The following is a 45223-nucleotide window of genomic DNA, read 5'->3' on the forward strand; positions in this document are numbered from 1 at the left end:
CCGCGTCAAGGCGGGAAAGCGTGCCTTGACCCGGCGCCACCGGCCGTGTTGGGGCTTCGGATCGGGGTTGCGGGGGGGGTCTGGGTGGGTGCGGGTCTGGCTGTCCTCGTCCCGTTTCTCGTAAACGACTCTTCCATGACACCAACCTGGGCAGCGCTGTCCGTCGTGAACAGCAAGAAGCCGGGTCGAGCGTCGCTCGACCCGGCTTCTCGAAACCAGCTCAGTTCGGGATCGGGTCCCCCGGCTTCAGCCGCGGCTTCGGCATCCGCAGCCGCCGGATCTGGGACGCCCGGACGAACGCGTACCAGCCGATCGACCGGCCGTTCACCGCTTCCTTCGGGAACTTCTCCCGCACCAGCTTCGCGATCTTCCGGCCGTTCACGAAGCCCTCGATCGCCATCACCAGCAACATCGCCGTGCACAGCAACGTGATGTACGACTGCACCTGGGGCAGCGGCACCAGCAGCGCCAGGAACACCACGATGGCCAGCGGCATGAACAGGCCGAGCAGGTTGCGCCGGCTGTCGACCAGGTCGCGGACGTACCGCTTGACCGGCCCCTTGTCGCGCGGCAGCAGCGCGCTGTCGTCGCCGCGCATCATCGCGTCGCGGCGGGCCTTGGCGGCCGCCCGGCGGTCTTCCTTGGTCTGGGGGTTCGCCTTGCGCAGCTCCTTGTTGCGCTTCATCGCCTCACGCATCGTCGTGGGCGGCGGCGCCACCGGGCCACGGCGCTTCGCCTCCGCCTCGCGGCGCTTCGGCGTAGCCTTGCCCTTACCGGGCGTGTACGCCTTACCGGCGACGTCGACGGCTTCGGCCGTCTCCGGCTCTTCGGCGGCGGTGTCTGTGGTGCTTCGGCGCAGGAACCTCACCTCACCAGGGTATTGCAGGCGTCACGCCGCCGTTCACCAGGTCGATCCATGTGCGACCATGGTGGGGGAACAGATCGGACGTCCCCGGTGTTGAGCACGTCAGCACGAGGAGTATCCGCAGCGAGTTCGACTTTGATGAGGGAGTGCCATGACGACCGCTGAGCACGCCGGCGCGACGCAGGCCGAGACCGCCGAGGAGACCCACGGCGTCACGTTGACCGACGCCGCGGCTTCCAAGGCGAAGGCCCTGCTCGAGCAGGAGGGCCGCGACGACATGCACCTGCGCATCGCCGTCCAGCCCGGTGGCTGCGCCGGCCTGCGCTACCAGCTGTTCTTCGACGAGCGCACGCTCGACGGCGACCTGTTCCGCGACTTCGACGGCCTCAAGGTCGCCGTGGACCGGATGAGTGCGCCGTACGTGTCGGAAGCCGTCATCGACTTCGTGGACACGATCGAGAAGCAGGGCTTCACGATCGACAACCCGAACGCCACCGGCTCCTGCGCCTGCGGCGACTCGTTCCACTGAGCCGTCGGTCCGAAGAGCCGCAGCACGCGAGAAGGCCCCGTCTCCCGGAAGGGAGGCGGGGCCTTCTGGCGTTGCTGCGCAGATCAGGGGATCAGACGTAGGCGTCGAGCTCGGCCACCTGGGCGTGGCACGCCTCGTCGACCTGCCACGGTTCGGCCGTGACGAGGGGCGTCGGAAGGCTTTCGGCCTGGAGCGTCGCCGGGATGAAGGCGCAGTCGGCGATCAGCTCGGACAGGGTCTCGGGTTCGGTGACGGCGTTCACGATTCGTAACGCTATTGATCCGCTCTCGACTGGAAAAGGAGTACCAGCCGGTAGTGTCGGCGGGGTACGCGCGAACTACCCGGATGGGTCATGACCCGGGGGTAATTTCGCGCCTTTTGCCGTGAGGTCGACCAGAAGGAGCAGCCGGTGGCAGACAGGGCCAGGATCGCGGTGTCCGGCAGTATCGCGACCGACCACCTCATGCACTTCCCGGGCAGGTTCGCCGAGCAGCTGGTCGCCGAGCAGCTGCACCGCGTCTCGCTGAGCTTCCTCGCCGACGACCTGGTGGTCCGGCGCGGCGGCATCGGCGCGAACATCGCCTTCGGCCTCGGGGTGCTCGGCGTCCAGCCGGTCCTCGTGGGCGCCGTCGGCGCCGACTTCGCCGACTACCGCTCCTGGCTGGAGCGGCACGGCGTGGACACCTCGGGCGTGCACGTGTCCGAGGTCGCGCACACCGCGCGGTTCGTCTGCACCACCGACGAGGACCTCTGCCAGATCGCGACGTTCTACGCCGGCGCGATGGCCGAGTCCCGCAACATCGAGCTGTCGCCGATCGCCGAGCGCGTCGGCGCGCTGAGCCTGGTGCTGATCAGCCCGGACGACCCCGAGGGCATGATCCGCCACGCCGAGGAGTGCCGGCAGCGCGGATACGCCTTCGCCGTCGACCCGTCGCAGCAGCTGGCCCGGATGACCGGCGAGCAGGCTCGTGCGTTCGTCGCCGGCGCGAAGTACCTGTTCAGCAACGACTACGAGTGGGAGCTGCTGCTCCAGAAGACCGGCTGGACCGAGGCCGACGTCCTCGACCAGGTCGGCCTGCGGATCACGACGCTGGGTGAGAAGGGCGTCGAGATCGTCGGCAAGGACGGCGTCGCCCTGCAGATCGGCGCGGTCCCCGAGCGCACGAAGGCCGACCCGACGGGCGTCGGCGACGGCTTCCGCGCGGGCTTCCTGGCCGGCCTCGACGGCGGTCTCGGCGTCGAGCGCGCGGCTCAGCTCGGCTCGCTGATTGCGGTGCTCGTGCTGGAGACGGTCGGCACCCAGGAGTGGACGTTCGACCGCGCGGAGGCGCTGGCCCGCATCGGCGAGGCCTTCGGCCCGGACGCGGCGGAGGAGATCTCGGCGGTCCTCCCCGCCGCCTGACCGGGCCGGCCGTGGGTGCTCAGCCCGGCTGGGCACCCACGATCAGCCGGGCCAGCTCGGCCGGGCGCGACACGTGCGGGCAGTGCCCGGCGTCGATCAGGACCGGCTCGACGCCGAGCCGGTCCCGCGCGGCGCGGGCCATCCACTCCGGCCGGAGCGTGCGGTCGGCGGTGGGCACCACGACCGTCGAGGGGATCGAAGGCGCCGGCCCGGCCCGCCGGGTGGGCAGCGAGGGCGGGTGGAACAGCCGCAGGGTTCCGTGCGCCCAGGCCCGCGTCTCGTCGTCGCAGTCGTGGAAGAGGAAATGATCGGCCACGGCCGGGTCGCGGGTCGGGTCCACGCCGGCCCACTCCGGGTGGATGATCGTCAGCGCCTCGTCGGCCAGGCTCCCGCCGCCCGCGAAGTCGGGGATGTACGCGCCCACCCACACCAGCCGGGCGGCGTCGAGGGCGGCGCCGATTGCCGGGAGCAGCACCCCGGCGCCGGAGTGCGCGACGACCACCGGGCGCCGCGGGTGCGGCACCTGGCGGCGCACCAGCCCGGGGAAGTCCGGCCCGTCGCCGCCGAGCAGGTCGACCGGGAACGTCCGGTGCCCCGCCAGCTCCCGCTCCAGCAGTGCCCAGCCCGCCGGGCTCTGCGTCGTCCCGTGCACCAGCACGAGGTCCACTTCGACCACCCCCGAAAGCGTCGAAGCCACCCTACGGACGCAGGGTGGCTTCGACGGGGAGTTCGCTCAGAGCTTGACCGGGTAGACCGGCTCCGGGATCTCCGGCTTGATGCGGTGCTCGACGAAGATGCCGTGCCACAGCATGAACACGATCAGCGCCCACAGCTGGCGGCTGCGGTCCAGCTGGCCGGCCTTGTGCTCCTCCAGCAGCGCCAGGATCGCCTTCTTGTCCAGCAGCTCCTCGGTGCGCGAGTCGCTGATGATCCCGCGAGCCCAGTCGTACATCTCGTTGCGCAGCCACAGCCGGATCGGGACCGGGAAGCCCAGCTTGCGGCGGTTGAGCACGTGCGCCGGGATGATCTTGGCCAGGGCCTGGCGCAGCGCGTACTTCGTCGTGCCGTGGGCGAGCTTCTGGTCCAGCGGGATCGACGCCGCGACCTTGAACACCTCGGCGTCGAGGAACGGCACCCGCAGCTCCAGCGAGTTCGCCATCGTCACCTTGTCGGCCTTGACCAGGATGTCGCCGCGCAGCCACGTGTAGAGGTCGACGTGCTGCATGCGGGCCACCGGGTCCCAGCCGCGCGAGACCTCGTACCAGGGCGCCGTGACGTCCTTGAAGCCGACGCCCTCCTGATACGTGCGAAGGACGTTCCGCAGCTGGTCGTCGCGGAAGTTGCGGGCGTTGCCGTAATAGCGGTCCTCCAGCGGGAGCGCGCCGCGGCGCAGCAGGTCCTTGCCGCGGGTGCCCTCGGGGATCTTCGTCGACACCTTGCCGATCAGCTTCCGCATGCCGCCGGGGATCTTCTCGAACGGCGCCAGCGAGATCGGCTCGTTGTAGATCGTGTAGCCGCCGAACAGCTCGTCCGCGCCTTCGCCGGACAGCACCGCCTTGACGTGCTTGCGGGCCTCGCGGGCGATGAACCACAGCGGGACCAGCGCCGGGTCGGCCACCGGGTCGTCGAGGTACCAGACGATGAGCGGCAGCACCTCCATCATCTCGTCCGCCGACACTGTGCGGACCACGTGCTTCACGCCGATCGCGGCGGCCGACTCGGCGGCGACGTCGACCTCGGAGTAGCCCTCGCGCTCGAACCCGGTGGTGAACGCGATCAGGTTCGGGTTGTGCTCCTTGGCCAGCGTGCAGGTGGCCGTGGAGTCGATGCCGCCGGAGAGGAACGCGCCCACCGTGACGTCGGGGTCGGAGATCATGTGCTTGCCGACCGAGTCGCGCATCACATCGGCGATCCGCTGGTACAGCTCTTCGGCCTCGGCGGGCCCGTGGACCGGCTTCGCGCTGAACTGCGGGTGGAAGTAGCGCGTGAACTTCGCCTCACCGCCGGGCACCACCTCGAACGACGTCCCGGACTCGACGCGCCGGATCGCGGAGTGCAGCGACTCGGGCTCGGGCACGTACTGCAGGACCAGGTAGTGCTGCAGGGCCGTGCGGTCCAGCTCCTGCGTGACGCCGAGGACGTCCGACAGCTCCAGCAGGCTCTTCTTCTCGCTCGAGAACGCCACGCCGCCGGGGCCGGCCGAGTAGAACAGCGGCTTGATCCCGAAGGGGTCGCGCGCGCCGAAGACCCGCTTCTCCTGCGAGTCCCAGATCATGAAGGCGAACATGCCGCGCAGGCGCTTCACCCAATCGGCGCCGAGGTAGTGGAAGCCGGCGACGATGGCTTCGCCGTCCCCCTCGGTCTCGAACTTCGCGCCGTGCTGCTCGGCGAGTTCCGCCCGCAGCTCGAGGTAGTTGTAGATCTCGCCGTTGAAGTTCATCGTGTACCGGCCCGGCGCCTCCGGCGGGCCCCAGACCAGCGGCTGGTGCGCGTGCTCGACGTCGATGAAGGCGAGCCGGTTGAAGCCGTAGACGACCTCGGCGTCGGCCCAGGTGTCCTGCTCGTCGGGGCCGCGGTGGCGCTGGCAGCGCATGGCCGCGCCGACGGCGTCACGCGCGTTCGCCGCGCCGGTCTCGGTCGCGCAGATCAGTCCAAGCAGGCCGCACACGGGTACTCACACACCTTCAGGGTCTTCGCCGGGCTGGGGGAAGGCCCCAGTATGCCGGGGCCCAGGTGGCGAGTAACACGCACGTCGATGGTTACCCCTTGGTCAGCAGGATGGGCCAACTCGGCTAGAGTCCGGCTGTCACAAAGATCGGTCGTAGGAGGCTCTGGGTGAAAGGGCGAGGCGCAGTGGGACAACCCGAGCGCACCCTGGGGAAGCGGACCGTACGCGTCGCCGCGCTGGCCGTGCTGGTCGCGCTGACCGCGACGGGCTGCTCCGGCGACGAGATCCTGCGGTTCGGCTGGCCGGTCGGTGTCACCGAACAGGCGAACCAGATGCGGACGCTCTGGACGTGGACCGTGGTCGCGGCGCTGGTCGTCGGCGTCATCGTGTGGGCCCTGATCTTCTGGACCGCCACGTTCCACCGCAAGAAGAAGACCGCCGACGGCGAGCCGGAGGAGCTGCCGCGGCAGTTCCAGTACAACATCCCGCTCGAGCTGTTCACGGTCGTCGTGCCGACGATCATGGTCTGCGTCCTGTTCTTCTTCACCGCGACGACGGAGTCGAAGGTCCTCGACAAGGTCCCGAACCCGGACGTCAAGGTCCAGGTCGTGGCCTTCCAGTGGAACTGGGAGTTCAAGTACGAGGACGCCAACGCGGCGAAGCCCGACGGCAGCGGCCAGGTCAGCACGGTCGGCTCGTCCGGCGAGATCCCGCTGCTGGTGCTCCCGGTCGGCAAGACCATCCAGTACGACCTGGTCTCCACCGACGTCATCCACTCCTTCTGGGTGCCGGAGTTCAACTTCAAGCGGGACGTCATGCCGAACCCGGAGAAGAACAACCAGGACAGCTCCTTCCAGAACAAGATCGACCGCGAAGGCTCCTTCGTCGGCCGGTGCGCGGAGCTGTGCGGCACCTACCACTCGGTGATGAACTTCGAGGTCCGCGCGCTGTCGGCGGACAAGTTCGACCAGTACATCGCGCTGCGCAAGCAGGTGAACCCGGCGACGGGCCAGACGTTCACCGCGGCCGAAGCGCTGGCCAAGATGAACTGCGGCGAGCTGTGCACCCCGCACGCGGTGACCACCCAGCCGTTCAACACCGACCGCACGGCACGCACCGCGTCCAACTGACGCCCAGCGGACAACAGGAGTAGGAAAAGACCATGAAGGTCGAAGCCCGCATCTTCTTCATCGTGGCGATCTTCGCCGTGTTCATGGCGGGGGTCTACTGGGTGTGGACCGCGCTGGCCGCGACCCACGGTGCCGAGCCGGTGGGCATCGTCGCGCTGTTCCTCACCGGCGGCCTCGCGTTCCTGGCGGGCAGCTACATGCAGTTCGTCGCCCGCCGCATCGAACCGCGCCCGGAGGACCGCGAGGACGCCGAGATCAGCGACGGCGCGGGCGAGCTGGGCTTCTTCAGCCCGGGCAGCTACTGGCCGATCGGCATGGCGGCCACCGCGGCGCTCGCGGCCGTGGCGCTGGCGTTCTTCCACATCTGGCTGCTGGTCATCGCGCTGGTCGCGCTGCTCATCACGATCGGCGGCCTGGTGTTCGAGTACCACACGGGCCCCTCGCACGACTGAGTTCCGATTCGCCGAACCGGCCGTCACGCACCCGCGTGGCGGCCGGTTTCGTGTCGCGGTAGGGCGCTCAGCCGCGGAAGGCCGTGCGGTAGGAGGACGGGCTCGTCCCCCGCAGGCGGCTGAACTGGTGCCGCAGCGCGGCCGCTGAGGCGTACCCGCACGCCGCCGCGATGTCCTCCACCGACAGCCCGCCCTCCTCCAGCAGCGCCTGGGCGCGGTCCAGCCGCCGCTCGGTCAGCCAGCGGTGCGGCGTGGTGCCCGTGGCCGCCGAGAAGCGGCGCAGGAACGTCCGCTCGCCCAGCCCGCTGCGGCGGGCCAGCTCCGCCACCGTGAACGGCTGGTCCAGCCGCCGCTCCACCCACTCCAGGGCCTCCGCGACCACGGCGTCGTCGCCCGCCGCCGTCGCCGGCACGGGCGCCTGGACGAACTGCGCCTGTCCGCCCGCGCGGTGCGGGGCCGCCACCATCCGCCGGGCCAGCGTCGTGGCCGCCGCGACGCCGCGCAGCCGGCGGACCAGGTGCAGGCACAGGTCGACCGCCGCGACCGTGCCCGCGCTGGTCAGGATGCCGCCGTCGTCGGCGTACAGCGCCTGCGGGTCCACCTGAGCTGTCGGGAACCGCTGCCGGAACTCGGCCTCGTAGACCCAGTGGACCGTGCAGCGGCGGCCGTCGAGCAGGCCCGCGTAACCCAGCGAGAACACGCCCGCGCAGAACCCCGCCACCCAGGCGCCCCGCCCGGCGGCGTCGCGCAGGACGTCCAGCACCGGTTCGGGCGGCGGCGCGGTCCGGGGTGCGCACGTCGGCACGATCAGCAGGTCCGCCGACGCCGCGAAGTCCAGGTCTCGCAGGCCGGAGAGCCCGAAGCCGGACCAGCTGTCGACGCCGGAACCGCCCGGCGAGCAGACGGCGAAGTCCCAGCCCGCGATGCCGTCGGCGCTGCGGTCGGTGCCGAAGACCTCGCACGCGACCCCCAGCTCGAACGGCGAAACGCGGTCGGCGAGCACCACGGCGACCCGGTTGACGTCCATGGCGGCCAGTGTGTCACAAGTTTTGCGGCCGTTGTCATCTCTGACACTGGTCGCGGGGATCGAGTGCGACGAACCTGGTCGGCATGACGAACTCCGAAACCCGCCCGCTGCTCCAGTGGTCCGCGGCGATGGCGATGTCCGGCACGATCGGCGCCGTCGTCCTCGAAAGCGGCGCGGCTGCCCCGGCCGTGGCCTTCGCCCGCTGCTTCGTCGGCGGCGCGCTGCTCGTGCTGTGGTGCCTCTCCCGCGGCTGGCTGCAGGCCTGGCGGCCGTCCCGCCGCGACCTCGGCCTCGCCGTGCTGGGCGGGCTGTTCCTGGTCGGCAACTGGGTGCTGCTGTTCGCCTCGTACGCGCTGTCGTCGATCTCGGTCAGCACGGTCGTCTACCACACCCAGCCGCTGATCCTGGTCGGCCTGGCGGCGGCCTTCCTCGGCGAGAAGGTGGCGAAGAGCCACCTGGCCCGGGCCGCGATCGCGTTCGGCGGAGTGGCGTTGATCTCGCTGTCCGCCCACGGCGAGGACGGCAAACCGGTGCAGCTCGCGGGCATCGCCCTGGCCCTCGGTGCGGCGGTGCTCTACGCGGGAGCGTCCTTCGTCGCGAAGCAGCTGAAGCACATCCGCCCGCACCTGCTGGCCGCCGTGCAGACGACGGTGGGCGCGCTGGTGCTCGCACCCCTGCTGCTCGTCACGCCCCTGCCCACGACGACTTCCGGGCTGCTGTGGCTGGTTCTGCTGGGCACGGTCCACACGGCACTGATGTACGTGCTGATGTACGCGAGCATCGGCAAGCTGCCGACGACGACGGTGGCGCTGCTGTCCTACCTGTACCCGGTGGTGGCGGTGCTGGTGGACATCGCGTTCTACGGCCACCGTCCGAACTGGCCGGAGGCGCTGGGCATGCTCGCGGTCCTGGCGGCCGCGCTGGCCCCTCAGCGCCGCCGCCGGGCCGCCGCACCGGAGAAGCCGGCCGGTGCGGCGGCCGAGCCGGCCGTGCGCTGCCGAGCGGGTGAGCAGGTCAGCTGAAGGCGATCCAGCGGTCCAGCAGCGCGGCCGCGGCACCCGAGTCGATCGCCTCGGCCGCCCGCGTCAGGCCGGCCCGCAGGTCGTCCTCCAGGGACTCCGAGAAGCCCGTGAAGGCCGCCAGCGCCGCCGCCGCGTTGAGCAGGACGGCGTCGCGGACCGGGCCCGGCTTGCCGCCCACCAGCTCGCGGACCACCTCGGCGTTCGCCGCCGCGTCGCCGCCGCGCAGGTCCTCCGCCGTCGCGCGGGCGATGCCCACGGACGCCGGGTCGAAGCTGCGCTCGGTGACCGTGCCTTCGGAGACCACCCACACGGTCGAGGTCGTCGTCGTGGTGATCTCGTCGAGGCCGTCGTCGCCGCGGACCACCAGCGCGCGCGTGCCGCGGCGGGCGAACGTCTCCGCCAGCACCCGCGTCTTGTCCGGGTACGCGCAGCCGATCAGCGCGGCGTCCGGCTGTGCCGGGTTGGTCAGCGGGCCGAGCAGGTTGAACGTCGTCGGGATGCCGAGCTCGCTGCGCACCGGGCCGGCGTGCCGCAGCGCCGGGTGGAACGCCGAGGCCAGGAAGAACCCGATGCCGACCTCGGTGAGGCTGCGCCGCACGTCCTCCGGCGGCAGCGAGATGGTCACGCCGAGCGCCTCGAGGACGTCGGCCGCGCCGGATTTCGAGGACGCGCTGCGGTTGCCGTGCTTGGCCACCGGCGCGCCCGCCGCCGCGGTGACGATCGTCGCCATCGTCGAGATGTTCACCGAGTTGGAGCCGTCACCGCCGGTGCCGACGATGTCGACCGCCGGGCGGTCCAGCTCGACCCGCTTGGCGTGCGCCAGCATCGTGGCCGCCATGCCGGCGATCTCCTCGGGCGTCTCGCCCTTGGCGCGCAGCGCCACCGCGAACCCGGCGATCCGGGCCGGGCTCGCCGCGCCGCTCATGATCTGGTCCATCGCCCACGCCGTGTCCTCCGCGGAGAGGTCGGCGCCCGCGATGAGCTGCTTGAGCAGGGGTGGCCAGGTGCGGGGGACCGGGGTGGACACCGGGCTCAGCCGTTCACGACGGGGACCCGTCGCGCGCGCAGCACGTCGGCGACGGTCTCCGCGGCGGTCAGCGGGTCCAGCGGGTGCACCAGCACGGCGTCCGCCTGCGACCAGGTGGCCAGCCACCGGTCGTCCCTGCGCCGCACCGCGACCACGATCGGGGGGCAGTCGGCGATTTCACTCTTCAGCTGGCGGCACAGGCCGATGCCGCCGGTCGGCTGGGCCTCGCCGTCGAGGATCGCCAGGTCGACGTTCCCCTCGTCCACTTCGGCCAGCACGTCGGCGATGCCGGCCGCCTCGACGTACTCCACGCGCGCCAGGTCCGCCGCCGGACGACGGCCGACCGCGTTCACGATCGCCTCGCGCACCTCCGGCTTGTGGCTGAACACCAGGACCCGCATCGACTGCTCGCCCATTGAGCACGCCCTCTCTCGTCACCGCACGACTCGCACGCCGATCGTATCGGCCGAGACCGACATCACGCGGTCGGCTCCGGCTGTTGCGCGTCCCAGCCCAGCGCGTCGCCGCCCAATCGTTGCGCGAGGCCCGCCATCCGGGACCGTTCCTGGGCGCAGTGCAGGGCGTCGAGCACCTGGACGCGCACCGCGAGCACCCGCGCCGGATCTCCCGAGTCGGTCTGTTCTCGCAGCTCATAGCCGTCCTGGGCGAGGATCGACGCCGCCTCTTCGAGCCGGTCCGGCGGCAGCAGCAGGTGGTGCCGCAGGACGGCCGGTGCCGTGCTGACCCAGCCGGGTGAAGAGGCGAGGACGGCGGAGTCCGCGACGGCCGGGTCGAAGGCCTCGGCGACGATCTTCAGCCCGGGCGCGTCGACGCTCAGACCGGGCGTTTCCCGCTTCTTGACCAGGTCAAGCAGGCGGTCGAGTAAACCCATGAGTAGCTCTCACCTTCCCGGGCATCCGGTGTGATCGGTTACGCAGACGGCTCGCCGTGGACCCACCCGGCGGAGCGGCGGTGCGAGAGGACATAATGCGACGCGTGACAACGGCAGCTCCCACCATCAGTCAGCGGGTCCACTCGCTGAACCGGCCGAACATGGTCAGTGTCGGCACCATCGTGTGGCTTTCCAGCGAGCTGATGTTCTTCGCCGGACTGTTCGCGATGTTCTTCACCGTCAAGGCGCAGAACTCGTCCGGCCAGTGGCCGCCGCCGCTGCACGACGAGCCGTTCCACCTCAACGTGGCGTACGCGATCCCGTTCACGGTGATCCTCGTGCTGTCCTCGCTGACCTGCCAGTTCGGCGTGTTCGCCGCCGAGCGCGGCGACGTCTACGGGCTGCGCCGCTGGTACATCATCACGTTGATCATGGGCGCGATCTTCGTCGGCGGCCAGGCCAACGAGTACCACAACCTGGTCGAAGAGGGCATGACGATCCCGTCCGGCCCGTTCGGCACGGTGTTCTACCTCGCCACCGGGTTCCACGGCCTGCACGTCATCGGCGGGCTCATCGCCTTCGTGTACCTGCTCATCCGCACGAAACTGAGCAAGTTCACGCCCGCCCAGGCCACGTCGGCGATCGTCGTGTCCTACTACTGGCACTTCGTCGACATCGTGTGGGTCGGCCTCTTCGGTGTGATCTACCTCCTTCCGTAGGTCCCACCAGCCGCCACCACCTTCACCATCGGCCTGAACTGACAGCAAGGGTTGCCGCAAGATGACCACCAGCACCAAGTCCTCGGAGCGCCGCTACCGCGCGCGGTCGAAGCTGCGGAGGCGGTTCGCCGGCCTGCTCGCGCTCGGCATCGCGCTGGTGGGCGCCGGCGCCCTGTACGCCGTGTTCGCCCCGGAGCCGCAGACCGCGCAGGCCCAGGGCACGCCGGCGCAGCTGCGCCTCGGCGAGCAGGTCTACAACAACACCTGCATCGCCTGCCACGGCGCGAACCTCGAGGGCGTGCAGGACCGCGGCCCGAGCCTGATCGGCATCGGCGACGCCGCGGTGTACTTCCAGACTTCTTCGGGCCGCATGCCGGCCGCGCGCCAGGAGGCGCAGATCGAGCGGAAGCCGCCGAAGCTGACCGAGGCCGAGATCGACGCGGTCGGCGCCTACATCCAGGCGCACGGCGGCGGTGTCCAGCGCCCCGCCGAGAAGGGCGAGGCCCTGCGCGGCGACGACCCGGCCCGCGGTGGCGAGCTGTTCCGCCTCAACTGCGCGTCGTGCCACAACTTCACCGGCCGTGGCGGTGCGCTGTCCGCCGGCAAGTACGCGCCGAACCTGGACCCGGCCAGCGAAGAGCAGATCTACACGGCCATGCTCACCGGCCCGCAGAACATGCCGAAGTTCTCCGACCGGCAGCTGTCGCCGGAGGAGAAGAAGGACATCGTCGCCTACGTGAAGTCGGTGTCGGACGGCAACAATGACCCGGGTGGTAACGGCCTCGGCGGGGTCGGCCCCGCTTCTGAGGGCGTCATCGCCTTTATCGTCGGGATCGCCGCGCTGATCGGCGTGACGTTGTGGATTGGATCGAAGGCATGAGTGCCGAGGGGCCGAAGCCGCCGTCGGAGGCGGAGCTGGCTGAGATGGACCGGGACCAGCTGGTCAAGCTGGGCGGGGCGCTCGACGGCGTCGAGATCGTCGAGTACCCGACCCCGTGGCCCGTGGAGGGCACCCGCGCGGAGAAGCGGGCCGAGCGCCTGGTCGCGTTCTGGTTCGGCCTGTCCGCGCTGGCCGGGATCGGGTTCGTCGTCTCGCTCATCTGGTGGCCGTGGAAGTACGAGGCGCCGGACAACGAGAGCGGCCACTTCTGGTACAGCCTCTACACCCCGATGCTCGGCATCACGCTCGGCCTGGCCATCCTCGGCCTGGGCATCGGCGTGATCCTGTACACGAAGAAGTTCGTGCCCGCCGAGGTCGCGGTGCAGCAGCGCAGCGACAACGACGGCGCGGGGTCGGCCGAGGTCGACCGCCAGACGATCCTGGCGCACCTGGCCGACGCCGGGAACCGCAGCACCATCGCCCGCCGCTCGCTGATCAAGCGCTCGGCGATCGCCGGTGCGGGTGCGCTGGGCCTCGCGGCCGCGGCGCTGCCCGTCGCGTCCTTCATCAAGAACCCGTGGAAGGACAGCGAGTCCCGCGACTCGCTGTGGCACACCGGCTGGCAGCCGAACTTCCCCGGCGAGAAGGTCTACATGCGCCGCGCCACCGGCAAGCCGGTCGAGGTCGAGCACGGCAAGGAGACCGAGATCTCCCTGGTCAAGGCCGAGGACCTGGACGCCGGCGCGATGGAGACGGTGTTCCCGTTCCGCGAGTCCGAGCGCAACGACGCGGAGGCGCTGGCCAAGGCGCTGACCCGGGTCGACAACCCGGTCATGCTGATCCGCCTGCGCCCGACCGACGCCGCCAAGGTGGTCAAGCGGGCCGGCCAGGAGGACTTCAACTTCGGCGACTACTACGCGTACACGAAGATCTGCAGCCACGTCGGCTGCCCGACCTCCCTGTACGAGCAGCGGACCAACCGCATCCTGTGCCCGTGCCACCAGTCGCAGTTCGACGCCCTCCACTACGCCAAGCCGATCTTCGGCCCGGCGACCCGTCCGCTGGCCCAGCTACCGATCACGGTGGACGAAGAGGGATACTTGATCGCGCGAGGCGACTTCATCGAGGCCATCGGTCCGGCCTTTTGGGAGCGTAAGTCATGAGTTCACTCACCACGCCGACCAAGGGCTCGAGTGCTGTCGAGCGGCACCTGGGCGAGGCCGCGAACAACGCCGACCAGCGGTACCACCTGGCCAAGGGCCTGCGGCACCAGATGAACAAGGTGTTCCCGACCCACTGGTCGTTCCTGCTGGGCGAGATCGCGCTCTACAGCTTCATCATCCTGCTGCTCACCGGTGTGTACCTGACGCTGTTCTTCGACCCCTCCATGCAGGAGGTCGTCTACCACGGCAGCTTCAAGAACATGCAGGGCCTGGAGATGTCCCAGGCGTTCCGCACGACGCTGGACATCTCGTTCGACGTCCGCGGCGGCCTGTTCATGCGGCAGCTGCACCACTGGGCCGCGCTGATCTTCGTCGCGTCGATGGCCGTCCACATGCTGCGCATCTTCTTCACCGGTGCGTTCCGGCGGCCGCGTGAGGCGAACTGGGTGATCGGTGGCCTGCTGCTGATCCTGGGCTGCTTCGAGGGCTTCTTCGGCTACTCGCTGCCGGACGACCTGCTCTCCGGTACCGGTATCCGCGCGACGCTGTCGGGCATCGTGCTCTCGGTGCCGGTGGCCGGCACCTGGATCCACTGGGCGCTGTTCGGCGGGGAGTTCCCCGGCGACCAGATCATCCCGCGCCTGTACACGCTGCACATCCTGCTGATCCCGGGCATCATGCTGGCCCTGGTCGGAGCGCACCTGGCGCTGGTCTGGTACCAGAAGCACACGCAGTTCCCGGGCGTGCGCCGCAAGGAGACCAACGTCGTCGGCGTCCGGATCATGCCGTACTTCGCGCTCAAGGGCGGGGCGTTCTTCACCCTGGTCGTGGGCGTGCTGGCGCTGATGTCGGGCCTGTTCCAGATCAACCCGGTGTGGAACTTCGGCCCGTACAACCCGGCGCAGGTGTCGGCGGGCTCGCAGCCCGACTGGTACATGGCCTGGGCCGACGGCATGCTCCGGATCTGGCCGGCGTGGGAGGTCTACCTCGGGAACTACACGATCCCGGCGGTGTTCTTCCCCGGCGCGATCGGCATGCCCATCCTGTTCGGCCTGCTGCTGACCTACCCGTTCCTCGAGCGGAAGCTGTCCAAGGACACCGCGCACCACAACCTGCTCCAGCGGCCGCGTGACGCACCGGTCCGCACGGCGCTGGGCGCGATGGCGCTGGGCTTCTTCATGGTCATCGAGCTGTCCGGCTTCAACGACATCATCGCCGACCAGTTCGACATCTCCCTGAACGCGACGACGTGGGCGGGCCGCATCGGCGTGCTGATCGTGCCGCCGCTGGCCTACTACTTCACCTACCGCATCTGCCTCGGCCTGCAGCGGGCCGACCGCGAAGTGCTGGAGCACGGTGTCGAGACGGGCATCATCAAGCGGCTGCCGCACGGTGAGTTCATCGAGATCCACCAGCCGCTGGCGGGCGTGGACAGCCACGGCCACGCGGTCGCGCTCGAGTACCAGGGCGCGTCGGTGCCGAAGAAGATGAACAAGCTGGGTTCGGCCGGTCACGCGGTGCCGGGCACGTTCTGGTCCCCGGACCCGGCCGAGGAGACCGCGGCGCTGCAGCGGGCCAACGGCAACGGGCACTCCGGAGCCGAGAACGGCCAGCACGGCCAGCACGGCGAGTTCGACTCCGCCGAGACGGCGTCGACCGCGAAGCAGTCGGACCACTAGGTCCACCCACGACGAAGGCCACCTCCCGCGGGAGGTGGCCTTCGGTCGTTTCGGGGGTCGTTCAGTCTTCGACGCCGATCGAGAAGGCCGATTCGGTGTCGGCGCGGCTGTAGGACCGGAACGCGATGTGCGTGACGGTGTCCAGCACCCCCGGCACCTTGCCGATCTTCCCGGGGATCAGGTCGGCCAGGTCCTCGTGCGTGGACACCTGCACGGTGGCGATGAGGTCGACGTCCCCGGCGCACGAGTAGACCTCGCCGACACCCTCGATGTCGGCGATCGCCTGCGCCGCGTCCGGGATCGCGTCCGCCTCTGCCTGGATCAACACGATCGCGGTGATCACCTGGGTCCTCCAAGACTCGTCTGCGGGTGTCGCCCGCGATCCTAGCTACGCCGCGGTGTGGGCCAGCCAGTGCGCGGCGAGTGCTTCGTCGCCGGCGATCGTGACGCGGTCCGCCGGGAGGCGCCGGGTGAACACGAGCAGGAGGTCAGCGACCGGGCCGGTCAGCGTCACGTCCGCGGGCCGGCTTTCCCGCGTCCACCGGACGCCGTCGGGGGTGCGGGTGATCAGCCAGCCCGGGCCCTCGCCGGGGTCCAGGAGGAGGGTCTGGCCGGTGCCGCGCAGCTCGGCGAAGCCCGGCTTGAGGCTCGCCGTGACGGGGTCGGACAGCAGTTCCAGCCACTCGCTGATCGCGTCGGCGGCGAGGTCCGGGGCCACGGTGAAGCCCTTGCCGGCGGCCAGGGCCGCGTCGGCGTGGTGGACGGTGGTGTCGTGCAGCATCCGCCGCAGCCAGAACCCGGCCGGTTGCGGGCCGAAGAACGTCCACACCGGGGTGTCGCCGGCGGCTTGGACGGCTTCTTCGAGGTCCGCGGCGCCTTGGTTCAGCCAGTCCGACCACTTGCCGGGAGTGCCGGGGTCGGCGTCGAACGGGTCCGGGACCGGCGAGGGGCCGGTCCGGACGATGCTCGCGGCCCAGCGGTGTTCCTGGCCGACGTGGCCGACGAGCACCCGCAGCGGCCACTCCGGGCAGGTGGGGACTCGTCGGTCCGGATCGGCGTTCTCGACGGCCGCGGCGAACCCGGCGGTGTGCTCGCGGAGGCCTGCGGCGAGTCTCGTGGTGTCCATGGCCGTACCGTAGGAATTCCACCCGGCTGGAGGTTCGACGGAAGGTGACCGGAAACACACTGGGGATCGGCGAGCTGGCGCGCCGGACCGGCGTGCCCGTCCGCACGATCCGGTTCTACTGCGACGAGGGCGTGCTCGAACCGGTGCGCAGCGCCGGCGGCCACCGCCGCTTCGACGGCCCGGCGATCGACCGGCTCACCCTGGTGCGCCGCCTGCGCGGGCTCGGGCTGGGCCTGCGCCCGATCACCGACGTCCTCACCGGCCGCCGTTCCCTGGAGGAGGCGGTGGCGGCCGAGCGGACGGCCCTGGACCGCGAGCTGGCGACCCTCAACTGGCGGCGTTCGGTGCTGCGGGCGGTCTCGGAGGTGGCGCCCGCCGACCGCGCGGCGCGCCTGGAGCTGCTGTCCGCGGTCGAGGACGGGTATTCGGCGCACGAGACGCTGGTGCGTCTCTGGCGCCCGATGACGATGGGCCCGATCCCGCCGGACACGGCCCGCATGTTCCTGGACATGAGTGCCCCGCGGCCGCCGTCCCAGCCGACGACGGGCCAGGTGGTGGCGTACGCCGAGCTGGTGCTGCTCGCGGCGGACGCCCGCCTGGCGTCTTCTCTCGCGGAGAGCACTCTGGCGGGCCACGACCGGATCGCGGACCTGGGCGCGCTCCACGCGGAGGTGGGGGAGGCGTGCGTCCAGGCGGCGGTGCGCATGGCGGCCGGAGCCCGCCCGGCCCCGGGGCCGGAGCTGGACCGGTTCGTGGCGGCCCACGCGGCGGCCCTGGGAGCGGCGGACAGCCCGGCGTTCCGCCGGGCGCTCAACCACCGGACGGCCCCGGACCGCACCCCGCGGCTGAGGCGCTACTGGCACCTGGCGGGGGAGATCACGGGGGAGGAGGCCCCGATGGGCCTCGCCCACACCTGGCTCCTGGACGCCCTGAACACCTCAGTCGCCTGACCCACCCGGTCACCCCGCGTACCTGGAGGGTCGGCCCGCGTACCCAGGCGGTCGGCCTGCGTGCCTGGAGGGTCGGCCTGCGCACCCCCACGGTCGGCTCGCGTCCTGGACGGTCGGCCTTGGACCGACCCTTCCGGTACGCCCCTGCGGAAGGCGGGGCGCGGCGAAGCCGCGGGGGTTAGGCGGCGAAGGATGTCTGGATGCAGTGAATGACTCATTCCTGGCGTCCGACGCCAGGAATGAGTCATTCACTGCGTTGGGGCGCGGCGGCCGATGCTGTCAGTGGATGTGTTCCAGGGAGTGGGCGTCCGCGACCAGGTCGAGCCATCCCCGCCAGCCCGCCACCGCCGCCGGCTCCGCCCACGGCCGGGTCGTGCGGACCAGCCTGACCCCCGGCCGGGCGAGCCAGCGCAGCAGCACCCCCACCTCCTCCGGCGGCGCTCCGTGCAACGGCCCCGGCTCCGGGAGCACCGTCTCCGCCGACGCCACCAGCGCCTCCACCACCGGCATCGGCGGCACCCCGCGCCGGGCCACGCCCGCCGAGGCCAAGCGGCCGTAGCGGATCACCGCCAGCTCCCAGCCGCCCGCTCCGTCCGGGCCCGCCGCGATCAGCTCGCCGATCGACGCCAGCGACGCCTGCCGGTGGGCCCGGCCCAGCGCCCGGATCAGGCCCGCCAGCTCATCGCGGTGGCGGGCCGCCTGCTCGTAGTGCTGACCCGCCGCCAAGCGCTCCACGTGGGCCGCCGCCGTGTGCAGCGGGCCGCCGTCCACACCCGCGATCAACCCCGACACCGACTCGACCGCCGGGCCGTACGCCTCCACGCTCTGCCGTCCCGCGCACGGCGCTCCGCAGCGCCCCAGCTCCGCCAGCACGCAGGGGGTGCCGTTCGCCGACCGCGGTGAGATGCGCTGGGTGCACGTCCGCAGGCCGGACGCCCCGGCCAGGGTGTCCGCCGTCACGCGGGCGTCCGCCTGGTTGCGGAACGGGCCCAGCACCCCCGGCCGCGGCAGGCGGACCACCGACAGCCGCGGGAACGCCTCGTCCGTCAGCCCGATCCACCAGCCCTGGTGCCGGTTCTTCGACCGCCGGTTGTACGCCGGCCGGTGGGCCGCGATCAGCCGCAGCTCCCGCACCTCCGCCTCCAGCGCGTGCGCGCACACCACGTGGTCGACGCGCTCGGCGAGCGCCACCATCTCGCGGATCCGGCTGCGGTTCTCCGAGCCCGTGAAGTACGTCCGCACGCGCCGCCGCAGGTCCTTCGCCGTGCCGACGTACAGGACCTCGTCCTTCGGCCCCTTGAACAGGTAGACGCCCGGCGCCGCGGGCAGGTCCGCCGCCAGGTGCCGCTTCGCCCGCTGGGCGACGGTCACCTCCGGCAGGTAACCCATCAGCTCCTCGAGCGAGTGCACGCCCAGGTTCCCGACCCGCTCCAGCAGGCCGTGCAGGACGTCCACGGTCGCCCGCGCGTCGTCCAGCGCGCGGTGCGTCGGGCGCGTCCTCGCCCCGAACAGCAGCGCCAGCGCCGTCAGGTTGTACCGCCCGACCTCGTCCCGCGGCACCACCCGCCGCGCCAGCCGGACCGTGCACACCACCGTCAGCTTCGGCCACGCGTACCCGTGCCCCTCGCACGCCGCCCGCATGTGGGAGGTGTCGAAGCCGGAATTGTGCGCCACCAGCACCGCACCCCCGATGAACTCCAGGAACGCCGGCAGCACCTCCTCGATCGGCGGCGCGTCGTAGACCATGGCCTGGGTGATCCCGGTCAGCGAGACGATCTGCGGCGGGATCGGCGCGCCCGGGTTCACCAGCGTCGCGAACTCACCCAGCACCTCGCCGCCGCGCACCTTCACCGCCCCGATCTCGGTGATCCCCGACGGCCCCGGCGGGGCCCCGGTCGTTTCGAGGTCGAAGACGACGAAAGTGGTGTCCCGCAAGGGAGTTCCGAGCTCGTCGAACGCGAGCTGAGCCTGGACCGAACGCATGAGCGGGACTGTAGGGGTGACCACCGACAGTTTCCGCGCGCCGCCGGTCCGTGTGGTGCGCGGCGCGAGATGCGGAGGCGGGGCCTACCCTGGACCAATGCACCCGCAGCCGCTCGTGCCGGAGCCGCCGGAGGACCCCCAGGGTCCCTCGGGCGTCGCGTCGCGCCCCGAGCCGGCCGAGGAGCCCGCTGACCAGGCCGGACACCCTGAGCCCGCCACCTGGCCGGCGCTGCCCGAACCGGTGCGCGAACGCATCGCCGAGCTCGCCGCGGCCGCCGTCGCCAAGCTGTCCGCCACCGACGTGCCGCGCCAGCTGCGGCCGGTCGCCAAGTTCGCCCCGGCCAAGCGGGCCAAGCTCGGCGGCGCCGCCCTGCTCGCGGCCCTCGGTGACTCCTCCCAGTTCCGGACCGCGGTCATCGAGTGGCTGCGCGAGCACCGCACCGACGCCCTCGACCCCAACGCCACCGACTCCGTCGCCGCGGCGGCCGCCGCGGTCCTGCTCGGCGAGTCCGGGGCCGCGGGGCGCGTCCGGCTGGTCGCCCGGAACGCCGAGGAAAACGCCCTGCGCGCCGAACGCGACGCCGCGCTGGCCCGCAGCCAGCGGCTCGAAGCCGAGCTCGCGCAGGTCCGCGCCGAGCTCGCCGAAGCGAAACAAGCCGCCGAAAACGCCCGCGGCGAGCGCGAGGGCGAAGTCGAGAAGCTCCTGAAGCGCCTTCGCGAACAAGGCGTCCAGCTGCGCCAGGCCCGGGACGCGGCCGAAGCCGCGGCCGCCGACGCCGAACGCGGTTCCGCGGCGCACCACGACGAGATCGCCGCCCTCACCACCCAGCTCGAGCGCGAACGCCAGCGCGTCGCCGCCGAGCGGGCCCGCGCCGAGCGCGCGGTCGCCGACGCCGAGATCGCCCGCCAGTCCGCGCGCGAGGCCCGGCAGGCCGACGAGGTGCGGCTCGCCCTGCTCATCGACACCATCGACGGCGCCGTCACCGGCCTGCGCCGCGAACTCGCCCTCGGCGCGCGCGGCGCCCGCCCGGCGGACATGGTCCGCGGAGCCAGCTCCGGCACCGGCCAGGGCGGCAAGATCGCCGACGTGTCCGCACTGGACCGCTACCTCGCGCTGCCCAACGTGCACCTGATCGTCGACGGCTACAACGTCACCAAGACCGGCTACCCGGAACTCGCCCTCGCCGACCAGCGCGACCGGCTGATCCACCAGCTGTCCGCGCTGGCCGCGCGCACCTCCGCCGAGGTCACCGTCGTGTTCGACGGCGCCGGCGTGCTCTCCGTGCCCGCCTCGGTGCCCCGCGGCGTGCGGGTGCTGTTCTCCGACCGCGGGGTGCTGGCCGACGACGTCATCCGCAACCTCGTCGCGGCCGAGCCGGCGGGGCGGCCCATGGTCGTCGCGACGTCCGACCGGGCGGTCGCGGACTCCGTGCGGGGCCGCGGCGCCCATCCGACGCCGTCATCGGTGCTGGTCAGCCGCCTTTCGCGGGTCTGAGCCACCGAAACTGTCGGTGGTGGCGCCTACCGTCGTCCTCAGTCAGCACCGACGTGAGGAGGACACATGACCGGCACCCCCGAGCTGTCCGAAGTGGACGTCTCGCACATCGCCGTTTCGGACATCGAGAACCTGGTGGTCGATTGCGACCGCTGCGCCGTGCGCGGCATCTCGTGCCACGACTGCGTGATGAGCGTGCTGCTCGGCGCGCCACCCGCCGTGGTGTGGGACGCCGACGAGCGGCGCGCCGTCGACGCGCTGGCCGAAGCCGGGATGGTGCCCCGGCTGCGGCTGGTCGAAGAACCGATCCGGCGCACCGCCTGATTTCGACCGTTTCGTGGCGGCGCGCCGAATGGTCGATTGAATCGGTGAACGGTCGGTAGTCGAAAGCGCGCCGGTGAAACCCCAGCGTGTAACGCCCATCACATGTTTTCTCCCTCCCTGGTCCGATGGTGTTCCGGCGCGTCACGCAGCGTTTTTGGCCGACGGATGGTGGACGTGGTGGCGCTCTTTTCGTAACCTGGCCGAGATCTCGTGGCCCTCGGCCGTCTGCGGAGGCGGCGACGCGAGATCGCCGCCGGACGCAGCTTTGTCGGGAAGCTGGGAACCGGAACCACCACCGCGTGCTTCACCTGTTGCGGCTCGTGCATGTCAAAACGCACGGCCCGGGCGCGTGGTGGCGGGACAGCGGCGAAGAGGAACCCCCGGCCTCTTCGTGCCCCGGTCCCGTCGGCGGCCGAGACGCAAAGGAGACCCGCGCGACCGTGCAGTCGCATTCCCTCAGGCGCGTGGTTTCAGGTGCCCTCGCCGCGGCCTCGGTGATCACCCTCGTCACCGTGGCGCAGCCGACGGCCACCGCCGCCCCCGTCCCCGTTCTCCAGACCCCGCCCACCGGCTCCGACGCGCTCGCCCAGTACCGCGACCTCGCCGCCCAGGCCGAGAAGCTCAACGAAGACCTGCTTTCGGCCCAGGACGACCTCAAGAAGAAGCAGGGCGAGCTCGACAAGGCCACCGCCGACGTCAACGCGGCGAAGCAGCAGGCCGTCACGGCGTCCGAGAGCCAGAAGAAGTACCAGACCGAGGTCGACAAGTTCGCCGGTGCGTCGTTCACCAGCGGTGTCCAGCTGAACAAGCTGTCGGCGCTGCTGGCCGGCACGTCCACCCAGGACTTCCTCGACCGCTCCTCGGCCCTGGAAGTCATCGCGACCGGCAAGAACGCCGCGATGGGCAACCTCACCGGCGCCGTCCAGCAGGCCACCGACGCGGCCGCCAAGGCCAGCGACGCCGCGAAGCGCGCGCAGGACGCGCGGGACGCCGCGGCCAAGCTGACCGAGGACATCAAGGCCAAGCAGAAGACGCTGAACGACCAGATCAAGCAGCTCGAAACGGCCAACAAGAACCTGAGCCAGGCGGACAAGAACGCCCAGAAGGACCGCGGCGGGACACCGCCCGCCAACATCCAGGCCCCCACGGCGGCCGCGCAGGCGGCCGTGGAAGCCGCGATGAGCAAGCTCGGCAGCGCCTACGTCTACGGCGCCACCGGGCCGAACACCTTCGACTGCTCAGGCCTGACGTCGTGGGCCTACAAGCAGGCCGGCATCATCCTGCCGCGGACCAGCCGCGAGCAGTCCACCTTCGGCGCCGCGGTCCCGCGGGACCAGCTCCAGCCGGGCGACCTCGTGTTCTTCTACTCGCCCGTTTCGCACGTCGGCATGTACATCGGCGACGGCAAGATGGTCCACGCGCCCGACACCGGTGACGTCGTGAAGATCTCGCCGCTGCAGAGCCAGTACTCGGGAGCGCGCCGCCCGACGGCGTAACCCCCGAAGCAGCACCCGGAGGGGCGGTACCGCACACGCGGTACCGCCCCTTCGCCGTTAGCCTCTGGGACGTGCTCAAGACCCTGCTCGTGACCAACGACTTCCCGCCGCGGCCCGGGGGGATCCAGAACTACCTGAACTCCCTCGCCACCCGGCTGCCGTCGGACGACCTGGTCGTCTACGCGCCGTCGTGGGAGTCGCGGACGGGGTCGCACGAGGAGTTCGACGCGGAGGCGCCGTTCGAGGTCGTCCGGCACCCGACGTCGCTGATGCTGCCGACGCCGGACGTGCTCCGCCGGGCGAAGCAGATCATGCGGGCGCGGGACTGCGAAGCCGTCTGGTTCGGGGCTGCGGCGCCGCTCGCGCTGCTGGGGCACCCGCTGCGCCGGGCCGGGGCGCGCCGCGTCGTGGCCTCGACGCACGGCCACGAGGTCGGCTGGTCCATGCTCCCGGCGTCGCGGCAGGCGCTGCGGCGCATCGGCGACACCGCCGACGTCGTCACCTACGTCAGCCGGTACACCCGCGCCCGCTTCGCCGCGGCGTTCGGCGCGATGGCCGGGCTGGAACTGCTGCCGTCCGGCGTCGACACCGAGGTGTACCGGCCGGATCCGGCCGGGCGCGCGGAGATCCGGGCCCGGCACGGCCTCGGCGACCGGCCGACCGTGGTCTGCGTGTCGCGGCTGGTCCCGCGCAAGGGCCAGGACCAGCTGATCCGCGCGCTGCCGTCGATCCGCGAACAGGTCCCGGACGCGGCGCTGCTGATCGTCGGCGGCGGCCCGTACCGCAAGAAGCTCACGGAACTGGTTACCGGGCTGGGCCTGGAGCGCGACGTCGTGCTCACCGGGTCGGTGCCGTGGGCCGAGCTGCCCGCGCACTACGCCGCGGGCGACGTCTTCGCGATGCCCGCGCGCACCCGGGGCAAGGGCCTCGACGTCGAAGGGCTCGGCATCGTCTACCTGGAGGCCTCGGCGACCGGGCTGCCGGTCGTGGCCGGCAACTCGGGCGGGGCGCCCGAGGCGGTGCTCGACGAGGTCACCGGGCACGTCGTGGACGGCCGGGACGTCGTCCAGCTGAGCGAGACCCTGGCCAGCCTGCTGGCCGATCCGGTGCGTGCGCAGCGGATGGGCCGGGCCGGCCGGGAGTGGGTGACGGCGAACTGGCGCTGGGACGTCATGGCGGGCCGGCTGTCCGGTCTGCTGGACGGTGATCCGGTGGCCGTCGTCCGTTAAGGCGTGTAGAGCGCCGGGTGCCGGGGATCGTCGACGCGCACGACGACGTCGGCGAGCGAACTCGGATCCACTTCTTCCTCGTAGCGTTCGTAGGCCGGAATCGCCCAGGCCTCCGGCACGCGGCGGCGCAGCGCGGCGGGGGACAGCCACAGGTGCACGGCCAGGTCGACGGCCAGCCCGGCGCCGAGCAGCAGTTCGCCGTCGAGGAGCACGACTCCGCCTTCGGGCAGCGGCACCCGCTCGGCGCGGGTCGCCCGGTCACGCTCGGCGTCCCACAGCGACGGCAGGACCTCTCCGGACCCCTTCAGCGGCTCCAGGACTTCGCGGCGGAGGGCGCCGAGGTCGAGCCAGTCGGTGTAGCGGGCGTCGGGGTTCGTGCGGCCGTGTTCGAAACGCAGGGACGCGGGGCGCAGGAAGTCGCTCGCCGACACGCGCAGGGTCGCGCGGCCGCGCAGGCGCAGGGGATCGACGAGGGCGTCCGCCAGTTGCGCGGTTTCGGTCGCGCCCGCCGCGCCGTCGACGGCCACCGCGATCCGCGGCCCGGTGAGCGCGTCGATGCGATCGGTCAGTTCTTCGGCCAGGACGGCGGGGGAGATCGGGCGGTAGCGCACGGGATCCCATCCTGCACCCGGGCCGGTCGCCGGTTTTGTCGTACCCCGGTGCGAGGATGAAGACATGACTTCTTCAGTGGGGAAGACGGCCGAGGTCGGGTGGAACATCGGCGTCTCGCGCACCTTGCCGTACCCGGCCGAGGCGGTGTGGGACTTCCTGGTCAGCCGGGAGGGCGTCGCGATCTGGCTCGGCCCCGGCGTCGAGCTGCCCCGGGAACCGGGCGCGGAGTACGAAACGGCGAACGGCACGGTCGGCGAGATCCGCAGCTTCGCCGACGGCGACCGCGTGCGGCTCACCTGGCGGCCGAGCGACTGGGACCACGACTCGACCGTGCAGGTGCGGCTGAGCGGGTCGGGAGCGAAGACGACGCTGCGGTTCCACCAGGAATGGCTTGCGGACGCGGAAGAGCGCGAGGAACAGCGGGCATACTGGCAGGACGTGACCGAGCGCGTCGTGGCGGCCTTGGCCGAGCGCTGACGCGGTGAGTTCTGGGGGTCTGGCATGACGACCGGCGAAATCGTCGAGGTGGCGGAGGACTTCGCGCAGGACGCGCACCTGTTCGCGGAGATGCTGCGCGGGGGCGGCCCGGTGCGCCGCGTGCGGCTGCCACCGCGCGGGCTGCCGGCCTACGTGGTCACCGGGTTCGCCGAGGCGCGGGCGCTGCTGTCGGATCCGCGGCTGCGGAAGAACAGCCAGGGCATCCGCGAGGTGTTCGAAGCGAAGCTGCCGCCGGAAGCGCTGCAGAACGGACTGGGACAGGACCTGAGCTGGCACATGCTCAACTCGGACCCGCCGGACCACACCCGGCTGCGGAAGCTGGTGAACAAGGCGTTCACCGCGCGGACGGTGGCCCGGCTGCGGCCGCGGGTCGAGGAGATCACCGCGGAGCTGCTGGACGCGCTGGCCGGGCAGGAGCGGGCCGACCTGGTGGCCTCGTTCGCCGCGCCCCTGCCGATCACGGTGATCTGCGAGCTGCTCGGGGTGCGCGAGGAGGACCGCACGGAGTTCTCCGGCTGGTCCAAGACACTGCTGAGCGCGGCGGTGCACCCGGAGCAGATCCAGGCCGCGGCGGCGAGCATGTTCGCCTACCTGACCGACCTGATCGCCCAGAAACGCGCCGAGCCGGCCGAGGACCTGCTGTCGGACCTGGTGCACGCGAGCGACGACGGGGATTCGCTGTCCGAGCCCGAGCTGGTGTCGATGGCGTTCCTGCTGCTGGTGGCGGGCCACGAGACAACGGTCAACCTGATCGCCAACGGCGTGCTGGCGCTGCTGCGCGAGCCGGAGCAGCTGGCCCGCCTGCGCGCGGAGCCGGAGCTGCTGCCGGGCGCGGTCGAGGAGTTCCTGCGCTTCGACGGCCCGATCCACCTGGCGACGCTGCGGTTCACCGCGGAGCCGGTGGAGGTGGCCGGCGTGACCATTCCGGCGGGCGAGTTCGTCCTGGTCTCGCTGCTGGGCGCGAACCGCGACGCGGAGCGGTACCCGGAGCCGGACAAGCTCGACATCACCCGCGCGGCCGGCGGGCACCTGGCGTTCGGCCACGGGATCCACTATTGCGTGGGAGCGCCGCTGGCCCGGCTGGAGGCGGAGATCGCGATCGGGGGCCTGCTGGAGCGGTTCCCGGACCTCGCGCTGGACGCCAAGCCGGATGAGCTGGTGTACCGGACGAGCTCGCTGGTCCACGGCTTGGAAGTGCTGCCGGTCCGTCTCTGAGCCGCACCGCGGTCGTGAGTGGCAAAGCGGGCTAGAACCCTCCTTACCACTCACGACCGGCTGCGGAGGGTTGTGGAGCCGGCCCGCGCGAGCCGCCTGCCTCCGCGGCTCGGGCCGGGCGAGGCCGTGTCGTAGGCTCCGCCTTGCTCCCCGCCACCACCCTCGACGGAGGCGCTTCGGGCCACTGTTTTAATGCGAGGATGGACTCCGCCGACCTGCTCGCCCTCGACGCCCAGCACGTCTGGCACCCGTACGCGCCCATGCCCGCGAAGGTGCCGTCCCTGCTGGTCACCGAAGCGAGCGGCGTCCGGCTGAGGCTGGCCGACGGGCGCGAGCTCGTCGACGGGATGTCCTCGTGGTGGTCGGCCGTCCACGGGTACCGGCACCCCGTGCTCGACGCCGCCCTCGCCGCCCAGGCCGGGCGGATGAGCCACGTCATGTTCGGCGGGCTCACCCACGAACCCGCCATCACCCTCGCCAAGACCCTCGCCGACCTCAGCCCCGACGGCCTCGAGCACGTCTTCCTCTGCGACTCCGGCTCCGTCTCCGTCGAAGTCGCCGTCAAGATGTGCCTGCAGTACCAGCGTTCCCGCGGGCGCACCGGCAAGCACAAGCTGCTCACCTGGCGCGGCGGCTACCACGGCGACACCGTCACCCCGATGAGCGTCTGCGACCCCGAAGGCGGCATGCACTCGCTCTGGCGCGGGGTCCTGCCCGAACAGATCTTCGTGCCCGCGCCGCCGTCCGGTTTCGACACCCCGCCCGATCAGTCCTATGTGGATACTCTGGCCGCGGAAATCGAGCGGCACCAAGGCGAACTCGCCGCCGTGATCGTCGAGCCCGTGGTGCAGGGCGCCGGCGGAATGCGGTTCCACCACCCCGCCTATCTGCGCGCCCTCCGCGAAATCACCGAAGCGCACGACGTGCTGCTGATCTTCGACGAGATCGCGACCGGCTTCGGCCGCACCGGCGCCCTGTTCGCGGCCGAACACGCCGGGGTCACGCCCGACGTCATGTGCGTCGGCAAGGCGCTCACCGGTGGCTACCTGAGCATGGCCGCCGCCCTGTGCACCCCGGAAGTCGCCGACGGCATCGCGCGCGGCGAACTGCCCGTCCTCGCGCACGGCCCGACCTTCATGGGCAACCCCCTCGCATCGGCCGTCGCCAACGCCTCCCTCGGCCTCCTCGCCGACGGCCGCTGGCGCAGCGACGTCACCCGGATCGAGAAGGCAATGCTCGACGGGCTGGCCGCGGCGCGCGACCTGCCCGCCGTCACCGACGTGCGGGTGCTGGGCGGGATCGGCGTGCTGCAGCTCGACCACCCCGTCGACATGGCCGTCGCCACCGAAGTCGTCACCGCGCACGGTGCTTGGCTGCGGCCGTTCCGGGACCTCGTCTACGCCATGCCGCCGTACGTTTCGACTGACGACGACCTCGCCGTGATCACCCGCGCGATGCTCGCGGTCGCCGAAAAGGCCTGAATTCAGCACATCGGGTGTGACCACCGGCACACCGAGACCCGAAGGTCCCTCACCGTCGCCCTGCGTGGCAGAGCATGATCGAAACCACGCGAACGGTCGAGGCGGTAAGTGTGAAAGGCCGGGAAACCAGGTCCGTCCTGTGCCCGCGGGAACGCGAGAAATGCTTGCGTAGCGGACATTTCGCCCGGTTTCGGCGATCCTGCCCCCATGATCGAGATCGTTCGTGGCGAACACGACACCGGACCCCCGAAGCCCGCCCCGCACCTGGAGAACCTCAAGCACGACTTCCTCGCGTCGATCGTCGTCTTCCTCGTCGCCGTCCCCCTGTCCCTCGGCGTGGCCTTCGCCGCCGGGGCGCCGCTGCTGTCCGGCCTGATCTCCGCCGTCGTCGGCGGGCTGGTCGCGAGCCTCCTCGGCGGATCGCCTCTGCAGGTCAGCGGCCCCTCCGCCGCCCTCACCGTGGTGCTGGCCGACACGATCGCCACCCACGGCTGGCCCGTCACCTGCGCGATCACCGTCGCCGCGGGCCTGTTCCAGATCCTCTTCGGCCTCACCCGGGCCGCCCGCGCGGCGCTCGCCGTCTCGCCGGCCATCGTGCACGGCCTGCTCGCCGGCATCGGCGTGACCCTGGTGCTCGGGCAGCTGCACGTCGTCCTCGGCGGCTCGGCGCAGGGTTCCGCGCTCGCCAACGTCCTGGCGCTGCCGGGGCAGGTGGCCGCGCACCACGACCAGGCCGTGCTGATCGGCGTCGTCACCCTCGGCGTCCTGCTGGCCTGGCCGCGGCTGCCGAAAGCCGTCCGCCGGGTGCCCGCGCCGCTCGCCGCCGTCGCCCTGGCCACCGGCCTGTCCGTCGCGACCGGCATGAGCCTGCCGCGCGTCGACCTCCCCGCCGGGCTGCCGGCCCTGCACATCGTCCCGCGGCTGCCGGACGGCGGCTGGGGGAGCTTCGCCGTCGCCGCGGTCACCATCGCGCTCATCGCCGGCCTGGAGAGCCTGCTGTCGGCGGTCTCGGTGGACAAGCTCCGTGGCGGCCCGCGCACCGACCTCGACCGCGAACTCGTCGGGCAGGGCGCGGCGAACGTCGCCGCCGGCGCGCTCGGCGGGTTCCCCGTCACCGGCGTCATCGTGCGCAGCATGACCAACTACGAGGCCGGCGCGCGCACCCGCGCGTCGTCGATCCTGCACTGCGCCTGGATCCTCGCCGCCTGTCTGCTGCTCACCGGCGTGCTGCGGCTGATCCCGCTGGCCGCGCTGGCCGCGTTACTGGTGTACGTCGGCACGAAGCTGGTGAACCTCCACCGGCTCAAGGAGGTCCGCCGGCACGGCGACCTGCCGGTGTACGTCGTCACGCTGGCCGGCGCGGTGGCCGTCAACCTGCTCACCGGGGTGGCGGCGGGGATCCTGCTGGCGCTCGCGCTGATGCTGCGGCGGATGATCTTCTCCGGCATCCACGTCGAGCAGGACGGCGACCGCCACCGCGTCGTCATCGAAGGCGCGCTGACGTTCCTGTCCGTGCCGCGGCTGACCCGCGTGCTCGCCGACGTGCCGCCGCACGCCGAGGTCACCCTCGAGCTGCTCGTCGACTACCTCGACCACGCCGCGTTCGACTGCCTGCGCGGCTGGCAGCAGGCGCACGCGGGGCCGGTCACCGTCGACGAGATCGGGCACCCGTGGTTCGAACGCGGCCGCTCGGGTGAGCCGACCGTGCGCCGCAGCGTCGCCGCGCGCGTGGTGCCGCGGTGGCTCGCGCCGTGGTCGCAGTGGCAGGCCGAGCACGTCGTGCTGCCCGCCCAGCGCACCGCCAGCTCGCTGCTGTGCCGCGGTGCTTCGGAGTTCCAGCGCCGCACGGCGCCGTTGCTGCGCGAGACGTGGGACGGGCTGGCGCACGGCCAGCAGCCGCACACGCTGTTCATCACCTGCGGCGACGCGCGGATCGTGCCGAACCTGATCACCACCAGCGGGCCGGGCGACCTGTTCACCGTGCGGAACATCGGCAACCTCGTGCCGCCCGCCGACGGCACCGACTCGTCGGTCGGGGCGGCGATCGAGTACGCCGTCGGCGTGCTGGAAGTCGCCGAAATCGTGGTGTGCGGGCATTCCGGCTGCGGCGCGATGAAGGCGCTGCTCGGCCGGGCTCCGGACGGGTTCGACCAGCTCGGCAGCTGGCTGCGGCACGGCGAAGCGACGCTCCGGCGCCGCAGCCGCGAGGCACCGCTGCTGGTCGGCGGCGAGCGGCCGGCCGCCGAGGCCGACCAGCTCGCGCTGCAGAACGTCGTGCAGCAGCTGGAAACCCTGCGCGGCTACCCGGTGGTCGCCGCCGCACTGGACCGCGGCGCGCTGCGGCTCACCGGGATGTACTTCGACGTCGGTGCCGCGCAAGTGTCCCTTTTGGACGATGCGGCACGCGGGTTCGTCCCCGCGGGGGCGCTGGAGCACTGATCCCGGCGAGCGCCCCAAGGCCACCCGTGGGGCGCTCGCGGGCCGGGTGAAAACCCTTGTATAGCCCCGAGTTTATCTATCGCTTGATCGAAAAGCGCCTGTTTCCAGCGTGTTAACGGCATGTCCGATTTATGACAAAAGGGTGAAATATCGCCAGTTCTTCACTCGAACGGGTGGAACATAGCGGACATTTCACTCGATTTCCGGTTGCATGGCGATCATGAGACCCCTCGCCGTGCTCCGCCACGACCTGCCGGCCTCACTGGTCGTCTTCCTCGTAGCAGTCCCCCTGTCCCTCGGCATCGCCCTCGCTTCGGGCGCCCCGGTCGCCGCCGGGCTGGTCGCCGCCGTCGTCGGCGGCATCGTCGCCGGCGCGCTCGGCGGCTCCGCGCTCCAGGTGAGCGGGCCCGCCGCCGGCCTGACCGTGGTGATGGCCGAAACCATCCAGACGTTCGGGTGGGCGGTCACCTGCGCGATCACCGTCGCCGCCGGCGCGTGCCAGATCCTGCTGGGGCTGAGCCGCATCGCGCGGGCCGCGCTGGCCATCTCGCCGGCGATCGTGCACGGTATGCTGGCCGGTATCGGCGTCACGATCGTGCTCGGCCAGCTGCACGTCATCCTCGGCGGCAAGGCCCAGAGCTCGGCCGTGGAGAACGTCGCCGAGCTGCCCGCCCAGATCGTCGCCCACCACGACTCGGCCACCATCGTCGGCCTGCTCACCATCGGCCTGCTGCTGATCTGGCCGAAGCTGCCGTCCGTCGTCCGCAAGGTGCCGGGGCCGCTCGCCGCGATCGCGGTGGCGACCGTGGTGTCGGTCGCCTTCGGGATGACGCTCCCGCGCGTCGAACTGCCCGGCGACCTGCTGAACATCCACCTCGTCCCGCAGCTGCCGGACGGCTGGGGCGGGTTCGCCCTCGCCGTCGTCACGATCGCGCTGATCGCCAGCGTGGAGAGCCTGCTTTCGGCGGTCGCCGTCGACCGCATGCACACCGGGCCGCGCGCCAACCTCGACCGCGAGCTGGTCGGCCAGGGCACCGCCAACATGGTCTCCGGCGCGCTGGGCGGCCTGCCCGTCACCGGCGTCATCGTCCGCAGCTCCACCAACGTTGCCGCCGGGGCGAAGTCCCGGGCGTCGGCGGTGCTGCACGGCGTCTGGGTGCTGCTGTTCGTCGTCCTGCTCGCCGGGCTGATCGAGAGCATCCCGCTGGCCGCGCTGGCCGGGCTGCTGGTGCACGTCGGCGCGAAGCTGGTCAACCCCGGGCACATGAAAACCGTGCTGGCGCACGGGGATCTGCCGGTGTACCTGCTCACCCTCGGCGGGGTCGTCGTCTTCGACCTGCTGACCGGCGTGCTCGCGGGCATCGGGCTGGCGGTGGTGCTGATGCTGCGGCGCACGGTCTGGTCGGGCATTCACATCGAAAGGGAAAGCACAGGGCGCGAGGGTGAAGACTGGCGCGTCGTCGTCGAAGGCGTCCTGACGTTCCTGTCGGTGCCGCGGCTGTCGAAGGTGCTCGGGAGCATCCCGGGTGGGGTGACGGTGCGGCTGGAGCTGGTCGTGGACTACCTGGACCACGCCGCGTTCGAGAGCCTGCACACCTGGCAGACGGCGCACGAACGGGCGGGCGGCACGGTGGAGGTCGACGAGGTCGGCCACCCGTGGTTCGGCGAGGGCAAGGCGGGCCGCCCGACCCGGTCCCGGATCGCCGCGCGCCGGGCGGTGCCGCGCTGGCTCGCGCCGTGGTCGGAGTGGCAGGCGGCGGAGGGGGTCGACATCCCGGCCCAGCAGACCCGCCGCGGCGCCACGGAGTTCCACCGCCGGGCCGCGCCGCTGCTGCGCGACACGCTGTCGGGCCTGGCCGACGGCCAGCGCCCCCGCACGCTGTTCATCACCTGCGGCGACTCGCGGATCGTGCCGAACCTGATCACCACCAGCGGGCCGGGTGACCTGTTCACCATCCGCAACATCGGCAACCTGGTCCCGCCGGGGCAGGCCGACACGTCGATGAACGCGTCGATCGAGTACGCGGTGGGCGTCCTCGGGGTGGCGGAGATCGTCGTCTGCGGCCATTCCTCCTGCGGCGCGATGGCGGCGCTGGCGGACGGCCCGCCTCCGGGGCCGTTGTCGGCCTGGCTGCGCCACGCGGAGCCGAGCGCGCACCGGCTGGGCTCGGCCACGCTGGACGGCGCCGTCCCGGATCGGGAGGGCGACCGGCTGGCGCTGCACAACGTGCTCCAGCAGCTGGAGCACCTGCGCGAGTACCCGGCGGTGGCGGCGGCGGAGTCGGCCGGGAAGCTCCAGCTGACGGCGATGTACTTCCACGTCGGCAACGCGCAGGTGTACCTGTTCGACGCGGCCGAGCGGACCTTCCGCCCGGCCGGGGCGCCGGTGGTGGTGCCGGGCGCCTGACCCGCCGGCCGGCTCGTGAGTGGTGAGGCGGGTTGGAACCCGCTTTGCCACTCACGACCGGCTGCGGCAGGTGTTGACCACGGCCCGCGTGCGCACCCGGGCAGGGAGTCACTATGTTGATGGCCCGTGACCATGCTGGTGATGACGGGGACCGGGACCGGGGTCGGCAAGACGATCACCACGGCGGCGATCGCGGCCCTCGCGGCGGCCGGAGGGCAGCGGGTGGCCGTGCTGAAGCCGGCCCAGACCGGGGTGCGGCCCGACGAGCCCGGCGACCTCCAGGACGTCGTCCGCCTCGCGGGGCCGGACGTCACCACGCGCGAGCTGCGCCGCTACCCCGATCCGCTCTCCCCGGAAGCCGCCGCCCGGCGCAGCGGCCTGCCCACGCTCGATCCCGGCGAGATCGCCCAGGCCGCGTCCGACCTCGACACCGCGCACGACCTCACCCTCATCGAGGGCGCCGGCGGGCTGCTCGTGCGCTTCGACAGCGCCGGGGCGAGCCTCGCCGACGTCGCCTGGTCGCTCGGCTCGCTCGTGATCATCGTGGCCGAGGCCGGTCTCGGCACGCTCAACGCCACCGCGCTCACCGCCGAGGTCGCCGGCAAGCGCGGGCTGACCGTCGCCGGCGTGATCATCGGTGCCTGGCCGGCCGAGCCGGACCTCGCGGCACTGTCCAACCTCGAAGACCTCCCGGTCGCGGCCGGTGCGCCCCTGCTCGGCGTGCTGCCCGCCGGCCTCGGCCAGGCCTCCCGCGAGGACTTCCTGGCCGCCGCGCGCGCCGGGCTCTCGCCGTGGTTCGGCGGCGAATTCGACCCGGAGCTGTTCGCCGGGTGCGCTTCCGCCGGGAAGTGACCTGCATCGCTGTCCCCTCGACGCCGCTTCGTGCACGATGAGGGGCGTTTGCCGCACCACCTCGATCAAGGAGCGCCCGTGACCGCAGTCCCGGACACCGACGTCCTCGCCTTCGCGCGCGAGAGCGTCCTAGAAAACGGCGTCGGCCTGGGTGAGCAGCAGGTCCTCGACGTGCTGCGGCTGCCCGACGAGCGGCTGCCCGACCTGCTCGCCCTGGCGCACGAGGTGCGGATGCGCTGGTGCGGGCCCGAGGTCGAGGTCGAGGGCATCATCAGCCTCAAGACCGGCGGCTGCCCCGAGGACTGCCACTTCTGCTCCCAGTCCGGCCGCTTCCCGACGCCGGTGCGCTCGGCGTGGCTCGACATCCCGAACCTGGTCAAGGCCGCCCGGCAGACCGCCGAAACCGGCGCGACGGAGTTCTGCATCGTCGCCGCCGTCCGCGGTCCGGACAAGCGGCTGCTCTCGCAGGTCCGCGAGGGCGTTCGCGCCATCCGCGAGGACGGGAACGACATCCAGATCGCCTGCTCGCTGGGCATGCTGACGCAGGAGCAGGTCGACGAGCTCGTCGACATGGGCGTCCACCGCTACAACCACAACCTCGAGACGGCGCGCTCGCACTTCCCGTCGGTGGTCACGACGCACACGTGGGAAGAGCGCTGGGACACCCTGCGCATGGTCGCCGACGCGGGCATGGAGGTCTGCTGCGGCGGCATCATCGGCATGGGCGAGACGGTCGAGCAGCGCGCGGAGTTCGCCGTGCAGCTGGCGTCGCTGAACCCGGACGAAGTGCCGATGAACTTCCTCATCCCGCAGCCGGGCACGCCGTACGAGCACTACGAGATCGTGGAGGGCCGCGACGCGCTGCGGACGGTCGCGGCGTTCCGGCTCGCGATGCCGCGCACGATGCTGCGCTTCGCCGGCGGGCGCGAGCTGACGCTCGGCGACCTCGGCGCGGAGCAGGGCATGCTCGGCGGGATCAACGCGATCATCGTCGGCAACTACCTGACCAACCTGGGGCGGCCGGCTTCGGCGGACCTGGAGATGCTGGACGAGCTCAAGATGCCCATCAAGGCGCTCAGTGACAGCCTCTGACGCACCGGGGTTCTGTGTCCACTGTGGACAGTCGTCGCCGGGTGGGGTGGACCACCCGGCGTGCCACAACCCGCGGACGGCGCTGGAGCCGCCGCGGTACTGCACGTTCTGCGCGCGCCGGTTGGTGGTCCAGGTGAGCCCGCTCGGCTGGACGGCCCGGTGCAGCCGGCACGGGGAGACGGCGAGCGGCTGACGGGTAACGAACCAGGTCGTTCATTGCGGCGGCGCGGTACGCGGGAACGAACCGGATCGTTCATTGGAGCGGCACTGCCTCGGCCGTAACGAACCAGATCGTTCATTGAGTCGGCGAGAGGCGCGGATTAACTAACCAGATCGTTCATTGCGCACCCGGCCCGGCGGCGGCGCGAGCGCGGGCCATCGCCGCGGCGAGGAGTGCTGCAGGAACGAACCGGATCGTTCATTGGGCCGATGCGGCCCGGGCATAACGAACCAGATCGTTCATAAGGCGCGGCCGGCGACACGGGCCAGCGGCTCACGGCGCCCACGCACCGACCGGTTACGCTCGGTGGGCACAACCGCAGGAGGGAGTCCGGGTGAGTGAGTCGTCGGGGCCCGCGCACCGGCCGTCGGCCGTGGTCGGCCCGTGGTCGGTGCCCGTGTTGTTCCGGGAACGGCGGCCGCGCGTCGTCGTGAAAGCCGACCTGCTGCCCGCCGTCAGCGTGCTGGGCGTCCTCACCCTGCTGAGCTTCCCGCTCGCCTTCGCCTGGTCGCGGCTCGCGCCGCCGGAGCGGGTCCGCATCGTCGACGCCGACGGTACCCAGGGCGCCCTGGAGCTGGAGAGCTGGCACCGCTTCGACGACCTGGCCGTCTTCGGGTTCCTCCTGCTCGGCCTGGGGATCGTCGTCGGCGTCGTCGTCTGGCTGCTGCGCGAACGGCGCGGGCCGGTGGTGTTCCTCGCCGCGGTGGCCGGCGTCGCGCTCGCCGGTGCCCTCGCCAAGCTGCTCGGCCCCACCTGGGCGAACATGCACTACGCCATCACCACCCCGCCCGCGCTGGGCACGGTGATCGAACTGGCGCCCCGCCTGGAGTCGTGGTGGGTGGTGCTGACCGGCCCGCTCGGCGTGTCGATCGCCTACAGCCTGCTGGCCACCTGGAACGGGCGCGACGACCTGGGCCGCCGCCTCGGCTGACCGATTTGCCCTAGGCTGGTGACCTCGACTACAGGGGGGATCCAGCAGTGACCGAGGACATCGAGGTTTCGCGGCACAACGCCGTCCGCTTTCCCGGTATCAGCCCGCGCGCGTACGAGCACCCGGTGGACCGCGGCGCGCTCGCCACGCTGCGCGCGGTGCCGGGCTTCGCCCAGGTCGTCAAGACGGTTTCGGGGTTCTACAACGAACGCGGCGAGCGGCTGATGGCGCTGGCGTCGTCGATCCGCGTCGGGCCGAAGCAGTACCCGGAGCTCGAACGGCTGCGCCACGAATGCGCCGAGACGCTCGACCTGCCCGCGGTGCCGAACCTGTTCGTCTTCCAGGACCCGCGGATCCGGGCGGAGACGGTCGGCATGGACGAGCCGTTCATCCGCGTCAGCACCGGGCTCGTCGAGCTGATGAACCAGGAGTCGCTGCGGTTCGTGCTCGGGCACGAGATGGGGCACGTGCTGTCCGGCCACGCGGTCTACCGCACGATCATGGTGCGCCTGATCGGCCTGCAGCTGGCGATGTCGTGGACGCCGGTCAGCGCGCTCGGCATCCGCGCGATCATCGCGGCGCTGCGCGAGTGGTTCCGCAAGGCCGAGCTGTCGTGCGACCGGGCGGGCCTGCTGTGCAGCCAGGACCCGACGGCGGCGTTGCGTGCCCAGATCCAGGTGGCGGGCGGCATCGACCCGGCCCGCATCGACGTCCCGTCGTTCCTGCAGCAGGCCGCCGAGTACGAGTCGGTCGAGGACATCCGCGACAGCTTCCTCAAGCTCAAGTCGGTCGAGACGGAGTCGCACCCGTTCGCGGTGGTCCGCGCGGCGCAGCTGCAGAAGTGGGCGGCCTCGGAGAACTACCGCGCCATCCTGGCCGGCGACTACGCGCGCCGGGATTCCGACACCCCGACGGCGGACTGGAAGGACGACCTGAAGTCGGCGGCCCAGTCGTACAAGGAGTCGTGGAACTCGTCGGCGGACCCGCTGACAAAGGTGTTCAGCGACGTCGGTGAAGCGGTTTCGGGCGCGGCGGGCAAGGTGTGGAACAAGTTCGGCAACGGGAACGGCGGCGGTTCGGAGTCCTGATCCTCTTTGCTGCCAAGGGCCAGGGTCAGTTCAAGCTGGCCGGGCGGCTGAGGTCGGTCAGCTCGCCCGGCGGCAGGGGCACCGCGCCCAGCGTGTTCAGAAAGCCCGTCTCGCGCGTCAGCAGGCGGCAGGCGATGCGGAGCCGTCGCAACGGGTGGCGTTCCTCCAGCAGCCGCTGGCGGTCCTCCAGGGGCAGCAGGCAGTCCGCCGCCAGTGTGTAGGCCAGCTCGGCGATCGTCGTGTCCGGGTCGGGGGCGTTCCAGTCGTCGCTGTGCCAGGCCGTTTCGCAGTACCTCTGGTGGGCCGCGCGGGCGACCGTGGCCAGGCGCTCGGCCATGCCGCCTGCCGGGGCGACCGGGTCGTCGTCGACCCACTCCACCGAGGCGATCAGGTACGGCGCCGACACGCAGTCGAGGTCGCGCAGGCGGAAGCGGCGCCGGGCCTCCGTCACCACGTCGAAGCGGCCGTCGGGCAGGCGTTTGGCCTCGCGCAGGACCGTGCTGCAGCCGATCTCGTACAACTGGTCCAGACCACGAACCTCGCGGGTCAGCGACGAGCGCAGCGCGACCACGCCGAACTCGCGGTCCGGCACCGTGCCGCTCACCAGGTCCGCCGTCAGCTGCCGGTAGCGCGGTTCGAAGATGTGCAGCGGGAGCTTGGTGCCGGGCAGCAGCACGGTCTGGAGCGGGAACAACGGCAGGATCGTCGTCGTCGCGTCGCTTTCCGGTTCCGGCTCGGTCACGCGTCCACCGTAAGGGCAGAACGCCGCCGCCGCAGGATGGTCACCGGTTGGGTGGTTTGAACACCGCAAAGGGGTCGGTGATCTGCATGCCCTTGCCGGCGAAGGAGAACAGGGCCGCCGGCCGGCCGCCCGAGCGGCCCGGCGGTGCCGTGTGGCCGGTGGGCACCAGCAGCCCGCGCCGGGACAGCACCCGCTGCAGGTTGGTCGCCGAGACGCGGTAGCCCAGCGCCGCCGAATACAGGCCGCGCAGCGCGGAAATCGTGAACTCGTCGGGGGCCAGTGCGAAGCCGAGGTTGGTGTACGACAGTTTCGACCGCAGCCGGTCGCGGGCGCGCAGCACGATCGCCTCGTGGTCGAACGCCGTCCTCGGCAGCGAGGCGACGTCGTGCCACTCGGTGTCCTCGGGCACCTCGGGGTCGACGTCCGACGGGACGAGCCCGAGGAACGCCGTCGCGACCACGCGCGGCCCCGGCACCCGGTGCGGGTCGCTGAACACCGCCAGCTGCTCGACGTGCTTGAGCTGCCGGACGTCCACCTTCTCGGCGAGCTGGCGCCGGATCGACGTCTCGACGTCCTCGTCGGGCCGCAGCCGGCCGCCCGGCAGCGACCAGCGGCCCAGGTGCGGGTCGAGGGCCCGGCGCCACAGCAGCACCCGCAGTGTGTCCGAGCGCACTTGAAGGACCGCGCCCAAAACCTCGTGGGCCAGGGGTGCCTGGGTGTTAAGATGACTTCGCACGGTTTTCGATTATAAGGCGAAAACCGGAGACAGGTCCAGGAGGGCCAGCATGACTTCGACGCTCGATCAAGACCTCACCCCCTACGGCGGGGTCGAGGCGAACGCGGCCTGGGCCGAGGAGGTGCGGCGCCTGGCGAAGCAGCGCGACGCGGTCCTGCTCGCGCACAACTACCAGGTGCCGGAGATCCAGGACATCGCCGACCACACCGGCGACTCCCTCGCGCTCAGCCGCATCGCGGCGAGCAGCGACGCCTCCACCATCGTCTTCTGCGGCGTGCACTTCATGGCCGAGACCGCGAAGATCCTCGCGCCGGAGAAGACGGTGCTGATCCCGGACGCGCGGGCCGGCTGCTCGCTGGCTGACTCCATCACCGGCGCCGAGCTGCGCGCCTGGAAGGCCGAGCACCCGGGCGCGGTGGTCGTCTCCTACGTCAACACCACGGCCGAGGTCAAGGCCGAAACCGACATCTGCTGCACGTCGTCGAACGCGGTCGACGTCGTCGCCTCCATCCCGGCCGACCAGGAGGTTCTCTTCCTGCCGGACCAGTTCCTCGGCGCACACGTCAAGCGCGTCACCGGCCGGGACAACGTCCACGTCTGGGCGGGCGAGTGCCACGTCCACGCGGGCATCAACGGCGCCGAGCTGGCCGAGCGCGCGGCCGCCGACCCGGACGCCGACCTGTTCATCCACCCCGAGTGCGGCTGCGCGACGTCGGCGCTCTACCTGGCCGGCGAGGGTGCCGTGGCGCCGGACCGGGTCAAGATCCTCTCCACCGGCGACATGGTCCACGAGGCCCGCGACACGAAGGCCAAGACCGTGCTGGTGGCCACCGAGATCGGCATGATCCACCAGCTGCGCAAGGCCGCGCCGGGCATCGACTTCCGCGCGGTGAACGACCGCGCGTCCTGCCGGTACATGAAGATGATCACGCCCGCCGCGCTGCTGCGCTGCCTGCGTGACGGCCTCGACGAAGTTCATGTCGACGTCGAGACGGCCGCCAAGGCCCGCGCCTCGGTGCAGCGGATGATCGAGATCGGGCAGCCCGGCGGCGGCGAATGACCACGCCGGTTAATGACCCACGGGCGAAAACCCCGGTCTGGGAAGCTCGTGCCGACCTGGTCGTGATCGGCAGCGGGGTGGCGGGGCTGACGGCGGCGCTGCGCGCGCAGGCGCTCGGGCTGCACGTCCTGGTGGTCACCAAGGCCGCCGTCGCGGACGGCAACACGCGCTGGGCCCAGGGCGGCGTCGCCGTCGTCCTGGCCGACCAGCACGACCTCGGCGACTCGGTCGCCAAGCACGCGGAGGACACGCTCACCGCGGGCGCCGGCCTCTGCGACGAGCCGGCGGTGCGCTCGATCATCGACGGCGGCCCGGCCGCGGTCGCCCGGCTGCGTGCGGACGGCGCGAAGTTCGACGTCGCGGCCTCCGGGCTGCTCGCGCTGGGCCGCGAGGGCGGGCACAGCGCGTTCCGCGTGATCCACGCGGGCGGCGACGCGACCGGCGCCGAGGTCGAACGCGCCCTGGTCGCGCAGGCCGGGCAGGCGGGGGTGCCGGTGCTGGAGCACCACATCGCCGTCGACGCGCTGCTCACCCCCGGCGGGCGGGTCGCCGGCGTCACGGTGCTCGACCGCCACGGCGTGCCCGGCGCCGTCCGCGCCTCGGCCGTGCTGGTGGCCAGCGGCGGGATCGGGCAGCTCTACCAGGCGACGTCGAACCCGGAGATCGCCACCGGCGACGGGCTCGCGCTCGCGCTGCGGGCCGGGGCGACCGTGGCGGACATCGAATTCGTGCAGTTCCACCCGACCGTGCTCTACACGCCGGGCGCGCGCGGCCGCTGCCCGCTGGTCACCGAGGCGGTGCGCGGCGAGGGCGCCACCCTGGTCGACGGCGCCGGCCTGCCGGTGATGCGGGGCGTGCACCCGCTCGGCGACCTCGCGCCGCGTGACGTCGTCTCGGCGGCGATCACCCGGCGGATGGCGACCGCGCCCGGCGGCATCGACGACCACGTCTTCCTCGACGCGACCGGCGTCGAGGGGTTCGCGCAGCGCTTCCCGACGGTGTTCGCCGCCTGCGCGGCGCTGGGCCTCGACCCCGCCGTGGACCCGATCCCGGTCACCCCCGCGGCGCACTTCTCGTGCGGTGGCGTGGTGACCACTGTGGACGGACGCTCCTCGGTGGCCGGCCTCTACGCGGCCGGCGAGGTCGCGCGCACCGGGCTGCACGGCGCGAACCGGCTGGCGTCCAACAGCTTGCTCGAAGGACTGGTCGTCGGGCAGCGCGTGGCCGAAGCGGTCGCGGCGGACCTCGCGGCCGGGCTGCTGGCCGACCCGGCCCGCGGGCGGCTGCCGTCGCGGACCACCGCGCCGGCGGCCGAGCGCGACTCCCTGCAGCGGGTGATGAGCCGGTACGCGGCCATCGGCCGGGACGCCGACGGGCTGGCGGCCGCCGGTTCGGTGCTCGATCTGTCGCTTTCAGACACTCCGTTGTGGACGCACGCGGGCGTCGAGGACGCGGCGCTGACCGTGGTGGCACAGGCGCTGCTCGCCGCGGCCGTCCGGCGCACCGAGTCGCGGGGCTGCCACGTGCGCACCGACTTCCCGGCCCGCGACGACGGCTGGCGGCGCAGCCAGCTCATCCGGCTCAGCCCGTCCGGCCAGCCCGTGCTGGCCGACCCGATCGCACTGGAAGGCGTGGCATGACGTTCCCGATCTCCGACTCCGTCCGCCGCCTGATCGCCGCTCACGCGCTCGACGTCGACGACGTCGAGCGCGTGGTGTCCACGGCGCTGGGCGAGGACCTGCGGTACGGGCCGGACGCGACGACGGCGTCGACGGTGCCGGCCGACGCGGCCGCGGTCGCCGAGCTCACCCCGCGCGTGGACGGGGTGGTCGCCGGGCTGCCGGTGGCGCTCGCGGTGTTCGACCTGGTCCTGGGCGACGGGTACGAGGTGCTGGCCCGGCGCGAGGACGGCGACCGGCTGGTCGCAGGGGAGCCGGCGCTGGTGCTGGCCGGCCCGGTGCGCGGCCTGCTCACCGCCGAGCGCACGGCGCTGAACCTGCTGTGCCACCTCTCCGGCGTGGCCACCGCGACCGCCGCCTGGGTGTCCGAAGTGGACGGCACCGGATGTGCGATCCGGGACTCCCGCAAGACGTTGCCGGGGCTGCGGCTGCTGCAGAAGTACGCCGTCCGCTGCGGCGGCGGGGTCAACCACCGGCTCGGCCTCGGCGACGCGGTGCTGATCAAGGACAACCACGTCGTCGCCGCGGGTTCGGTGACGGCGGCGCTGGCCGCGGCCCGGGCGCACGCGCCGGAACTGGCCTGCGAGGTCGAGGTGGACACGCTTGCGCAGCTGGAGGAGGCCCTGGCCGCCGGGGCGGACGAGGTGCTGCTGGACAACTTCACGCCGGAGGAGTGCCGCCGCGCGGTGGCGCGCCGCGACGAAGTTTCGCCGAAGACGCGGCTGGAATCCTCTGGTGGACTCACCCTCGACCGTGGTAAGGCCTACGCACTGTCCGGAGTGGACTACCTGTCGGTGGGCGGGCTGACCCACTCCTCACCGGCGTTGGATCTGGGCATGGACCTTCGCTGAGACGGCGTTCCGGGCTAGACTGGCGGTGGCGGACTTCCTTGTCCGCCACCGTCTTTCGGCTTCGGGGGTGCGGGTGCGGATACCGGCGGTGCTCGCGGTCTCGGGCCTGGTGGCGGCCTTCGGCGTCTTCGGTGCACCGGCCGCTTCGGCGCAGGGGTGCGCGAACCCGTCCGGCACGTACACCGGCGAGGTCCCGTGGGGGCAGCGCCAGGTCGACCCGGCGCGGCTGTGGCCGCTGACGCGGGGCAGCGGCCAGCTGGTGGCCGTGATCGGCACCGGCGTCGACGCGCAGAACACGCAGTTCGCCCCCGGCCAGCTCGACTCGGGCGCCGGTACCGAGCGCACGGACTGCGACGGCCGCGGCACGATCGCGGCCGGGATCGTCGGCGCCCAGCCGGATCCGTCGACGACCTTCACCGGCGTCGCGCCCGGCGTGCGGCTGCTGCCGATCCGGTACACCACCGGCGACGGCGGCGACCCGGGCGAGCTGGCCGCGGCGATCGACCGGGCGGTGGACCGGCGCGCGGGCGTCATCCTGGTCGCCGTGCCCGCGGCGGCCGACAGCCCGGCTCTGTCGGGGGCGGTTTCGCGGGCGCGCTCGCGAGGAGCGGTGGTCGTCTCGGCGGCGTCGGCGACCCAGCAGGGCGCGCGGACGTACCCGACGGCGACGTCCGGTGTCCTGGCCGTCGGATCGGTGAACCCCGCGGGCGCGCCGGTGCAGACGGAGGCGGGCGACCACGTCGGCATCGCGGCGCCGGGCGCGGAGCTGGTGAGCACGTCGGCGGGGGCGGGCGGCGCGGTGGCGCACCGCTGGCCGCTGACCGACCCGGGCCTCGCGGCGGCGTACGTAGCCGGGGTCGCGGCGCTGGTGCGGGCCTACCACCCGGAACTGTCCGGCGACCAGGTCGTCACGCGCTTGACGTTGACGGCCCACCGCCCGCCGTCCGGCGGCCACGACCCGCGGCTCGGCTGGGGAGTCCTGGACGCCTACGCGGCGGTGTCGTCGACCCTGCCTGCCGAGGTCGCCCCGCCGGGCGCGGTTTCGCCCGCGGCCTCGGCCCCGGCGGTGGTCCCGGCCGCGGCTGCTGCCGCACGTCCGCGGGACATCGCCGCGGGCACGATCGCCGTGGCCGGAGTGGCGCTGGCCGCGGCCGCCGGGGTGGCGGTGGCCGCGGTCCGGCGTGCTCGGCGCCGAGGCTGGCGTCCCACCCGCTTCACCCCGTAGCCCGGGTTGTGATTGGCGGGGCATCACGTGTGATCAGAGGGGCATCACGTGTGATTGGCGGGGCATCACGTGTGATCAGAGGGGCATCAGGCGGGGACGGGGCGGGTCGAGCCGATGATCGTCACCGCTCCGGCGACGTGGATCGTGAAGTCCGCGCCGGCGCGGGTGAAGCGGGTGATCTGCTCGCGGGGGGTGCTGCGGTCGTGGGACTCCCAGCCGTCGCGGTGCAACGCCGGGAGGAGCGACGCCAGGCGGGTTTCCGGGGCGGCCGGGTGGTCGACGCGGACGCCGTACTGCCAGCACAGCAGGTTTCCCGGGTGGATCGGGTCGCAGTCCAGCTCGCCCGAGACCGTCGGGTCCGCCGGGCCGCCGAAGGCCGCCGCGACGTCGTCGATCACCGTGGTCAGCTCGCCGGCCAGGCGGGTCAGTTCCGGGGTCACCGCGCCAGGCTCCCATCGGAAGTGAGGACGCGGTAGATGTTCGTCCACGAATCGGAACCCGGCTTCAGCACGTCGTTGTGCGACGACACGCCCCACAGCGGCGAGCCGTCGGCCTCGGCGCCGGTGCCCAGCTCGGTGACGCCGGGGAAGACGTCCGGGTCCGCGCCGTGGCCGATGCCGGTCCACTCCAGGCCCCACGCGTTGCCCTGGGCGAGGACGATCGGGTCGAGCGGCGCCGTCATCGAGAACCGCTGGACCCCCGCCTGGCTCGGCGGCAGGTCGGACGGCGACCACACGCCGTGGCCCATGCCGGCCGACTCGACGTGCAGGACGCGGTCGACGTCGAGGCCGTGTGCCTCCGCGAGCCCGACCGTCGCCCCGCCGTAGCTGTGCCCGATCGCGGTCAGCGTGACGCCGGAACCCGCGTGGCTCGCGATCTCGCCGCGCAGGTCGTCGGCGAAGTGCTTGAGGTCCGGGGCCATCGCCTGCGCGTACGCCGCGTCCGGCCCCTGCGCCACGGGGCCCTGCGGGAACACCCCGTCGGCCCAGACGACGACCGCCGTGCGCCCGGCCGGGTCCGCGGCCACCAGGCTGCGTCCGAGACCGGCGTAGGCGTCGAAGTTGGCCAGCTGTGTGTTGACGCCGGGCACGAACAGCCCGACGTTCCGCGTCCCCGGCTCGATGTGCCCGACGAGCTCGGCGATCCGGCCGTTGCCGGCGGGATCGAACCGGAGGATCTGCCGGTCGTGCGCGAGGATGTCCTCGTACAGCTTGATCCTGGCCCGCGAGCGGGCGATCTCGTCGGCATTGATCGTCGTCGCCAGCCGCAACCGCTCGGCGGTCAAGGCATCGGCGACCTTGACGCGGTTGTCCGCGATCGCGTGCGCCCACGAGCCGGTGTCGGCCGCGCCGCCGATCCCGGCCGCGTTTCCCGCGCGCGGCAACGGATCCTCGGGCAGGAGCGCCCGGTACATCGCGGCGACCTGCGCGTCGGCGCGCCGGTAGCCGGCCGCACAGGCGGTGAGTCCACTTTGGATGGTCCGTAGCCGGGACACGCTCGACTCGAGTTTCGCGCCCAGCTCCGTCATGGTCTTCTCGAACGTCTTGGCCGCGGCGGCGGACTCGCTCACCCGGCCGAACGCCGTGGCGGGCAGCTTCTCGGCCGCCACCGCCGACTGCACCTCGGCCAGTGCCCCGGCCCGGGAACCGGACTCGCCCGCCTCCGCGTCGAGGCGGGCCGGGGCCACGCGATATCCAGCCGCCGTCACGGCCGCCTCCCGTTCCGCCGCAGGGGTCGTGAGTGGGAAACAGGGTCAGAACACTGTTTCTCACTCACGACGGGGTCAGTACGCTTCCGGGTCTTCGCCGATGACCGGTGGTGCGACCGGCGCCGACTGGCCCCAGACGTTCTCGGTCTCCACCAGCCAGGCCGGGATCCGCCGCCCGGACCCCATGTCCCCGCCGCCGCCCATGCCCATCGGCATCATGGGCATCATCGGCATCGCGCCCTTGGCCGCCGACGCCGCTTCCCTGGATGCAGGACGCTCCCCTACCCATCCACACCACTAGACAAGAGCCACGAAGACTCAAGCCGATG

Annotated in this window: 44 protein-coding genes and 1 pseudogene; 28 read left to right on the top strand and 17 right to left on the bottom strand. The window is 72.1% G+C overall.

Going from position 1 to position 45223, the window contains the following annotated elements; genetic code table 11:
* Window positions 1-220: 220 nt before the first annotated feature.
* Window positions 221-868 (bottom strand): DUF3043 domain-containing protein, encoded by a 648-nt coding sequence (locus IE317_RS40630; protein WP_191316674.1) that lies wholly within the window; start codon window positions 866-868, stop codon window positions 221-223.
* Between the two features lie 148 nt (window positions 869-1016).
* Here IE317_RS40630 and IE317_RS40635 point away from each other — a divergent pair, with 148 nt between their 5' ends.
* Entirely contained in the window at window positions 1017-1394 is a 378-nt protein-coding gene (locus tag IE317_RS40635) for a HesB/IscA family protein (protein ID WP_004562664.1), read from the top strand.
* Window positions 1395-1485: 91 nt separating this feature from the next.
* Here the strand turns inward: IE317_RS40635 and IE317_RS40640 are convergent, their stop codons facing one another.
* On the bottom strand, window positions 1486-1656 hold the full coding sequence (locus tag IE317_RS40640) for a hypothetical protein (RefSeq protein ID WP_191316675.1): 171 nt from the start codon (window positions 1654-1656) through the stop codon (window positions 1486-1488).
* 147 nt (window positions 1657-1803) lie between these two features.
* On the opposite strand from IE317_RS40640, the gene IE317_RS40645 reads away from it, so the two are divergent.
* Window positions 1804-2796, top strand: a complete 993-nt coding sequence (locus tag IE317_RS40645; RefSeq protein ID WP_191316676.1) for a carbohydrate kinase family protein — start codon at window positions 1804-1806, stop codon at window positions 2794-2796.
* A 19-nt stretch (window positions 2797-2815) separates the two neighbouring features.
* On the opposite strand, the gene IE317_RS40650 is transcribed toward IE317_RS40645, so the two are convergent.
* The gene (locus IE317_RS40650; RefSeq protein WP_229903182.1) at window positions 2816-3472 is read right to left on the bottom strand and encodes an alpha/beta hydrolase; all 657 of its coding nucleotides are present in this window, start codon (window positions 3470-3472) and stop codon (window positions 2816-2818) included.
* 57 nt (window positions 3473-3529) lie between these two features.
* Window positions 3530-5464 (bottom strand): asparagine synthase (glutamine-hydrolyzing), encoded by a 1935-nt coding sequence (asnB, locus tag IE317_RS40655; RefSeq protein ID WP_191316677.1) that lies wholly within the window; start codon window positions 5462-5464, stop codon window positions 3530-3532.
* Window positions 5465-5649: 185 nt separating this feature from the next.
* Between asnB and ctaC the strand changes: the two genes are divergently transcribed.
* Together ctaC and IE317_RS40665 are read left to right on the top strand one after the other, a co-directional pair.
* Entirely contained in the window at window positions 5650-6594 is a 945-nt protein-coding gene (ctaC, locus tag IE317_RS40660) for an aa3-type cytochrome oxidase subunit II (protein WP_191316678.1), read from the top strand.
* A gap of 32 nt (window positions 6595-6626) precedes the next feature.
* Window positions 6627-7046: a cytochrome c oxidase subunit 4 gene (locus IE317_RS40665; protein WP_191316679.1), complete on the top strand. Its 420-nt coding sequence runs from the start codon at window positions 6627-6629 to the stop codon at window positions 7044-7046.
* 67 nt (window positions 7047-7113) lie between these two features.
* Here IE317_RS40665 and IE317_RS40670 read toward each other — a convergent pair whose 3' ends face one another.
* On the bottom strand, window positions 7114-8073 hold the full coding sequence (locus IE317_RS40670; protein ID WP_191316680.1) for a GlxA family transcriptional regulator: 960 nt from the start codon (window positions 8071-8073) through the stop codon (window positions 7114-7116).
* Between the two features lie 83 nt (window positions 8074-8156).
* Here IE317_RS40670 and IE317_RS40675 point away from each other — a divergent pair, with 83 nt between their 5' ends.
* On the top strand, window positions 8157-9095 hold the full coding sequence (locus IE317_RS40675; protein ID WP_191316681.1) for a DMT family transporter: 939 nt from the start codon (window positions 8157-8159) through the stop codon (window positions 9093-9095).
* Here the strand turns inward: IE317_RS40675 and trpD are convergent.
* From trpD to IE317_RS40690, 3 genes are all read right to left on the bottom strand, one after another.
* The gene (gene trpD, locus IE317_RS40680; protein WP_191316682.1) at window positions 9088-10122 is read right to left on the bottom strand and encodes an anthranilate phosphoribosyltransferase; all 1035 of its coding nucleotides are present in this window, start codon (window positions 10120-10122) and stop codon (window positions 9088-9090) included. The genes IE317_RS40675 and trpD overlap by 8 nt on opposite strands.
* A 5-nt stretch (window positions 10123-10127) precedes the next feature.
* Window positions 10128-10538: a response regulator transcription factor gene (locus IE317_RS40685; RefSeq protein ID WP_191316683.1), complete on the bottom strand. Its 411-nt coding sequence runs from the start codon at window positions 10536-10538 to the stop codon at window positions 10128-10130.
* 62 nt (window positions 10539-10600) lie between these two features.
* The gene (locus IE317_RS40690) at window positions 10601-11014 is read right to left on the bottom strand and encodes a hypothetical protein (RefSeq protein ID WP_191316684.1); all 414 of its coding nucleotides are present in this window, start codon (window positions 11012-11014) and stop codon (window positions 10601-10603) included.
* 95 nt (window positions 11015-11109) lie between these two features.
* Between IE317_RS40690 and ctaE the strand changes: the two genes are divergently transcribed.
* The 4 genes from ctaE (at window position 11110) to qcrB (ending at window position 15455) form a co-directional block, all read left to right on the top strand.
* The gene (gene ctaE / locus IE317_RS40695) at window positions 11110-11733 is read left to right on the top strand and encodes an aa3-type cytochrome oxidase subunit III (RefSeq protein ID WP_191316685.1); all 624 of its coding nucleotides are present in this window, start codon (window positions 11110-11112) and stop codon (window positions 11731-11733) included.
* A gap of 61 nt (window positions 11734-11794) precedes the next feature.
* A complete protein-coding gene (gene qcrC, locus IE317_RS40700; RefSeq protein ID WP_191316686.1) occupies window positions 11795-12613 on the top strand; it encodes a cytochrome bc1 complex diheme cytochrome c subunit in 819 nt (272 codons plus the stop codon).
* On the top strand, window positions 12610-13776 hold the full coding sequence (gene qcrA / locus IE317_RS40705) for a cytochrome bc1 complex Rieske iron-sulfur subunit (RefSeq protein ID WP_191316687.1): 1167 nt from the start codon (window positions 12610-12612) through the stop codon (window positions 13774-13776). Before qcrC ends, qcrA begins: the two co-directional genes overlap by 4 nt.
* Window positions 13773-15455: a cytochrome bc1 complex cytochrome b subunit gene (gene qcrB, locus IE317_RS40710; RefSeq protein WP_191316688.1), complete on the top strand. Its 1683-nt coding sequence runs from the start codon at window positions 13773-13775 to the stop codon at window positions 15453-15455. Before qcrA ends, qcrB begins: the two co-directional genes overlap by 4 nt.
* Before the next feature lie 61 nt (window positions 15456-15516).
* On the opposite strand, the gene IE317_RS40715 is transcribed toward qcrB, so the two are convergent.
* Together IE317_RS40715 and IE317_RS40720 are read right to left on the bottom strand one after the other, a co-directional pair.
* Window positions 15517-15798: an Lrp/AsnC family transcriptional regulator gene (locus tag IE317_RS40715; protein ID WP_191316689.1), complete on the bottom strand. Its 282-nt coding sequence runs from the start codon at window positions 15796-15798 to the stop codon at window positions 15517-15519.
* A 45-nt stretch (window positions 15799-15843) separates the two neighbouring features.
* Window positions 15844-16581, bottom strand: a complete 738-nt coding sequence (locus IE317_RS40720) for a maleylpyruvate isomerase family mycothiol-dependent enzyme (protein WP_191316690.1) — start codon at window positions 16579-16581, stop codon at window positions 15844-15846.
* Between the two features lie 44 nt (window positions 16582-16625).
* Here IE317_RS40720 and IE317_RS40725 point away from each other — a divergent pair, with 44 nt between their 5' ends.
* Window positions 16626-17531 (top strand): MerR family transcriptional regulator, encoded by a 906-nt coding sequence (locus IE317_RS40725; protein ID WP_191316691.1) that lies wholly within the window; start codon window positions 16626-16628, stop codon window positions 17529-17531.
* 279 nt (window positions 17532-17810) lie between these two features.
* On the opposite strand, the gene IE317_RS40730 is transcribed toward IE317_RS40725, so the two are convergent.
* Window positions 17811-19514: a DEDD exonuclease domain-containing protein gene (locus tag IE317_RS40730; RefSeq protein WP_191316692.1), complete on the bottom strand. Its 1704-nt coding sequence runs from the start codon at window positions 19512-19514 to the stop codon at window positions 17811-17813.
* A 97-nt stretch (window positions 19515-19611) separates the two neighbouring features.
* On the opposite strand from IE317_RS40730, the gene IE317_RS40735 reads away from it, so the two are divergent.
* From IE317_RS40735 to IE317_RS40750, 4 genes are all read left to right on the top strand, one after another.
* On the top strand, window positions 19612-21009 hold the full coding sequence (locus tag IE317_RS40735) for an NYN domain-containing protein (protein WP_191316693.1): 1398 nt from the start codon (window positions 19612-19614) through the stop codon (window positions 21007-21009).
* A 66-nt stretch (window positions 21010-21075) separates the two neighbouring features.
* A complete protein-coding gene (locus IE317_RS40740) occupies window positions 21076-21333 on the top strand; it encodes a hypothetical protein (protein ID WP_191316694.1) in 258 nt (85 codons plus the stop codon).
* Window positions 21334-21773: 440 nt separating this feature from the next.
* Window positions 21774-22829 carry a C40 family peptidase gene (locus tag IE317_RS40745; protein WP_191316695.1) on the top strand — a complete coding sequence of 352 codons (1056 nt, stop codon included), beginning with the start codon at window positions 21774-21776 and terminating at the stop codon, window positions 22827-22829.
* 71 nt (window positions 22830-22900) lie between these two features.
* A complete protein-coding gene (locus tag IE317_RS40750) occupies window positions 22901-24058 on the top strand; it encodes a glycosyltransferase family 4 protein (protein WP_191316696.1) in 1158 nt (385 codons plus the stop codon).
* Here IE317_RS40750 and IE317_RS40755 read toward each other — a convergent pair.
* Complete coding sequence (locus IE317_RS40755) at window positions 24055-24669, bottom strand: uridine kinase (protein WP_191316697.1); 615 nt, start codon at window positions 24667-24669, stop codon at window positions 24055-24057. The two genes, IE317_RS40750 and IE317_RS40755, sit on opposite strands and share 4 nt — an antisense overlap.
* A gap of 64 nt (window positions 24670-24733) precedes the next feature.
* Between IE317_RS40755 and IE317_RS40760 the strand changes: the two genes are divergently transcribed.
* From IE317_RS40760 to IE317_RS40805, 10 genes are all read left to right on the top strand, one after another.
* Window positions 24734-25147: an SRPBCC family protein gene (locus tag IE317_RS40760; RefSeq protein WP_191316698.1), complete on the top strand. Its 414-nt coding sequence runs from the start codon at window positions 24734-24736 to the stop codon at window positions 25145-25147.
* Window positions 25148-25171: 24 nt separating this feature from the next.
* On the top strand, window positions 25172-26383 hold the full coding sequence (locus IE317_RS40765) for a cytochrome P450 family protein (RefSeq protein WP_191316699.1): 1212 nt from the start codon (window positions 25172-25174) through the stop codon (window positions 26381-26383).
* A gap of 200 nt (window positions 26384-26583) precedes the next feature.
* The gene (locus IE317_RS40770) at window positions 26584-27864 is read left to right on the top strand and encodes an adenosylmethionine--8-amino-7-oxononanoate transaminase (protein ID WP_191316700.1); all 1281 of its coding nucleotides are present in this window, start codon (window positions 26584-26586) and stop codon (window positions 27862-27864) included.
* A gap of 207 nt (window positions 27865-28071) precedes the next feature.
* Window positions 28072-30303: a bifunctional SulP family inorganic anion transporter/carbonic anhydrase gene (locus IE317_RS40775; RefSeq protein WP_191316701.1), complete on the top strand. Its 2232-nt coding sequence runs from the start codon at window positions 28072-28074 to the stop codon at window positions 30301-30303.
* A 211-nt stretch (window positions 30304-30514) separates the two neighbouring features.
* Window positions 30515-32710: a SulP family inorganic anion transporter gene (locus tag IE317_RS40780; RefSeq protein WP_191316702.1), complete on the top strand. Its 2196-nt coding sequence runs from the start codon at window positions 30515-30517 to the stop codon at window positions 32708-32710.
* 132 nt (window positions 32711-32842) lie between these two features.
* Window positions 32843-33562, top strand: a complete 720-nt coding sequence (gene bioD / locus IE317_RS40785) for a dethiobiotin synthase (protein ID WP_191316715.1) — start codon at window positions 32843-32845, stop codon at window positions 33560-33562.
* Window positions 33563-33640: 78 nt separating this feature from the next.
* The gene (bioB, locus tag IE317_RS40790) at window positions 33641-34654 is read left to right on the top strand and encodes a biotin synthase BioB (protein WP_191316703.1); all 1014 of its coding nucleotides are present in this window, start codon (window positions 33641-33643) and stop codon (window positions 34652-34654) included.
* The gene (gene bsaP, locus IE317_RS40795) at window positions 34641-34847 is read left to right on the top strand and encodes a biotin synthase auxiliary protein BsaP (RefSeq protein ID WP_191316704.1); all 207 of its coding nucleotides are present in this window, start codon (window positions 34641-34643) and stop codon (window positions 34845-34847) included. The genes bioB and bsaP overlap by 14 nt, the downstream gene beginning before the upstream one ends.
* A gap of 361 nt (window positions 34848-35208) precedes the next feature.
* Complete coding sequence (locus tag IE317_RS40800; protein ID WP_191316705.1) at window positions 35209-35805, top strand: DUF2567 domain-containing protein; 597 nt, start codon at window positions 35209-35211, stop codon at window positions 35803-35805.
* Between the two features lie 47 nt (window positions 35806-35852).
* Window positions 35853-36893 carry a M48 family metallopeptidase gene (locus IE317_RS40805; protein WP_191316706.1) on the top strand — a complete coding sequence of 347 codons (1041 nt, stop codon included), beginning with the start codon at window positions 35853-35855 and terminating at the stop codon, window positions 36891-36893.
* Window positions 36894-36918: 25 nt separating this feature from the next.
* On the opposite strand, the gene IE317_RS40810 is transcribed toward IE317_RS40805, so the two are convergent.
* Together IE317_RS40810 and IE317_RS40815 are read right to left on the bottom strand one after the other, a co-directional pair.
* Window positions 36919-37635: an LON peptidase substrate-binding domain-containing protein gene (locus IE317_RS40810; RefSeq protein WP_191316707.1), complete on the bottom strand. Its 717-nt coding sequence runs from the start codon at window positions 37633-37635 to the stop codon at window positions 36919-36921.
* A gap of 40 nt (window positions 37636-37675) precedes the next feature.
* Entirely contained in the window at window positions 37676-38308 is a 633-nt protein-coding gene (locus IE317_RS40815; protein WP_191316708.1) for an NUDIX hydrolase, read from the bottom strand.
* 112 nt (window positions 38309-38420) lie between these two features.
* Here IE317_RS40815 and nadA point away from each other — a divergent pair, with 112 nt between their 5' ends.
* From nadA to IE317_RS40835, 4 genes are all read left to right on the top strand, one after another.
* Window positions 38421-39431 (top strand): quinolinate synthase NadA, encoded by a 1011-nt coding sequence (gene nadA, locus IE317_RS40820; RefSeq protein ID WP_191316709.1) that lies wholly within the window; start codon window positions 38421-38423, stop codon window positions 39429-39431.
* On the top strand, window positions 39428-41071 hold the full coding sequence (locus tag IE317_RS40825) for an L-aspartate oxidase (protein ID WP_191316710.1): 1644 nt from the start codon (window positions 39428-39430) through the stop codon (window positions 41069-41071). Before nadA ends, IE317_RS40825 begins: the two co-directional genes overlap by 4 nt.
* Entirely contained in the window at window positions 41068-41961 is an 894-nt protein-coding gene (nadC, locus tag IE317_RS40830) for a carboxylating nicotinate-nucleotide diphosphorylase (protein WP_191316711.1), read from the top strand. Before IE317_RS40825 ends, nadC begins: the two co-directional genes overlap by 4 nt.
* 88 nt (window positions 41962-42049) lie before the next feature.
* Window positions 42050-43186 carry a S8 family serine peptidase gene (locus IE317_RS40835; protein WP_191316716.1) on the top strand — a complete coding sequence of 379 codons (1137 nt, stop codon included), beginning with the start codon at window positions 42050-42052 and terminating at the stop codon, window positions 43184-43186.
* 86 nt (window positions 43187-43272) lie between these two features.
* Here the strand turns inward: IE317_RS40835 and IE317_RS40840 are convergent, their stop codons facing one another.
* The 3 genes and pseudogenes from IE317_RS40840 to IE317_RS40850 form a co-directional block, all read right to left on the bottom strand.
* Complete coding sequence (locus IE317_RS40840) at window positions 43273-43626, bottom strand: hypothetical protein (RefSeq protein ID WP_191316712.1); 354 nt, start codon at window positions 43624-43626, stop codon at window positions 43273-43275.
* Window positions 43623-44894 carry an alpha/beta hydrolase gene (locus IE317_RS40845; RefSeq protein ID WP_191316713.1) on the bottom strand — a complete coding sequence of 424 codons (1272 nt, stop codon included), beginning with the start codon at window positions 44892-44894 and terminating at the stop codon, window positions 43623-43625. The genes IE317_RS40840 and IE317_RS40845 overlap by 4 nt, the downstream gene beginning before the upstream one ends.
* A 75-nt stretch (window positions 44895-44969) precedes the next feature.
* Window positions 44970-45149, bottom strand: a pseudogene (locus tag IE317_RS40850) (WXG100 family type VII secretion target); the annotation flags it as partial.
* Window positions 45150-45223: the final 74 nt, after the last annotated feature.

The organism is Amycolatopsis bullii, from assembly GCF_014654205.1.
GTDB lineage: Bacteria > Actinomycetota > Actinomycetes > Mycobacteriales > Pseudonocardiaceae > Amycolatopsis > Amycolatopsis plumensis.

Bases quoted from the DNA above. Each gene is read 5' to 3' on its own strand.
- IE317_RS40780 (WP_191316702.1), top strand. From the start codon at position 30,515: ATGGCGATCATGAGACCCCTCGCCGTGCTCCGCCACGACCTGCCGGCC.
- nadC (WP_191316711.1), top strand. From the start codon at position 41,068: ATGACGTTCCCGATCTCCGACTCCGTCCGCCGCCTGATCGCCGCTCAC.
- IE317_RS40635 (WP_004562664.1), top strand. From the start codon at position 1,017: ATGACGACCGCTGAGCACGCCGGCGCGACGCAGGCCGAGACCGCCGAG.
- IE317_RS40770 (WP_191316700.1), top strand. From the start codon at position 26,584: ATGGACTCCGCCGACCTGCTCGCCCTCGACGCCCAGCACGTCTGGCAC.
- IE317_RS40685 (WP_191316683.1), bottom strand. From the start codon at position 10,538: ATGGGCGAGCAGTCGATGCGGGTCCTGGTGTTCAGCCACAAGCCGGAG.
- IE317_RS40765 (WP_191316699.1), top strand. From the start codon at position 25,172: ATGACGACCGGCGAAATCGTCGAGGTGGCGGAGGACTTCGCGCAGGAC.
- nadA (WP_191316709.1), top strand. From the start codon at position 38,421: ATGACTTCGACGCTCGATCAAGACCTCACCCCCTACGGCGGGGTCGAG.
- IE317_RS40690 (WP_191316684.1), bottom strand. From the start codon at position 11,014: ATGGGTTTACTCGACCGCCTGCTTGACCTGGTCAAGAAGCGGGAAACG.
- IE317_RS40740 (WP_191316694.1), top strand. From the start codon at position 21,076: ATGACCGGCACCCCCGAGCTGTCCGAAGTGGACGTCTCGCACATCGCC.
- qcrB (WP_191316688.1), top strand. From the start codon at position 13,773: ATGAGTTCACTCACCACGCCGACCAAGGGCTCGAGTGCTGTCGAGCGG.
- qcrA (WP_191316687.1), top strand. From the start codon at position 12,610: ATGAGTGCCGAGGGGCCGAAGCCGCCGTCGGAGGCGGAGCTGGCTGAG.
- IE317_RS40730 (WP_191316692.1), bottom strand. From the start codon at position 19,514: ATGCGTTCGGTCCAGGCTCAGCTCGCGTTCGACGAGCTCGGAACTCCC.
- IE317_RS40675 (WP_191316681.1), top strand. From the start codon at position 8,157: ATGACGAACTCCGAAACCCGCCCGCTGCTCCAGTGGTCCGCGGCGATG.
- ctaE (WP_191316685.1), top strand. From the start codon at position 11,110: ATGCGACGCGTGACAACGGCAGCTCCCACCATCAGTCAGCGGGTCCAC.
- IE317_RS40760 (WP_191316698.1), top strand. From the start codon at position 24,734: ATGACTTCTTCAGTGGGGAAGACGGCCGAGGTCGGGTGGAACATCGGC.
- IE317_RS40670 (WP_191316680.1), bottom strand. From the start codon at position 8,073: ATGGACGTCAACCGGGTCGCCGTGGTGCTCGCCGACCGCGTTTCGCCG.
- IE317_RS40720 (WP_191316690.1), bottom strand. From the start codon at position 16,581: ATGGACACCACGAGACTCGCCGCAGGCCTCCGCGAGCACACCGCCGGG.
- bioD (WP_191316715.1), top strand. From the start codon at position 32,843: ATGCTGGTGATGACGGGGACCGGGACCGGGGTCGGCAAGACGATCACC.
- IE317_RS40735 (WP_191316693.1), top strand. From the start codon at position 19,612: ATGCACCCGCAGCCGCTCGTGCCGGAGCCGCCGGAGGACCCCCAGGGT.
- IE317_RS40825 (WP_191316710.1), top strand. From the start codon at position 39,428: ATGACCACGCCGGTTAATGACCCACGGGCGAAAACCCCGGTCTGGGAA.
- qcrC (WP_191316686.1), top strand. From the start codon at position 11,795: ATGACCACCAGCACCAAGTCCTCGGAGCGCCGCTACCGCGCGCGGTCG.
- IE317_RS40665 (WP_191316679.1), top strand. From the start codon at position 6,627: ATGAAGGTCGAAGCCCGCATCTTCTTCATCGTGGCGATCTTCGCCGTG.
- IE317_RS40775 (WP_191316701.1), top strand. From the start codon at position 28,072: ATGATCGAGATCGTTCGTGGCGAACACGACACCGGACCCCCGAAGCCC.